General features: G+C 74.2%; 52 protein-coding genes (1 of these 52 cut by a window edge). 25 read left to right on the top strand and 27 right to left on the bottom strand.

Annotated features, from left to right (window positions below):
- From AB0E83_RS04700 to AB0E83_RS04685, 4 genes are all read right to left on the bottom strand, one after another.
- Window positions 1-1340 carry the 5' portion of an acyl-CoA synthetase gene (locus AB0E83_RS04700; RefSeq protein WP_362106005.1) on the bottom strand. Its footprint begins 94 nt before the window's first position, so 1340 of the gene's 1434 nt are visible here — the first part of the coding sequence; its start codon is at window positions 1338-1340; its stop codon lies beyond the left edge, outside the window.
- Window positions 1341-1423: 83 nt separating this feature from the next.
- Window positions 1424-2620, bottom strand: a complete 1197-nt coding sequence (locus AB0E83_RS04695; RefSeq protein WP_362106002.1) for an MFS transporter — start codon at window positions 2618-2620, stop codon at window positions 1424-1426.
- A gap of 126 nt (window positions 2621-2746) precedes the next feature.
- Complete coding sequence (locus tag AB0E83_RS04690; RefSeq protein WP_362105999.1) at window positions 2747-4288, bottom strand: GAF domain-containing protein; 1542 nt, start codon at window positions 4286-4288, stop codon at window positions 2747-2749.
- Window positions 4289-4374: 86 nt separating this feature from the next.
- Entirely contained in the window at window positions 4375-5490 is a 1116-nt protein-coding gene (locus tag AB0E83_RS04685) for a rod shape-determining protein (RefSeq protein ID WP_362105828.1), read from the bottom strand.
- A 296-nt stretch (window positions 5491-5786) separates the two neighbouring features.
- On the opposite strand from AB0E83_RS04685, the gene AB0E83_RS04680 reads away from it, so the two are divergent.
- Window positions 5787-6899: a hypothetical protein gene (locus AB0E83_RS04680; protein WP_362105825.1), complete on the top strand. Its 1113-nt coding sequence runs from the start codon at window positions 5787-5789 to the stop codon at window positions 6897-6899.
- Window positions 6900-6964: 65 nt separating this feature from the next.
- Here the strand turns inward: AB0E83_RS04680 and AB0E83_RS04675 are convergent, their stop codons facing one another.
- Window positions 6965-7405: a MarR family transcriptional regulator gene (locus AB0E83_RS04675; RefSeq protein WP_362105822.1), complete on the bottom strand. Its 441-nt coding sequence runs from the start codon at window positions 7403-7405 to the stop codon at window positions 6965-6967.
- Between the two features lie 89 nt (window positions 7406-7494).
- Between AB0E83_RS04675 and AB0E83_RS04670 the strand changes: the two genes are divergently transcribed.
- The 4 genes from AB0E83_RS04670 (at window position 7495) to AB0E83_RS04655 (ending at window position 10751) form a co-directional block, all read left to right on the top strand.
- Window positions 7495-8514 carry an NADP-dependent oxidoreductase gene (locus AB0E83_RS04670; RefSeq protein WP_362105819.1) on the top strand — a complete coding sequence of 340 codons (1020 nt, stop codon included), beginning with the start codon at window positions 7495-7497 and terminating at the stop codon, window positions 8512-8514.
- Between the two features lie 64 nt (window positions 8515-8578).
- On the top strand, window positions 8579-9001 hold the full coding sequence (locus AB0E83_RS04665; protein WP_362105816.1) for an organic hydroperoxide resistance protein: 423 nt from the start codon (window positions 8579-8581) through the stop codon (window positions 8999-9001).
- 101 nt (window positions 9002-9102) lie between these two features.
- On the top strand, window positions 9103-9933 hold the full coding sequence (locus tag AB0E83_RS04660) for an EI24 domain-containing protein (RefSeq protein WP_362105813.1): 831 nt from the start codon (window positions 9103-9105) through the stop codon (window positions 9931-9933).
- Window positions 9930-10751: a pectate lyase gene (locus AB0E83_RS04655; protein WP_362105810.1), complete on the top strand. Its 822-nt coding sequence runs from the start codon at window positions 9930-9932 to the stop codon at window positions 10749-10751. Before AB0E83_RS04660 ends, AB0E83_RS04655 begins: the two co-directional genes overlap by 4 nt.
- A 24-nt stretch (window positions 10752-10775) precedes the next feature.
- Here AB0E83_RS04655 and AB0E83_RS04650 read toward each other — a convergent pair whose 3' ends face one another.
- Together AB0E83_RS04650 and AB0E83_RS04645 are read right to left on the bottom strand one after the other, a co-directional pair.
- Window positions 10776-11186, bottom strand: a complete 411-nt coding sequence (locus tag AB0E83_RS04650; protein WP_362105807.1) for a hypothetical protein — start codon at window positions 11184-11186, stop codon at window positions 10776-10778.
- Window positions 11183-12148: a LysR family transcriptional regulator gene (locus tag AB0E83_RS04645; RefSeq protein WP_362105804.1), complete on the bottom strand. Its 966-nt coding sequence runs from the start codon at window positions 12146-12148 to the stop codon at window positions 11183-11185. Before AB0E83_RS04645 ends, AB0E83_RS04650 begins: the two co-directional genes overlap by 4 nt.
- A 135-nt stretch (window positions 12149-12283) precedes the next feature.
- Between AB0E83_RS04645 and AB0E83_RS04640 the strand changes: the two genes are divergently transcribed.
- Window positions 12284-14473 (top strand): M4 family metallopeptidase, encoded by a 2190-nt coding sequence (locus tag AB0E83_RS04640; RefSeq protein WP_362105801.1) that lies wholly within the window; start codon window positions 12284-12286, stop codon window positions 14471-14473.
- A gap of 138 nt (window positions 14474-14611) precedes the next feature.
- Here the strand turns inward: AB0E83_RS04640 and AB0E83_RS04635 are convergent, their stop codons facing one another.
- Both AB0E83_RS04635 and AB0E83_RS04630 read right to left on the bottom strand, forming a co-directional pair.
- Window positions 14612-15328, bottom strand: a complete 717-nt coding sequence (locus AB0E83_RS04635) for a carbon-nitrogen hydrolase family protein (protein WP_362105798.1) — start codon at window positions 15326-15328, stop codon at window positions 14612-14614.
- 346 nt (window positions 15329-15674) lie between these two features.
- Entirely contained in the window at window positions 15675-16247 is a 573-nt protein-coding gene (locus AB0E83_RS04630) for a TetR/AcrR family transcriptional regulator (RefSeq protein WP_362105795.1), read from the bottom strand.
- A 101-nt stretch (window positions 16248-16348) separates the two neighbouring features.
- On the opposite strand from AB0E83_RS04630, the gene AB0E83_RS04625 reads away from it, so the two are divergent.
- Window positions 16349-18826 (top strand): glycoside hydrolase family 3 C-terminal domain-containing protein, encoded by a 2478-nt coding sequence (locus tag AB0E83_RS04625; protein ID WP_362105792.1) that lies wholly within the window; start codon window positions 16349-16351, stop codon window positions 18824-18826.
- A 52-nt stretch (window positions 18827-18878) separates the two neighbouring features.
- Here the strand turns inward: AB0E83_RS04625 and AB0E83_RS04620 are convergent, their stop codons facing one another.
- Entirely contained in the window at window positions 18879-19775 is an 897-nt protein-coding gene (locus AB0E83_RS04620) for an SGNH/GDSL hydrolase family protein (protein WP_362105996.1), read from the bottom strand.
- A gap of 287 nt (window positions 19776-20062) precedes the next feature.
- Here AB0E83_RS04620 and AB0E83_RS04615 point away from each other — a divergent pair, with 287 nt between their 5' ends.
- Both AB0E83_RS04615 and AB0E83_RS04610 read left to right on the top strand, forming a co-directional pair.
- Window positions 20063-20557 carry a DUF3145 domain-containing protein gene (locus AB0E83_RS04615; protein WP_362105789.1) on the top strand — a complete coding sequence of 165 codons (495 nt, stop codon included), beginning with the start codon at window positions 20063-20065 and terminating at the stop codon, window positions 20555-20557.
- Between the two features lie 70 nt (window positions 20558-20627).
- On the top strand, window positions 20628-21056 hold the full coding sequence (locus AB0E83_RS04610) for a hypothetical protein (RefSeq protein ID WP_362105786.1): 429 nt from the start codon (window positions 20628-20630) through the stop codon (window positions 21054-21056).
- Window positions 21057-21117: 61 nt separating this feature from the next.
- On the opposite strand, the gene fabF is transcribed toward AB0E83_RS04610, so the two are convergent.
- The 5 genes from fabF to fasR all read right to left on the bottom strand — a co-directional run bounded on the left by fabF (window position 21118) and on the right by fasR (window position 26055).
- Window positions 21118-22380: a beta-ketoacyl-ACP synthase II gene (gene fabF, locus AB0E83_RS04605; protein ID WP_362105783.1), complete on the bottom strand. Its 1263-nt coding sequence runs from the start codon at window positions 22378-22380 to the stop codon at window positions 21118-21120.
- A 109-nt stretch (window positions 22381-22489) separates the two neighbouring features.
- A complete protein-coding gene (locus tag AB0E83_RS04600; RefSeq protein ID WP_362105780.1) occupies window positions 22490-22738 on the bottom strand; it encodes an acyl carrier protein in 249 nt (82 codons plus the stop codon).
- Window positions 22739-22798: 60 nt separating this feature from the next.
- Window positions 22799-23830, bottom strand: a complete 1032-nt coding sequence (locus AB0E83_RS04595) for a ketoacyl-ACP synthase III (RefSeq protein WP_362105777.1) — start codon at window positions 23828-23830, stop codon at window positions 22799-22801.
- A gap of 18 nt (window positions 23831-23848) precedes the next feature.
- On the bottom strand, window positions 23849-24766 hold the full coding sequence (locus tag AB0E83_RS04590) for an ACP S-malonyltransferase (protein WP_362105774.1): 918 nt from the start codon (window positions 24764-24766) through the stop codon (window positions 23849-23851).
- An 89-nt stretch (window positions 24767-24855) separates the two neighbouring features.
- The gene (fasR, locus tag AB0E83_RS04585; RefSeq protein WP_362105772.1) at window positions 24856-26055 is read right to left on the bottom strand and encodes a fatty acid biosynthesis transcriptional regulator FasR; all 1200 of its coding nucleotides are present in this window, start codon (window positions 26053-26055) and stop codon (window positions 24856-24858) included.
- A gap of 63 nt (window positions 26056-26118) precedes the next feature.
- Between fasR and AB0E83_RS04580 the strand changes: the two genes are divergently transcribed.
- Window positions 26119-26769 (top strand): pirin family protein, encoded by a 651-nt coding sequence (locus AB0E83_RS04580; RefSeq protein ID WP_362105769.1) that lies wholly within the window; start codon window positions 26119-26121, stop codon window positions 26767-26769.
- A 6-nt stretch (window positions 26770-26775) separates the two neighbouring features.
- On the opposite strand, the gene AB0E83_RS04575 is transcribed toward AB0E83_RS04580, so the two are convergent.
- Window positions 26776-27957, bottom strand: a complete 1182-nt coding sequence (locus AB0E83_RS04575) for an Ig-like domain-containing protein (protein WP_362105766.1) — start codon at window positions 27955-27957, stop codon at window positions 26776-26778.
- Between the two features lie 241 nt (window positions 27958-28198).
- On the opposite strand from AB0E83_RS04575, the gene AB0E83_RS04570 reads away from it, so the two are divergent.
- From AB0E83_RS04570 to AB0E83_RS04550, 5 genes are all read left to right on the top strand, one after another.
- Window positions 28199-29368 (top strand): peptidoglycan bridge formation glycyltransferase FemA/FemB family protein, encoded by a 1170-nt coding sequence (locus AB0E83_RS04570; RefSeq protein WP_362105993.1) that lies wholly within the window; start codon window positions 28199-28201, stop codon window positions 29366-29368.
- On the top strand, window positions 29365-30987 hold the full coding sequence (murJ, locus tag AB0E83_RS04565; protein ID WP_362105763.1) for a murein biosynthesis integral membrane protein MurJ: 1623 nt from the start codon (window positions 29365-29367) through the stop codon (window positions 30985-30987). The genes AB0E83_RS04570 and murJ overlap by 4 nt, the downstream gene beginning before the upstream one ends.
- A gap of 54 nt (window positions 30988-31041) precedes the next feature.
- Window positions 31042-31725, top strand: coding sequence for a response regulator transcription factor (locus tag AB0E83_RS04560; protein WP_362105761.1), 684 nt, complete (start codon window positions 31042-31044; stop codon window positions 31723-31725).
- A 119-nt stretch (window positions 31726-31844) separates the two neighbouring features.
- Window positions 31845-33269, top strand: coding sequence for a HAMP domain-containing sensor histidine kinase (locus tag AB0E83_RS04555; protein ID WP_362105990.1), 1425 nt, complete (start codon window positions 31845-31847; stop codon window positions 33267-33269).
- The gene (locus AB0E83_RS04550; RefSeq protein WP_362105758.1) at window positions 33266-33871 is read left to right on the top strand and encodes a hypothetical protein; all 606 of its coding nucleotides are present in this window, start codon (window positions 33266-33268) and stop codon (window positions 33869-33871) included. Before AB0E83_RS04555 ends, AB0E83_RS04550 begins: the two co-directional genes overlap by 4 nt.
- Window positions 33872-33881: 10 nt before the next feature.
- On the opposite strand, the gene AB0E83_RS04545 is transcribed toward AB0E83_RS04550, so the two are convergent.
- Window positions 33882-34712, bottom strand: a complete 831-nt coding sequence (locus tag AB0E83_RS04545) for a serine hydrolase domain-containing protein (RefSeq protein ID WP_362105755.1) — start codon at window positions 34710-34712, stop codon at window positions 33882-33884.
- Between the two features lie 51 nt (window positions 34713-34763).
- On the opposite strand from AB0E83_RS04545, the gene AB0E83_RS04540 reads away from it, so the two are divergent.
- Window positions 34764-35174: a MerR family transcriptional regulator gene (locus AB0E83_RS04540; protein WP_362105752.1), complete on the top strand. Its 411-nt coding sequence runs from the start codon at window positions 34764-34766 to the stop codon at window positions 35172-35174.
- Window positions 35171-36190 carry an aldo/keto reductase gene (locus AB0E83_RS04535; RefSeq protein WP_362105749.1) on the top strand — a complete coding sequence of 340 codons (1020 nt, stop codon included), beginning with the start codon at window positions 35171-35173 and terminating at the stop codon, window positions 36188-36190. Before AB0E83_RS04540 ends, AB0E83_RS04535 begins: the two co-directional genes overlap by 4 nt.
- A gap of 23 nt (window positions 36191-36213) precedes the next feature.
- Here the strand turns inward: AB0E83_RS04535 and AB0E83_RS04530 are convergent, their stop codons facing one another.
- The 7 genes from AB0E83_RS04530 to AB0E83_RS04500 all read right to left on the bottom strand — a co-directional run bounded on the left by AB0E83_RS04530 (window position 36214) and on the right by AB0E83_RS04500 (window position 43727).
- Window positions 36214-37410: an acyltransferase gene (locus tag AB0E83_RS04530; RefSeq protein WP_362105746.1), complete on the bottom strand. Its 1197-nt coding sequence runs from the start codon at window positions 37408-37410 to the stop codon at window positions 36214-36216.
- On the bottom strand, window positions 37407-38390 hold the full coding sequence (locus tag AB0E83_RS04525) for an alpha/beta hydrolase (RefSeq protein ID WP_362105743.1): 984 nt from the start codon (window positions 38388-38390) through the stop codon (window positions 37407-37409). The genes AB0E83_RS04530 and AB0E83_RS04525 overlap by 4 nt, the downstream gene beginning before the upstream one ends.
- A gap of 141 nt (window positions 38391-38531) precedes the next feature.
- Entirely contained in the window at window positions 38532-39209 is a 678-nt protein-coding gene (locus AB0E83_RS04520; RefSeq protein WP_362105740.1) for a response regulator transcription factor, read from the bottom strand.
- Between the two features lie 42 nt (window positions 39210-39251).
- On the bottom strand, window positions 39252-40688 hold the full coding sequence (locus AB0E83_RS04515) for a sensor histidine kinase (protein ID WP_362105737.1): 1437 nt from the start codon (window positions 40686-40688) through the stop codon (window positions 39252-39254).
- A gap of 122 nt (window positions 40689-40810) precedes the next feature.
- Window positions 40811-41686, bottom strand: coding sequence for a DUF4429 domain-containing protein (locus AB0E83_RS04510; protein WP_362105734.1), 876 nt, complete (start codon window positions 41684-41686; stop codon window positions 40811-40813).
- A gap of 74 nt (window positions 41687-41760) precedes the next feature.
- Entirely contained in the window at window positions 41761-42975 is a 1215-nt protein-coding gene (locus tag AB0E83_RS04505) for an alpha/beta hydrolase (RefSeq protein WP_362105731.1), read from the bottom strand.
- A 74-nt stretch (window positions 42976-43049) separates the two neighbouring features.
- The gene (locus tag AB0E83_RS04500; protein WP_362105728.1) at window positions 43050-43727 is read right to left on the bottom strand and encodes a TetR family transcriptional regulator; all 678 of its coding nucleotides are present in this window, start codon (window positions 43725-43727) and stop codon (window positions 43050-43052) included.
- Window positions 43728-43851: 124 nt separating this feature from the next.
- Here AB0E83_RS04500 and AB0E83_RS04495 point away from each other — a divergent pair, with 124 nt between their 5' ends.
- Window positions 43852-45474 (top strand): MFS transporter, encoded by a 1623-nt coding sequence (locus AB0E83_RS04495; RefSeq protein ID WP_362105725.1) that lies wholly within the window; start codon window positions 43852-43854, stop codon window positions 45472-45474.
- 152 nt (window positions 45475-45626) lie between these two features.
- Window positions 45627-46067, top strand: coding sequence for a peptidase inhibitor family I36 protein (locus AB0E83_RS04490; RefSeq protein WP_362105987.1), 441 nt, complete (start codon window positions 45627-45629; stop codon window positions 46065-46067).
- Here AB0E83_RS04490 and AB0E83_RS04485 read toward each other — a convergent pair.
- Window positions 46048-46857, bottom strand: a complete 810-nt coding sequence (locus AB0E83_RS04485) for a potassium channel family protein (protein ID WP_362105722.1) — start codon at window positions 46855-46857, stop codon at window positions 46048-46050. The genes AB0E83_RS04490 and AB0E83_RS04485 overlap by 20 nt on opposite strands.
- 200 nt (window positions 46858-47057) lie before the next feature.
- Window positions 47058-49790 carry a pyruvate dehydrogenase (acetyl-transferring), homodimeric type gene (gene aceE / locus AB0E83_RS04480; protein WP_362105719.1) on the bottom strand — a complete coding sequence of 911 codons (2733 nt, stop codon included), beginning with the start codon at window positions 49788-49790 and terminating at the stop codon, window positions 47058-47060.
- A gap of 442 nt (window positions 49791-50232) precedes the next feature.
- Between aceE and AB0E83_RS04475 the strand changes: the two genes are divergently transcribed.
- From AB0E83_RS04475 to AB0E83_RS04450, 6 genes are all read left to right on the top strand, one after another.
- Complete coding sequence (locus AB0E83_RS04475) at window positions 50233-50655, top strand: DUF3052 domain-containing protein (RefSeq protein WP_282698170.1); 423 nt, start codon at window positions 50233-50235, stop codon at window positions 50653-50655.
- 162 nt (window positions 50656-50817) lie between these two features.
- A complete protein-coding gene (locus AB0E83_RS04470) occupies window positions 50818-51276 on the top strand; it encodes a peroxiredoxin (protein ID WP_362105716.1) in 459 nt (152 codons plus the stop codon).
- Between the two features lie 162 nt (window positions 51277-51438).
- Window positions 51439-52014: a TerD family protein gene (locus AB0E83_RS04465; protein WP_282698172.1), complete on the top strand. Its 576-nt coding sequence runs from the start codon at window positions 51439-51441 to the stop codon at window positions 52012-52014.
- A gap of 143 nt (window positions 52015-52157) precedes the next feature.
- Entirely contained in the window at window positions 52158-52733 is a 576-nt protein-coding gene (locus tag AB0E83_RS04460; protein ID WP_362105984.1) for a TerD family protein, read from the top strand.
- Between the two features lie 29 nt (window positions 52734-52762).
- Window positions 52763-53908: a DUF475 domain-containing protein gene (locus tag AB0E83_RS04455; protein WP_362105712.1), complete on the top strand. Its 1146-nt coding sequence runs from the start codon at window positions 52763-52765 to the stop codon at window positions 53906-53908.
- A 161-nt stretch (window positions 53909-54069) separates the two neighbouring features.
- Window positions 54070-54807 (top strand): Tellurium resistance, encoded by a 738-nt coding sequence (locus AB0E83_RS04450; RefSeq protein ID WP_362105709.1) that lies wholly within the window; start codon window positions 54070-54072, stop codon window positions 54805-54807.
- A gap of 46 nt (window positions 54808-54853) precedes the next feature.
- On the opposite strand, the gene AB0E83_RS04445 is transcribed toward AB0E83_RS04450, so the two are convergent.
- Complete coding sequence (locus AB0E83_RS04445; protein WP_362105706.1) at window positions 54854-55771, bottom strand: TerD family protein; 918 nt, start codon at window positions 55769-55771, stop codon at window positions 54854-54856.
- Window positions 55772-56137 lie beyond the last annotated feature (366 nt).

Here is a 56137-nt window from a genome sequence, read left to right as displayed (position 1 = left end):
GCGAGCAGCCGCGCCACGTGGTCCGCCAGCTCCTCGGCCGCCGGCGGGGCCGCCGGGTCGGCCGGCACCACCCAGGCCACGACCCGCTCGCCCAGGTCCGGGTCGGGCTCCCCGGTGACGGCCGCCTCCCGCACCCCCGGGTGGTCGAGCAGCGCGTTCTCGATCTCGCCCGCCCCGATCTTGTAACCGCCGCTCTTGATCAGGTCGGTGGCCTTGCGGCCCACCAGCCGAATCGTTCCGTCGCCTTCCCGGACCGCCATGTCCCCGGTGCGGAACCAGTCCCCGTCGAACGCCTCCGCCGTCGCCTCCGGCCGGTTCAGATAGCCGGAGAAGAGGTTCGGGCCGCGCACCTGCACCTCGCCGACCGTCTCCCCGTCGGACCCGGCGAGCACCGACCCGTCCTCCTCCACCAGCCGCAGCTCCACGCCCGGCAGCGGCGGCCCCACCGTCCCGGGGCGCGGCGGGCCGCCGGGCCGGACGCTGGTGTTCATCAGCGTCTCGCTCATCCCGTACCGCTCCACCACCGTCCGGCCCGTCGCCGCCGCGATCCGCTCGTGGTCGCGCACCGGCAGCGCCGCCGACCCCGACACCAGCAGCCGGGCCCCCGCCAGCGCCCGCACCAGCGCCGGGTCGCCGGGGAGGGCGTCGGCGAGCCGGTGGTACATGGTGGGGACGCCGAACAGCATCGTGCCGCCGGCGGCCAGTTCGCGGGCGACGCCCCCGGGCGAGAAGGCGCCCAGGTGCCGGACCTCGCCGCCGCGCCGCAGCGGCCCGAGGACCCCCAGGACCAGGCCGTGCACGTGGAACAGCGGCAGCCCGTGCACCAGCACGTCGTCCGCCGTCCAGGACCACGCCTCCGCGAGCGCGTCGAGCGAGGCGGCGACCGCCCGGCGGGAGAGCAGCACGCCCTTCGGCGGGCCGGTGGTGCCGGAGGTGTAGACGACCAGGGCGGTGGCCTCCGGGTCGGTCTCCCGGGGCGCCGGGGGGCCTGCCGGCCCGTCGAGCGGCACGTCCACGCGGGGGAGCGCGCCGAGCGCGGTCGGCAGCGCGTCCTCCGGGCCGGCCAGCACCGCGTCCGGCGCGCTGTCGCCGAGGACGTGGGCCAGCTCCCGCTCGCCGGAGCGCGGGTTGAGCGGGACGGCGGGGACGCCCGCGAGCAGCGCCGCCACCGTGGCCACCACCGTCCGGGCGGTCGGCACCGCCCACACGGCGACCCGCCGGCACCCGTCGAGCCGGGCCGCGAGCGCACCGGCGGCCCGGGCCAGCTCCTCGTACGAGAGCGCGTCCGGGCCGCAGCGCAGGGCCGGCCGGCCGGTCGGGGCCGCGAGGGCCGGGAACAGCGGCGGGAAGAGGGGTGCGGTCACCGGTCGTACTCCTCGGGTCGGGGGCGAGGGGTGCTGCCGGAACGCATTCTGCCGGGGCGTCAGGGCCGGCCGGCCGTGACCTTCGCCGCCCCGGGCGCCGCCCCGGGGCCCGGCTCGTCGCCGCCCGGCCGGATCCCGCGCATCCGCCCGTACGCGTACACGCAGCCGGCGAGCGCCAGGTCGGAGAGGAGCATGAAGCCGATCGAGTACGAGTCCTTGGCGCTGTAGATCGCGCCCATGACCAGCGGCGGGACGAAGCCGCCGAGGCCGCCCATGGCGCCGACGATGCCGGTCACGGAGCCCACCTGGGCCTGCGGGGTGACCTGCGAGACCAGCGCGAAGACGGAACCGCTGGCGGTGCCGAGGCCGGCCGCCATGACGAGCAGGGCGATCGTGCCGCCCGGGTCCAGCTTCGGGTCGAAGGCCTGGACGATCGCGAAGAGGGCGACGACGCCGAGCGCCCACGCGGTGACGACCGCCGGGTGGGTCCGGTCCGACAGCCAGCCGCCGATCGGCCGGAAGACGACCGTGACCAGCGCGAACCCGGCGGCCTTGGTGCCCGCGTCGGTCGGGTCCAGCTCGTACCAGGTCTTCAGGTACGTCGGCAGGTAGACGCCGAAGGCCACGATGCCGCCGAAGCCGATCGCGTACAGCGCCGACAGCTCCCACGTCACCCGCAGCCGGCCCGCCGAGCCGAGCCGGGTCGCCAGCGGGGCGGTCGGCACCGGCCGGTCGGGGCGGTCGGTGATCAGGAGGGCGGCGAGCACGGCGTACGCGGCGAGCGCGATGGCCACCACGACGAACGGCAGGTTCTCGCCGTGCTTCGCGATCCGGGGCGTGAAGTAGCCGGAGAGCGCCACGCCGCCCATGCCCATGCCGAAGACGCCGAGCGCCAGGCCCCGCTTCTCCGGCGGGAACCAGGAGTTGACCAGCGGGATGCCGATCGCGAAGGTCGTGCCGCCGAGGCCGAGGAGGAAGCCGACCACGAGCATCAGCCCGTAGGAGTCCTTCACCACGATCAGCAGCAGCACGGGGACGATCGTCAGCGCGGAGACGAGCGGGAACATCAGCTTCGCGCCGTACCGGTCGGTCAGCGCGCCGGCCGGGATGCGGCCCAGCGAGCCGACGATCACCGGCACGGCGACGAGGAACGACTGCTGGAACGAGCTGAGGCCCAGGCGCTCGCCGTACCAGCTGCCGAGGGGTGCGATCAGGTCCCACGCCCAGAAGGTGAGCGTGAAGCCGAGCGTGGCCATCACCAGGTTGCGGTAGGCCGCCGCGGTCGGGGGCTTGGCGTCGGAGTTCACCCCTCCAGTCAAGATCCGCCGCGGGGGCCCGGCGCGCGGGGCTGCTCCGTACGGGGCAGCCCCGGGGGGTCCGTCCTACGGCCAGGTCACCGTCGTCGGCGGGGTGCCGTCGTCCTCGACGCGCAGCCAGGCGCCCGCGTCGCCGACGCCGACGTCCACCGTGATCCGCCCGATCCCGGACCGCCGGTGGGCCGCGGCGAGCGCCCCGCGCAGCGCGGCGAGCAGCTTGCGCGCCGACGGCTCGTCGACGAGGGCGTCCACCGCGCCGGTGAAGCGCACTGCCGGCTGGAAGCCCAGCAGCGCCCCCGCCCCGCCGGTCTCGCGCAGCACCCGCCCCCGGAAGGTCGCCGGGGCCTCCGCGGGCGGCTGCTGGAGGGCGAAGATCGTCGTCCGCACCTCCTGGATCGTCGAGTCCAGCTCGTCCACCGCCCGGCCCAGCAGCTCGTCCTCCTCGGAGGAGCCCCCGGCGCGGCGGCGGGTCGACTCCAGCATCATCTCGGTGGCGAACAGGCGCTGGACGACGAGGTCGTGCAGGTCGCGGGCGATCCGGTCGCGGTCCTCGAAGACCGCGAGCCGCTCCCGGTCGTGCCGCGCGTCCGCGAGGACCAGCGCGAGCGCCGCCTGCGAGGCGAACTGCGAGGCGAGCAGCCGGTCCACCGCCGAGTACGGGGCGGCGCCCCGCAGCCGGGGGAGCGCGAGGGTGCCGATCAGCTTCCCGCCGCTGCGCAGCGGCAGCATCATCGACGGCCCGAAGCGGGAGCGGACCGGGGTGGTCATCCGGGGGTCGGTGGCCGAGTCCTCGACGAAGACCGGCTCCCCGCCGAGGAGTTGGACGAGGACCGGGGAGCCGGGTCGGATGGTGGTGCCGACCAGCTCGCCGGGGTCGTCGGTGGTGGAGGCCGCGACGATCTCCATCCCGCCCTCCGGGGTGGGCTGGAGGATCACGCCGGCGGCCGCGCCGGCCAGGATCCGGGCCCGCTCGGCGACGGTCGTCAGGGCGTCCTGGGCGTCCTGGACGGACTCGCCGGTGAGCAGCGCCGTGGTGACGGCCGCCGCGCCCTCGATCCACCGCTCGCGCTGCCGGGCGGTCTCGTAGAGCCGGGCGTTGCCGATGGCGATGCCGGCCTGGGCGGCGAGCACCCGCAGCAGGGCGAGGTCCTCCTCGGTGAAGCCGCCCGGCTTCTCGGTGAGGTAGAGGTTGCCGAAGACCTGGGTGTGGACGCGGATCGGGGTGCCGAGGAAGGTGTGCATCTCCGGGTGGCCCTCGGGCACCCCGGAGGAGCGCGGGTCGGCGGTCAGGTCGTCCAGGCGGAGCGGCCGGGGGTCCCGGACGAGGGCGCCGAGCAGACCGGTGCGGCCGTCGGGGAGCCGGCCGACGCGGGCCCGCTCCTCGTCGGTCATGCCGGTGGTGAAGAGTCCGGTCAGCCGGGGGCGCTCGGGGTCCACGACCCCCAGCGCCCCGTAGCGGGCCCCGGTCAGTTCGGTCGCCGAGTCCACGATGTGCTGGAGCGTGGCGCGGAGTTCGAGCTCCGTGCCGACGCCGAGGACGGCTTCGAGCAGCAGGGGCAGGCGGGCCCGCTCCCGCTCCTCCTCCACGTCCTCGTCCATGATCACCATGGTCTCATCCACGTATGAATCGGGCGATGTCGGGATTGCTCACTCCGTCAGGTCGTCGCGGACGGGGCCGCCGTCCGGGCGGGTCGTCAGTCGGCCAGGTCGTCGGCGTACGCGCGGTCGCGGTCGCGGCCCCGGTCGTGGGCGTCGTCGTCCGCGAGGCCGCGGTGGTCGCCCAGCGGGTCGAGGACCATCGGCTGGACCTTGCCCTCCAGCATCGCGCCGAGGCCGAGGACGGCGCAGACGTCGGGCCGTTCGGCGATGTGCACCGGCATGCCGGTGGCGTCCCGCAGCATCTGGTCGAGGCCCGGGAGCAGCGCGCTGCCGCCGACCATCATGATCCCGCGGTCGGCGAGGTCGGCCACGAGGTCGGGCGGGCAGTCCCGCAGCACCTTCCCGAGGCCGTCGAGCACCGCCGTCAGCGGGGTGTGGATCGCCTCGCGGACCGCGGCCGTGTCGACGGTCACCGAGCGGGCCAGCCCGGTGGCCACGTCCCGGCCGTGGATCTCGGTGGAGGCCGGGCCGTGCGGCGTGAGGCCGTTGCCGCTCAGGGCGAGCTGGAGCGGCCGCACCGACTGGCTCGGCAGCATCAGCTCGTGGTGGTGGCGCAGGTGCTGGATGATCGCGTGGTCGATGGCGTCGCCGCCCACCGGGATCCGCTCGGCCGTCACGATCGCGCCGAGCGAGAGCACCGCGACCTGGGTCGTCGCCGCCCCGCACACCATGATCATGGTCGCGGTGGGCTGCTCGACCGGCAGGCCGGAGCCCACGGCCGCCGCGATCAGCGTGTCGACCAGCTCCACCCGGCGCGCCCCGAGCCCCACCAGGGTCTCCACGGCGGCGCGCTGGGCCAGCGGGTCGCTGTCGTGCGGGGTGCAGGCGGCGGCGCGCAGCCGGGGCTTGCGGCGGAGCTGGCGGCGCAGCTTCTCGCCGAGGAGGTGGCGCAGCATCCGCTGGGCCATCTCGATGTCGACGACCGTGCCGCCGGAGACGGGCCGGACGACCCGGATGTAGTCGGGGGTCCGGCCGGTCATCTTCTCGGCGAGGGCGCCGACCGCGATCAGCGCTCCGGTGTGGGTGTTGACGGCGGCGACGCTCGGCTCGTCGACGACGAGCCCGGCCCCCTTCACGTAGACCCGGGTGCGGGCGGCACCCAGGTCGACGGCGACATGGCAACGGCGCAGCTGATCGAGGCTGACGGTCACGGCGGATCCTCCGGGGTGCGGTGCTGACACGGGCGAGGTGTCGCGGTGCGGGTTTCCTGTTGGCATCGTGCGACCGCCGGGCCCGCCGCGCGCGCTGGGCTGCGCCGCCCGGGGCCGGTGCGGCGCCCGGCGCCGCACCGGGCGGATCCGTTCCGGTCCGTTCCGGCGTCCGCCGAGGCCGGGTGCGGCGAACCGGGAGAATCACGGCGCCACGGCGTCCACCTGTGGTTTCCTCACAAGATCCTCACGTTCTTGCCTCCCTGGGGCCGCGCCGGGCGGCCTAGCCTGCGAGCCCCATGGATTACTGCCACGCGTGCCGGCGGCATCTCAACGGGGCCCTCGCCTGCGCCGGGTGCGGGACCCCCGTCGAGCGGCTGCGGTACGACACCCCCCACGTCCCGCCTCACCCCGCGCCTCACGAGGGCGCCGAGGCCCCCGAGCCGTACGGGACCGGCCGGCCGTACGCCCCGGACGCGTATCCGCCGGCGCCGTACGGGGCGGAGCCTTACGCACCGGATCCGTACGCGCCGGATGCGTACGCGCCGGGCCCGTCCGCGCCCGAGGCGTACGCGGCGGCCGTGCCCGAGGCGTACGCGGCGGAGCGGGCCGTCCCGGAAGAGGCGGCCGAGGCCGCCGAGGCCGCCGCGCCGCTCGCTCCCGAGCACGTCTACGAGCTGGACCTGGTGGTGCCGCCGCCGGCGCCCGGCGGGCGGGCGGCGGGCCGGGCCGCCGCGCGGGGCCGGAAGCGGCCCCGTTCCCGGCGCGGCCGGACGGTCGCGGTGAGCACGCTGGGGCTGGTCCTCGCGGCCGGGTCGCTGGGCCTGGCGAAGGCGGCCTTCGAGGAGCCGGAGGAGAAGGGCCCCGCGACGGCGGTGGAGGAGCTGGAGGCCCCCGAGAGCCCGCTGCCGCCCGCCCTGCCGACCCGGAGCCCGGGCGGCGGGGACGGCGGGGAGGACGGGGAGCGCGAGGGAGGGGACCGCGCGGGCGAGGCTTCCGCGGGTCCGGCCGCGCCGACCGGCCGCCCGCGCCGGATCAGTACGGGCTCCGGCGGGGGCACGGGGGCGGGCGCCGCTCCCGCGTCCCGCCCCGGCACGGGTTCCGGCGGCGGCTCCGGCACGGGGACGGGAGCGGGATCCGGTACGGGGACGGGCTCGGGGGCGGGCGGCGCGCCCGCCGGCCGGCCCTCCGCCACGGCCGCCCCGGCCACGTCCGCCCCGTCGCCGTCCGCGCCGGAGGCCGGCGGGGCCCCGCAGGGCGAGGGCGGCACCCCGGCGCCGGGCGCCTCGGGCTCGCCCACCGCCTCCGCCCCGGCCCCGGCCACGCCGTCCGCCTCCGCGAGCACCACCCCGACGGCTCCGGCGCCCGAACCCTCGGAGACCTGCACCCCCTTCCTCTGGTGGTGCGTCTAGGCGGGGGCCGGCAGGGGCCCCGGGGGTCCCGGGGGTCCCGGGTGCCGCCGGCGGGCGGCGCGCGCTCAGGCCGTCGGGTCGTCCTGGCCGAGCATCCGGCGCAGCAGGTCCCGCAGCAGGGTGCGCTCCACGCCGGTCAGCTCGCCGAGGGGCTCGCGGGCGAAGCGGAGGGAGTCGCGCAGCCGGCGGGCGGTGTCCCGGCCCTCGTCGGTGGGGGCGGCCAGCTTGACCCGGCGGTCGGCCGGGTCGGGGCGCCGCTCGACCAGGCCCCGGGACTCCAGGCGGTCGATGATCCCCGTGACGTTGGACGGCTCGCACTTGAGCTTCTCGGCGATCTTCCGCATCGGGGTGGGCTCCAGGGCGAGCAGCCCGAGGACCCGGGCCTGCGCGCCGGTGAGGGAGTGGGCGGCGGCGGCCTCCTCGTACTCCTGGTGGTAGCGCGCCACGACCGTGCCGATCAGCTCGACGACTTCGAGGGTCACGGGGTCGCTGTGTGAGGTGGGCATGGGTCCCATCGTACTCCGATGCTTGACAACATGAAATATTCAGGAGCATGGTTGTTTCATCACCTGAAGCTTTTCCGGGAGGTTCCCCCATGACCGCTCTGCCCGCCACCAGCCGTGAATGGCACCTCGTCGCCCGCCCGCACGGCTGGCCCGCCCCCACCGACTTCGCCCTGCGCGAGGTCCCGGTCGAGGCGCCCGCCGAGGGCCGGATCCTGGTGAAGAACCTGCACTTCTCGGTCGACCCGTACATGCGCGGCCGGATGAACGACGTGAAGTCCTACGTGCCGCCGTTCAAGCTGGACCACCCGATGGACGGCGGCGCGGTCGGCGTCGTCGTCGCGTCGAACGCGGAGGGCTTCGCCGAGGGCGACCACGTCCTGCACGGCCTCGGCTGGCGCGAGTACGCCAGTGTCCCGGCCCAGCACGCCACCAAGGTGGACCCGGAGCTCGCCCCCCTCTCCACGTACCTGGGCGTGCTCGGCATGCCCGGCCTGACCGCCTACGCGGGCCTCTTCGAGACCGCCTCCTTCAAGGAGGGCGACGCCGTCTTCGTCTCCGGCGCCGCCGGCGCGGTCGGCAGCCAGGTCGGCCAGCTCGCCAAGCTCAAGGGCGCCTCCCGCGTCATCGGCTCGGCCGGCTCCGACGAGAAGGTCAAGTGGCTCGTCGAGGAGCTCGGCTTCGACGCCGCCTTCAACTACAAGAACGGCCCGGTGCGGGACCAGCTGAAGGAAGCCGCCCCGGACGGCATCGACGTCTACTTCGACAACGTGGGCGGCGACCACCTGGAGGCCGCGATCTCCTCGCTCAACGTGCACGGCCGCGCCGCCATCTGCGGCATGATCGCCCAGTACAACGAGACGGAGCCGGTCCCCGGCCCGCGGAACATGGCGCTGATCATCGGCAAGCGGCTCCGCCTCCAGGGCGTCCTGGTCGGCGACCACTACGGCCTCCAGCAGAAGTTCACCGAGGAGGTCGGCGGCCTGCTGCGCTCCGGCGAGCTGAAGTACCGCGAGACCCTCGTCGAGGGGATCGAGAACGGCGTGGACGCCTTCCTCGGTCTGCTCCGCGGCGACAACACCGGAAAGATGATCGTCTCGACGGACCGGTAGTCTTCCCTCAGCCGTCGCGATCGTGGGCGCGAGTCGAGGCGGGGAGAAGAAAGCGAAGACCAGCATGTCCATCCAGCAGTCCGACGTCCTCTACACCGCCGTCGCCACCGCGGAGAACGGCCGTGACGGCCGCGTCGCCACCGACGACGGCAAGCTCGACGTCGTCGTCAACCCGCCCAAGGCCATGGGCGGCTCCGGCGACGGCACCAACCCCGAGCAGCTCTTCGCGGCCGGCTACAGCGCCTGCTTCCAGGGCGCCCTCGGCGTCGTCGCGCGGAACGAGAACGCGGACATCTCCGGCTCGACGGTCACCGCCGAGGTCGGCATCGGCAAGAACGACGACGGCTTCGGCATCATCGTGAAGATCTCGGCCTCCATCCCGAACGTGGACGCCGAGACCGCCAAGAGCCTGATCGAGAAGGCCCATCAGGTCTGCCCGTACTCCAAGGCGACCCGCGGCAACATCACGGTCGAGCTCGCGGTCTGAGCCGGACCGGCGCACACTGAGTGCGGGCCGCACCCCGACCGACCGGGGTGCGGCCCGCACGCGTGTGCAAGGGCGGTGCCACGCCCCGCTAGGCTGCGCGCATGCGTGATTTCGGGGTGGGTTTCGGTCATCTGGTCCAGGGCCAGAAGTGGGTGGCACGGCACGGACGCCGGTTCGGCTTCGGGCTGCTGCCCGGTCTGGTGACGCTGGTCCTCTATCTGGCCGCGCTGGGCGCCCTCGCCCTCAACGCGACCGAGCTGACGGCCTGGGCGACGCCCTTCGCCGACGACTGGTCCACCCTGTGGCGCGACATCTTCCGCAACGCCACGACGGCCCTCCTCTTCGGCTTCGGCGTCTTCCTCGCCGTCGTCACCTTCACCGCCGTCACCCTGCTCATCGGCCAGCCCTTCTACGAGACCCTCTCCGAGGACGTCGACCGCAGCCAGGGCGGCGAGGTGCCCGAGTCCGGCCTGCCGCTCTGGCGCGAACTGTGGATCTCGGCCCGCGACAGCCTGCGGGTGGTGCTCCGGGTCGCCCTCTACGCCGTGCTCCTCTTCGCCTGCGGCTTCATCCCCGTCGTCGGCCAGACCGTCGTCCCCGCCCTCGGCTTCTGCGTCTCCGGCTTCTTCCTCGCCGAGGAACTGACCGCCGTCGCCCTCCAGCGCCGGGGCGTCGAGCTCAAGGAGCGGCTCGCCCTCCTGCGCGGCCGGCGCTGGGCCACCCTCGGCTTCGGCGTCCCGCTCGCCCTCGCCTTCGTCGTCCCCTTCGTGGCCGTCTTCCTGATGCCCGGCGCGGTGGCCGGCGCGACGCTCATGGTCCGCGACCTGCGCGGCGAGGACGCCGAGGAGAACGACCGGGAGGACGGCAACCTTTCCTCCCCGGGCGGCGACCAGGGGGTGCACACCATCCCCCTCGGGAAAGACCACTCATGACGTCACACAAGCGCAGGACCGGCCGCCGCAGGGCACTCCTCGGCGGCCTCGCCGCGTTCGGGGTCACCGGCGCGGCCGTCCTCACCACCGGCCTGCTCGCCCCGGCGGGCGCGGCCCCGGCCGCCGTCCCCGCCTGGCCGGCCGCCAAGGGCGACAAGCCCGTCGCCGCCACCATCGAGGTCTCCGGCACCTACGACGGCAAGCTCAAGCGCTTCCGCGGCACCGGCGCCCTCGGTTCCGACGGGCAGGACGAGAGCCAGCGGCCGCTCTTCGTCCTGAAGGACGGCGCCACCCTCAAGAACGTCGTGCTCGGCACGCCCGCCGCCGACGGCGTCCACTGCCTCGGCAGCTGCACCCTCCAGAACGTCTGGTGGGAGAACGTCGGAGAGGACGCCGCCACCTTCAAGGGCACCTCGGCCGACGCCGTCTACGCGGTGTACGGCGGCGGCGCCCGGGGCGCCTCCGACAAGGTCTTCCAGTTCAACGGCGCCGGCAAGCTCGTCGTGACCAAGTTCCGGGCCGCCGACTTCGGCAAGCTCGTCCGCTCCTGCGGCAACTGCAAGAAGCAGTACCGGCGCACGGTCGTCGTCAACGACGTCGACATCACCGCCCCCGGCAAGTCGATCGTCGGCGTCAACGCCAACTACGGCGACACCGCCTCGCTCCGGAACGTCCGGATCCACGGCGACACCAAGAAGAAGATCAAGCCCTGCATCCGCTACACCGGGAACGACACCGGCAAGGAGCCCACCGAACAGGGCACCGGCCCCGACGGCACCACCTGCCGCTACACGGCCTCCGACATCAGCCACGACTGACCGGCCGCCGGTCGGCCTCCCCGTTCACGGGCCCGTCCCGCCCGTGAACGGGAACAGCGGGTAGCCCTCCACGCAGGGGCCCCCGGGCGGGTGGTGCGGCCAGCCCATCCCGGCCCGGTACAGCAGGGTCAGCGCGACGGCCGCCGCGAGCGGTACGAGCCACCGGGCCGCCCGCCCGCCCCGGAGCGGCCGGCGCCGCCACACGAGCGGCAGCAAGAGCAGCAGCAGCGTCATGCACAGCCACACGCCAACCATCGTGACCAGCAGCCCCACGGTGCCGCCGGCGTCGTTCCCGAGCGGGCAGTCCGCCCAGGCCCGGGCGGTCCACGCCGTGCCGGCGTACGCCCCGGCGGCCGCGAGGACGGGCGCCGCCGCGTACGCGCCGCACCCCGGGGCCGGCGCGGGGCGCGGGGCGGAGCCGGGGGCGGGCCTCATTCCGCCCCCAGGACCGGGTGCAGTTCCGGTCGGGCGTCCCACCACTCCTGGTGGAAGGGGTTGTTGGCGACGTTCGCCAGGTACGCCCCGGCCGCCGCCCGGTACAGCAGTTCCGCGTGCCGGGCGGAGACGGCCGACCGGTTCCAGGCGAGCCGGATCCGGCCGGTGACCGGGTCGCCCTCCAGGGGCCGGAGGACCGTGCCCTCGGTGGGCGGGGCGGTGGGCTGGCTCAGGGAGATCGCGCGACCGGAGGCGATCAGGTCGTAGTGGATCTTGCGGTCGGCGACCCGGTGCCGGAGGGACGGGGTGAAGCCCGCCCGCTCGCAGGCCGCGACCAGCGCCTCGGGGCCGCCGTCGTCGTCCTCCACCAGCGTCATCCACGACTCGCCCGCCAGCTCGGCCAGCGCGATCCGCTCCTTCCCGGCCAGCGGGTGCTCCGCCGAGAGCCGGACGCAGAAGGGCTCCTTCGCGATGAGCGTCCGGGCCGTCGCGCCCCGCGGCAGCGGCACCTCGTGGTCGTTGACCTCGCCGTACAGCACCGCGTCGTACCGGCCCGCGCCGAGCTGCCGGGTCAGCGTCGTCGCCGACTGCTCGACGGTCACCGCGATCTCCCGGCCCGCCACGACCTGTTCGAGCCCCACCAGCAGCCGGTCCACCAGGACCAGCAGGATGCAGCCGAGCCGCAGCGGGGTGGACGGATCGGCGGCCCGCGCGCCCGCGGCCAGCGCGTCCATCTCGCCGAGCACCAGCCGGGCCTTGGAGAGGACGAACTCGCCCAGCGGCGTGGGCTCCACACCGCGCGGGCCGCGCAGGAACAGCTCCCCGCCCGCGACCCGCTCGATCCGCCGCAGCTGCGCCGAGAGCGCCGGCTGCGAGATGCCGAGCCGGAGGGCCGCGCGGCCCAGACTGCCCGCCTCCGCTATCCGGCAGACGGCTTCGAGATGCCTCAACTCCAGCTGCATTTCAGCAGCGTACGCAGCCCCGCGCGGGCGCACCATAACCCGGGTCTTATGCCGGATGAGATGTCCCGGACCGGCCGTGTCCACGCCCATACTCGGCGCCACGATCCGTCTCCCCCACCCGAACGGAGCACGACGTTGCGCCCCACCAGACTCACGGCGGCCGTGGCCGCCCTGGCCCTCTCGGCGAGCCTCGCCACCGCCCTCGCCGGCACCGCGACCGCCGCTCCCCAGGCGCGACCGGTCCCGCCGGGCCACGGCAAGTCCCTGGCACTGGCCGCCGCGGACACCGCCGCCGCCAGCGGCCTCGACGAACTGCGGCACGGCGCCGGCGAGGAGCTCGTCCGCACCTCCGTCACCCCGTGGTCGAACGGCCTCTACTACGCCGCCTACCAGCGGACGTACCAGGGCCTCCCGGTCCACGGCGGCGGCGACGCCGTCGTCCTGGCCGACTCGACCGGCAAGGTCCGCGACGTCACCGGCGCCCCCGCCCCCGCCCTGAAGCTCTCGACGAGCGCCAAGGTGACCGCGGAGGCCGCCCTCGCCACCGCCCGCGGGCAACTGGCCGCCGTGGAGAGCGCGAGCACCCCCGAACTGACCGTGCTCCTCAAGGCCGGCAAGCCCGTCCTCGCCTGGCACACCCTGGTCGTCGGCACCACCGCGAAGCACCTCCCCAGCTCGCTCGACACCTACGTCGACGCCCGCACCGGCAAGGTCGCCCAGGCCACCGACAAGGTCCGGCACGCCGAGGGCCGCGGCTACCACAACGGCAACGTCACGATCGACACCGCCGCCTCCTCGATGACCGACACCAGCCGCGGCGGCTTCAAGTGCGGCGGCCAGAACGGCAGCGCGTACACCGGCTCCTCCCCGTGGGGCAACGGCGGCGCCAACGACCTCGTCACCGCCTGCGTCGACATCATGTACGCCGCCCAGCGCGAGTCCGACATGCTCAAGGAGTGGTTCGGCTACAACGGCATCAACGGCCAGGGCGGCATGGTCCCGGCCCGCGCCGGCCTCACCCAGGTCAACGCCTACTACGACGGGACGAAGACCACCTACGGGCGCAACCAGAACGGCACCAACCAGCTCACCGGCATCGACGTCGTGGCCCACGAGTACGGCCACGAGATCTTCGACCGCACCCCGGGCTCGGCCGGCTCGTCCAACGAGAACGGCGGCATGAACGAGTCCACCGGCGACATCTTCGGCGCGCTCACCGAGCACTACGCGAACAACCCGAACGACACCCCGGACTACACGGTCGGCGAGGAGCTCAACTTCACCGGCAACAACCAGCCGATCCGCAACATGTACAACCCGTCGCTCATCAACAACGACCCCAACTGCTATCCCCAGCTGACCTCCGGCACCGAGGTGCACGCGGCGGCCGGCCCGCAGAACCACTGGTTCTACCTGCTCGCCGAGGGCTCCAACCCCGGCGGAGGCAAGCCGAACAGCCCCATATGTTCCGGCGGTCCGTCCTCCGTCACCGGCATCGGCATCCAGAAGGCCGGCAAGATCTTCATGGGCGCCCTGCTGCTCAAGACCTCCTCCTGGAACCACCCCGCGGCCCGCCGCGCCACCCTCACCACCGCCAAGAACACCTACGGCGCCGCCGAGTGCAACGCGGTGAAGGCGGCCTGGAACGCGGTCGGCGTCCCCGCCCAGTCCGGCGAGACCGACTGCGGCGGCACCTCGACCCCGGACTTCTCGCTCTCCCTGAACCCGTCCTCGGGCTCGGCCCAGCCGGACACCCAGGTCACCGCGACCGTGAACACCTCCACCACCGGCGGCTCCGCGCAGACCGTCCAGCTCTCCGCGAGCGGCGCCCCCAGCGGGGTCACGGTCTCCTTCAGCCCCTCCTCGGTGACCTCCGGGAACTCCTCGACGATGACCGTCAAGGTCGGCGCCGGGACCCCGAACGGCACCTACCCGATCACCGTCACCGGCACGGGCTCCGCCACCCACACCGTCACCTACCAGCTGACGGTCGGCACCACCACGCCGCCCACCGGCTGCGACAACACCGAGTACACCTACCGGGGCACGCTGGCCTCCGGTCAGGCCGCCGCCCAGCCGGACGGCTCGTACTACTACGCGGCGACGTCCGGCACCCACGTCGGCTGCCTGCGCGGCCCGGCCGGCACCGACTTCGACCTCTACCTCCAGAAGTGGAACGGCTCGGGCTGGGCGGACGTGGCCGTCGGCGGCACCGCCGGCGCCGACGAGGACACCAGCTACCACGGCACCGCCGGCTACTACCGCTACGTCGTGCACGCCTACAGCGGCTCCGGCGCCTACACGCTGGGACTGAGCGCCCCGTAACGGGCCACGAGCGCCCCGGGGCGGGGCCCTGACCCCCGCCCCGGGGACGGAGGACCGTACGGCGGACCGGGGGTTCCGTCGTACCGCCTCCCGGGCCGGGCCGCCGGAGTCCCACGGCGGCCTGGCCCTCCGCCCGTCTCAGCCCGCCTCGGCCAGTACGAACCCCGGCTTCTCCGGGCCCGCGTCGGCGAGCCGCCCGCCGTCCGGGCCCCAGATCCCGGCCATGCCGCCGCCCTCGCCGACCTCGCTCGGCCCCAGCGCGTTGCCGAGCACCACGTACAGGCCGAACTCCCGGGCCCGCGCCGGGTAGACGGTCGCGAAGGAGTCGTTCGCGGCCTCCAGCATCGAACTGGCCAGATAGACCGCGCAGCCGTCGGCGGCGGCCCGCTCGGCGAGCTCCGGGAACCGGTTGTCGTAGCAGGTGGCGAGCGCGAACCGGACGCCGTCGAGCTCGAACCGGCCGTCGGCCGTGCCCGCCGTGAACGTGGACCGCTCGGGCCCGTGGAAGAGGTGCCGCTTGTCGTAGCGGGCGAGCAGCGCGCCGTCCGGGCCGATCACCAGCGTGGTCAGCCCCGGGAGCGGACCCCCGCCCCGCACCGGCCCGTTGACGACCGCGGCCGCCCCGGCGGCCCGGCACGCCTCGCGCACCGGATCGAGGCGCGGGTCGTCCTCGGTCAGCACCAGGGCGGGGTCCTCCCGGATCAGCGCGGTGTCGTACCCGGTGAGCGACAGCTCCGCGAAGACGACCACCCGGGCGCCGGCGGCCCCGGCCTCCCGGACCAGACCGGCGATCGTACGGACGTTGGCCTCGATGTCCCCCGCGAGAGGGGCGAACTGGGCGGCGGCGAGAATCATGCCCCCATGCTCGCAGCTCCTCCGCCGTCTCCCGCGGCCGCTCCGGGAAGGCCGCCCACCGCCTCCTGACCGAGGACCCGTCGCCGTCCGCCGAGGACCCGGCGGCGGGGGTGCGCCGGCCGCCGGAAAACCCCGGGCGCCCCGTGGGCGGGGGGGCTTAGGCTTCGGGCATCGGCTCCGCGCGCGGGGCCGAAGGGTGCGGGGCTGTGGCAGAGCACGGGCGATTGCGGAGCTGGGCCGAGGAGGTCCCCGAGGCCCGGGGAGAGCGAGCGCGGGCCGGACCTGGCCGGCGTAATCCCGCGGGTTCAAATCCCGCCGGCCCCGCACCCGTTCCCGTACGCCGCCCCTACCGCTCGGCGGCGCCCGCGAGCAGGCGCAGGAAGTCGCGGAAGGCGCCGGGCATGTCGACCGCGGCCGGGTCCAGGAGCCACTGGTACTGGAGGCCGTCCATCACGGCCGTCAGCAGCGGTGCCGCCCGCTCCGGGGTCAGCCCGCCCGGCAGCCGCTCGCCGAACTCCAGCCGCAGCACGTCCGCCATGGTGGCCCGCACCTGCGCGTACCGCTCGGTGAAGAACTCCCGGGCCGGATGCCCCTCGGTGACGGACTCGCCGAGCAGCGCCGAGAAGGTCTGCACGATCCCGGGCCGCATCGCGTTGTACTCCACCAGCGACTCCAGCAGGTCGAGCCGCCAGCCCTCGCGGTCCCGGCCGCCGCTGGTGTCCCAGCGGTCGCGCTCCTCCAGGACGGCGACGAGCAGCGCCTCCTTGGTGGGGAAGTAGTGCAGCAGGCCCTGCTGGGTCAGGCCCACGCGCTCGGCGACGGAACCGAGGGTGGCGCCCCGGTAGCCGCGCTCGGCGATCACCTCCAGGGCGGCGCGCAGGATCTCCGCGCGGCGCTCCTCGCTCCTGGCCCGTGCCATCGCCGGCCCCCTTTCCGCAGGTCCCTGTCGGGAGGACCGTACGCCATGCCCTGCATAACGAAAAGATTACATCGCCTACCGATCTACCGGTAGGTGGGTTCATGATGGCCGCACCAGCACTTCGACGCGGAGGTACGGACGTGAACGAGGACGCCGTGCGGGAGGCGGCCGTCGAGGCCGCCCTCGCCCAGCTCGACCTGGACACCAAGGCTTGGCTGCTCGGCGGCCGGGACATGTGGTCGCTGCCCGCCGTCCCGGAGATCGGGCTGGCGCCGATCGTCATGTCCGACGGCCCCGTCGGCGTCCGCGGCGTCCGCTGGACCGCCGACGACCCCTCCGTCGCCCTGCCGTCCCCGACCGCGCTCGCCGCCGCCTGGGACCCCGCCCTCGCCCGCCGGGCCGGCCGGCTCCTCGCCCAGGAGGCCCGCCGCAAGGGCGTCCACGTCCTCCTCGCCCCCACCGTCAACCTGCACCGCACCCCGCTCGGCGGCCGCCACTTCGAGGCGTACAGCGAGGACCCGTACCTCACCGGCGCCGTCGGCACCGGCTACGTGCGGGGCGTGCAGGACGGCGGCGTCGGCACCACCGTCAAGCACTTCGTCGCCAACGACGCCGAGACCGACCGCTTCACCGTCGACAACAAGGTCGCCCCGCGCCCGCTGCGCGAGCTCTACCTCGCCCCCTTCGAGGCGATCGTCGCGGGCGCCCGCCCCTGGGGCGTCATGACCGCCTACAACCGGGTCAACGGCGTGACGATGACCGAGCACCGGTACCTCGTCGAGGAGGTCCTGCGCGGCGAGTGGGGCTTCGACGGCTTCAACGTCTCCGACTGGATGGCCGCCCGCTCCACCACCGGCGCCGTCGCCGGCGGCCTCGACGTCGCCATGCCCGGCCCGCACACCGTCTACGGCGAGGCGCTCGCCGCCGCCGTCCGGGCCGGCGAGGTCGAGGAGTCCGCCGTCGACGCGGCCGTACGGAACGTGCTGCGGCTCGCCGCCCGCGTCGGCGCCCTCGAAGGCGCCCCCGCCGCCGTCGCCGAGCCCCCCGCCCCGATCGACGGCGACGCCCTCGCCCGCGAGATCGCCCGCCGCGGCTTCGTCCTCCTCCGCAACGAGAACGGCGCGCTGCCCCTGAGGCCCGGCACCGTCGCCCTCTCCGGCGCCGCCGCCCGCGACGCCCGCGTCCTCGGCGGCGGCTCCGCCCAGGTCTTCCCCGAGCACGTCGTCTCCCCGCTCGACGGCCTCACCGCCGCCCTCGCGGAACTTCCCGGCGGGGCACGCCTCACCTACGCCGTCGGCGCCGACCCCAGCGACGAACTCGCCCCCGCCGGCCAGGGCTTCACCCTCCGCGCGATCTGCCGCGACGCCGACGGCGAGGTCCTCGGCGAGGGCACCCTCCCCAACGGCCAGGTCCAGTGGATCGGCGACGACCTCCCGGCCGGCGTCACCCGCGACGCCCTCGCCTCCGTCGAGGTCACCGGCGTCTTCACCCCGCGCGAGAGCGGCGCCCACGCCTTCGGCACCCGCGGCCTCGGCGCCTTCACCCTCACCGTCGCCGGCCGCGAACTCTTCGACGGCGTCCAGGAGATGGGCCCCGAGACCGACCCCTTCGAAGCCTTCTTCGGCTCCCCGGTCGAACGCGGCACCGTCGAGCTCACCGCCGGCGAGACCGTCGAGGTCTCCCTGAAGCACACCCTCGCCGAGGAGTTCGCCGCCCCGCTCCCCGCGGTCATGTTCTCCTTCGTCCACCTCGCGCCCCGCCGCGACCCCGACGAACTGATCGCCGAAGCCGTCGAGGCCGCCCGCACCGCCGACACCGCCGTCGTGGTCGTCGCCACCACCGAACGCGTCGAGTCCGAGGGCTTCGACCGGCGCGACCTCGCCCTCCCCGGCCGCCAGGACGACCTGGTCCGCGCCGTCGCCGCCGCCAACCCGAACACGGTCGTCGTCGTCAACGCCGGCTCCCCGGTCGAACTGCCCTGGCGCGACGACGTCGCCGCGATCCTGCTCACCTGGTTCCCCGGCCAGGAGGGCGGCGCCGCCCTCGCCGACGTCCTCACCGGCGCCGAGGAGCCCGGCGGCCGCCTCCCCACCACCTGGCCCGCCGCCCTCGCCGACGCCCCCGTCACCGAGGTCACCCCCACCGACGGCGAACTCGCCTACACCGAGGGCCTCTTCATCGGCTACCGCGCCTGGGACCGGGCCGGCGCCGTCCCCGCGTACCCCTTCGGCCACGGCCTCGGCTACACCACCTGGTCGTACGAGCGCCTGGAGGCCACCCCGGAGGCGGTCACCGTCCGCCTCACCAACACCGGCGACCGCCCCGGCCGCGAGACCGTCCAGCTCTACCTCGCGCCCGTCGCGGACACGGTGGAGCGCCCCGCCCGCTGGCTCGCCGCCTTCGCCGGCGTCGAGGCCGCCCCCGGCGAGACCGTCGAGACCACGATCCCGCTCCCGCGCCGCGCCTTCGAGATCTGGGACGAGGAGAAGCACGCCTGGACCCCGGTCCCCGGCCGGTACGAGGTCCACGCCGCCCACTCCCTGGCCGACAGCCGCCTCGCCGCCACCGTGGAGCTCTGACCCCGGCCCCCCCGCGACCGGCCCCGGGGCGGACCTGACGCCCGCCCCGGGGCTACTCCTCCGTGATCCTCCGGTACGCCAGCTCCGCCAGCCGCGCCTGCCCGTCGCGGCTCGGGTGGAACCAGTCCCAGGTGCTCAGCAGCGTCCCGTCGAAGCGGAAGCCGAAGACCGCGCCGCCGTCGTACCGGCACAGCTCGTCCCCGGCGCAGACCTCGGCGAGCACCCGGTTGTACGCCACCACCCGGTCGCGCACGGCGGCGCGCCGCGCCCCGGCCGCCGCCCCCAGGTCCTCCGGGTCCGCCAGCATCGAGCCGCAGACGCCCAGCTCCCAGACCTTGCGCACCAGCGGGCTCGCCCGGCCGGTGTCCCACAGCCGCATCAGGTCCGGCACGCTCGCCACGTACACCTGCGCGTCGGGGGCGTCCTTCCGCAGCCGGGCCAGCGCCGCCTCGAACGACCGGCGGAACTCCGCCACCGGCGTCATCCCCGCCGGGGTCGGCCGGCAGGCGTCGTTGGCGCCGATCATCACCGTCACCAGCTCGGGCCGCTCGGCCGCCGCCCGCGCCATCTGCTCCGGCAGCGCCGCCACCCGCGCCCCGCTCCGGGCGAGGTTCCAGCTCCGCGCGGCGACCCGCCCGGGGCCGAGGAGGCGCAGCGCCAGGCTGTTCACCGCCGGGTCCGTGCCGGTCGCCCAGGACGCCTCCGGGCAGTCCGCCAGCAGCGAGCAGGCGTCGAAGGCCCGGGTGATGGAGTCGCCGACGGCGGCGACGGAGGCGGGGGAGGCGTCCCAGCGGGAGGCCGGCGTCGGGCTGGGCGTCGGGCTCGCCGCCGGGCCGCCCGTCGTCCCGGCCGCCGCTCCCGGGGTCGCGGCGGGGCCGGGCGCGGGGGCACCGGCGCAGCCCGCGAGGACGGCCGCCGCGAGCGCGGCGGCCGCGACGGCGGTACGAATGCGGCGTCGGCCGTACGGCACCGGCCCCCTCCTTCGCGCTGCTGGCCTCCTGGCGAGTGAAAGCTTCGTGTTCACCCGCCCCCGGACCGACCGTACGTCACCCCGATGACGGCGCGGCACGGTAGCTTTTCCCCCGTCGAACCAGCGGCGCGCCCGCGCCGACCGGCTCCGGTAAATTACATCACGTCACATGCTGTCCCTTTTCAGAAGGTTTGCGGAGTTCTTCGCCTGATGCTGTTTGCCGAGGCCGCTGGGAAGGCGCACCTCGTCCCACACTGGAGGTCCCGGTGACGACACGTGGAGTCCTGTACGTACACTCCGCACCGCGCGCGCTCTGCCCGCACGTCGAATGGGCGGTGGCGGGTGTTCTCGGTGCGAGGGTCCAGCTCGACTGGATCCGCCAGCCCGCGGCGCCCGGCACCTGGAGAGCCGAGTTCTCCTGGCAGGGCGAGACCGGCACCGCCTCCCAACTCGCCTCCGCCCTGCGCGGCTGGCAGATGCTCCGCTTCGAGGTCACGGCCGAGCCCTGCCCCACCGCGGAGGGCGAGCGCTACAGCGCCACCCCCGACCTGGGCATCTTCCACGCCGTCACCGGCATGCACGGCGACATCCTCGTCCCCGAGGACCGGCTCCGCGCCGCGCTCGCCCGCTCCGCCCAGGGCGAGACGGTCCTGGAGGCCGAGATCGCCAAGCTCCTCGGCAAGCCGTGGGACGACGAACTGGAACCCTTCCGGTACGCCGGCGAGGGCGCTCCGGTCCGCTGGCTTCACCAGGTGGTCTGAGCGCGTTCACCCGGGCCCGGTAGCTTCCGCCCCGAGGCGCGCAGGGCGCGCGCCGGGGCGGGGGACGGTCGTGACGGGTCTGCGCAGAATCGGCGGTGCGGTCACCGCCCTGCTGGCGGCGGTGACCCTGGGCACCGCCCTGGTCCTGCTGGCCGGCTTCACCTACCGGCTGGCGACCGGCGACCCGACCAGCGCCCTGGCGGCCTGGGCCTTCGGCCTGCTGATCCTCGCGGCGATCCTCTTCGCCGTCTTCGGCGGCCTGCTGCCGGACCAGCCGGAGCCGCCGGCGCCCGACGGCCCCGGCCGGGAGAAGCCCGCCGGGCGCGACGAGAGCCCCGCCGCCCCGGCCGACAGCTGGACCGACGTCCTCGCCTTCTGCCTCGTCCTGCTCGGCCTCGTCGTCGGAGGCCCCCTCGGCATCGCCGGCTACGAGGCCCTGCGCCCCCCGACCGCGGCGGTGGCCCCCCAGCCCCCGCCACCCCCCACCGAACCCCGCTGACACCCCGAAGGCCCGCCCCCGATCCGGGGACGGGCCTCCTCGCGTGCGCGTGGGCCGGGGGTCAGACCGTGCGGAACGCCAGGACCACGTTGTGGCCGCCGAAGCCGAAGCTGTTGTTCACCGCGGCGATCGTGCCCTGGGGGAGGGCGCGGGGCTCGCCGCGGACGATGTCGGCCTCGACCTCGGGGTCGAGGTCGTCGACGTTGATGGTCGGCGGGGCCAGGCGGTGGTGGAGCGCCAGGACCGTCGCGACGGTCTCGATGCCGCCGGCGCCGCCGAGGAGGTGACCGGTCATCGACTTGGTCGCGGAGACCGCCACGTGGTCGAGGTCGTCGCCGAAGACCTTCCGCAGCGCCTTGATCTCGGCGACGTCGCCCTGCGGCGTCGACGTGGCGTGCGCGTTGAGGTGCACGACCTCGGACGGCTTCAGGTCGGTGGTGTCCAGGAGGTGCTGGAGCGCGGAGGCGATGCCCCGGCCGGTCGGCTCGGGCTGCGCGATGTGGTGGCTGTCGGCCGACAGGCCCTGGCCCAGCGCCTCGCAGTAGATCTTCGCACCGCGGGCCTTCGCGTGCTCCTCGGACTCCAGGATCACGACGCCGGCGCCCTCGCCGAGGACGAAGCCGTCGCGCGCGGTGTCGTAGGGGCGCGAGGCCTTCGTCGGCTCGTCGTTGTTCTTGGACATCGCCATCATGTTGGCGAAGGCGGCGATCGGCAGCGGGTGGATCGCGGCCTCGGTGCCGCCGGCGACGACCACGTCGGCACGGCCGCTGCGGATCATCTCGATGGCGTAGCCGATCGCCTCGGCGCCCGACGCGCAGGCGGAGACCGGGGTGTGGACGCCGGCGCGGGCGTTCACCTCCAGACCCACGTTGGCGGAGGGGCTGTTCGGCATCAGCATGGGCACGGTGTGCGGGGAGACGCGGCGGACGCCCTTCTCCTTGAGCACGTCGTACTGGTCGAGCAGGGTCGTGACGCCGCCGATGCCGGAGGCGATGACGGAGCCGAGCCGCTCGGGGGCGATCCGCGGGTCCTCGCCGGCGGGCGCCTCGTACCCCGCGTCGGCCCACGCCTCGCGGGCCGCGATCAGCGCGAACTGCGCCGAGCGGTCCAGCTTGCGGGCGAGCGGACGGGGCAGGACCTCGCCGGGGTCGACCGCGGCCAGCGCGGCGATCTGGACGGGCAGTTCGGCGAAGCGCTCGCCCTCCAGGGGCTTGACGCCGGAGCGTCCCGCAAGAAGACCTTCCCAGGTCGATGCGGAGTCGCCACCCAGCGGTGTGGTTGCGCCGATACCGGTGACGACCACGGTGCGATTGGTCGAGCTCACAGGAATTCGTTCTCCATGTGTGTGATGGTCGAAAGACGGCGCCACCGCCGGGTGGCGGTCCGAATCAGCGGGGACCGGGCCCCGGGGGGCCTGGTCCACCAGGGCCGAATCAGGCCTGGTGCTTGAGGATGTAGTCGACGGCGTCGCCCACGGTCTTGAGGCCCTTGACGTCCTCGTCGGGGATCTTGACGCCGAAGCGCTCCTCGGCGGCGACGACGACCTCGACCATGGACAGGGAGTCGACGTCCAGGTCGTCGGTGAAGGACTTGTCCGTCTGGACGTCCTCGACCGGGATGCCCGCGATCTCGTTCACGATCTCGGCGAGACCCTTGACGATCTCTTCCTGGGTGTGAGCCATAGTGGCGCTCCTTCGTGCGATTACTTCGGTAAAGGGGGGCTTCCGGGAGGTCCCGGTCGCCTAGGGGAGAGTAACGACCGTCGCGGCGAACACGAGACCCGCCCCGAAGCCGATGACGAGCGCGGTGTCGCCGCTCTTCGCCTGTCCGGTCGCCAGGAGCCGCTCCATCGCGAGCGGGATCGAGGCGGCCGAGGTGTTGCCGGTCGTCTCCACGTCACGGGCGACCGTGACGTGCTCCGGCAGCTTCAGGGTCTTCACCATCGAGTCGATGATCCGCATGTTGGCCTGGTGCGGGATGAAGACGTCCAGGTCGTCCGCCGTGATGCCGGCGGCGTCGAGCGCCTGCTGGGCCACCTTCGCCATCTCGAAGACGGCCCAGCGGAAGACCGCCTGGCCCTCCTGCGTGATGGCGGGGAACTTGATCTCCCCCGCCTCGTTGAGGGGGAGCTTCGAGACGTCGCCCACGTGGAACTCGTTCCACGGGACGGTCTGCTTGATCGTCTCCGACTTGTCGCCCTCGGAACCCCAGACGGTGGGGCCGATGTGCGGGACGTCGGAGGGGCCGACCACGACCGCGCCGGCGCCGTCGCCGAACAGGAAGGCCGTCGCGCGGTCCTCCAGGTCCGTCAGGTCGCTCAGCCGCTCCACGCCGATCACGAGGACGTGCTCCGCGGAGCCCTCGACGATCATGCCCTTGGCGAGGGTCAGGCCGTAGCCGAAGCCCGCGCAGCCGGCGGAGATGTCGAACGCGGCCGGCTTGCCGGCGCCGATCTTGTCGGCGATCTCGGTGGCGACGGCCGGGGTCTGCTTGAAGTGCGAGACGGTGGAGACGACGACGGCGTCGATCTGCTCCGGGGAGATCCCGGCCTCGGCGATCGCCTTGCCGGAGGCCTCCACCGACATGGCGGTGACGGTCTCCTCCGGGGAGGCCCAGTGGCGGGTGGCGATGCCCGAGCGCGAGCGGATCCACTCGTCGGACGAGTCGATCTTCTCGAGGATCACCTCGTTGGGCACGACCCGGGAGGGGCGGTAGCCGCCGACACCCATGATCCGCGCGTACGGGGCGCCCTTGCTGGGCTTGATCTTCGACATGCTTCTCGACACTCCTCGTCAGACGGCCGTGTGCTCGGCGACGAGCGTACGGGCCGCGTCCAGGTCGTCGGGGGTCTTGAGGGCCACGGTGGCCACGCCCGGGAGCGCCCGCTTGGCGATGCCGGTGAGGGTGCCGCCGGGGCAGACCTCGATCAGCGCGGTGGCGCCGAGGGCCTGGAAGGTCTCCATGCACAGGTCCCAGCGGACCGGGTTGGCGACCTGGCCGACCAGACGGGAGAGGACCTCCGCGCCGGTGTCGACGGTCCGGCCGTCCTTGTTGGAGACGTACGGCACGGTCGGGTCGGCCGGGGACAGCTCCTCGGCCGCCGCCTCCAGGGTGGCGACCGCGGGGGCCATGTGGTGGGTGTGGAAGGCGCCGGCGACCTTGAGCGCGACGACCCGGCGGACGCCCTCGGGGCGGTCCGCCTCCAGGGCGGCCAGCTGCTCCAGGGTGCCGGCGGCCACGATCTGGCCCGCGCCGTTCACGTTGGCCGGGGTCAGGCCGAGCTTCTCCAGGTGCGGGACGGTCACCTCGGGGTCGCCGCCGAGCAGCGCCGCCATGCCGGTCGGGGCGATCGCGGCCGCGTCGGCCATAGCCAGGCCGCGGGTGCGGACCAGCTTCAGGGCGGCGGTGTCGTCGAGGACGCCCGCGAAGGCGGCGGCGGTGAACTCGCCGACGCTGTGCCCGGCGACGGCGCCGGGCGCCACCTCGCCGAGGGCGGCGGCGGAGAGGAGGCCGGCCGCGACGAGCAGCGGCTGGGCCACGGCGGTGTCGCGGATCTCGTCCGCGTCCGCCTTCGTGCCGTAGTGGACGAGGTCGAGCCCGATGGCGTCGGACCAGGCCGCGAGGCGGTCGGCGGCGCCGGGGAGTTCGAGCCAGGGAGTCAGGAAGCCGGGCGTCTGGGCGCCTTGGCCGGGAGCGACGAGTACGAGCACCCTCACACTCTCTCTTGGGGACGGTGTCCGGCGCCCGTGGGGACTGGGACGAAGAACCGTCAGGCTAATTGTTGGTGTCCGACAAAAGTCTAGGACTGGCCGTCCGCGTCGGCCAAGCGTCCGAGGATCAGGGCGATCCGCAGGGTGAAGGCGGAACGGACGTCGGAAGGCGACCAGCCGGTGACGTCGGTCACACGTCGGAGCCGGTAGCGCACGGTGTTCGGGTGGACGAAGAGCATCCTCGCCGCGCCTTCGAGGCTGCTGGCCTGCTCCAGATAGACACTCAGAGTTTCCAGCAGGGCCGAGCCCGCTTCTTCCAGCGGTCTGTAGATCTCCTCCACCAGCTGCTCGCGTGCCGAGGGGTCCGAGGCGATGGCGCGCTCCGGCAGCAGGTCGTCCGCGAGCACCGGCCGGGGCGCGTCCTGCCACGCCGTGCACGCCTTCAGGCCGGCCGCGGCGGCCTGCGCGGACCGGGTCGCCGCCAGCAGGTCGGGCACCACGGGGCCGGCCACCACCGGCCCCGGCGCGTACGGCCCGATCAGCGCCTTCGCCACCCCGAGCGGATTGTCGGAGCCGCCCGCGATCACCACCAGCCGGTCGCCGAGCACCCCCGTGAGCACCTGGAGCTTGGCGTGCCGGGCGGCCCGCCGGATCGCCTCCACGGTCAGCTCGCTGTCCCCGTCCGGGGCGGTGCCGAGGACGACGCACACGTGGTCCGGCGAGTTCCAGCCGAGCGCGGCGGCCCGCGACACGGCGCCCTCGTCGGCCTCGCCGGACAGCACCGCGTTCACCACCAGCGACTCCAGGCGCGCGTCCCAGGCGCCGCGCGCCTCCGCCGCCTGCGCGTAGACCTGCGCGGTCGCGAAGGCGATCTCCCGCGCGTAGACGAGGAGCGCCTCGCGCAGCACCGACTCGTCGCCGGGGGCCGCGACCTCCTCGATCGCCGCCTCCATGACCTCGATCGTCGTCCGGACCATCTCCACGGTCTGCCGCAGCGTGATCGCCCGGGTCAGCTCGCGCGGCGCGGTGCCGAAGACGTCCGTCGAGATCGCCTGCGGCGTCTCCGGGTGCCGGAACCACTCGGTGAACGCCGCGATGCCCGCCTGCGCGACCAGTCCGATCCACGAGCGGTTCTCGGGCGGCATCGCCCGGTACCACGGCAGCGTCTCGTCCATGCGGGCGATGGCGTTCGCGGCCAGCCGCCCGGAAGACTGTTCGAGTCGCTTCAGGGTCGCTGCGTGCGGGTGGGCGGCGTTCACGGGTTCAGACACGGGACAAGACTGCCTCATCCGGGCGCCGGGGTGCGCCGTCGGGGCGGTTTCGTCCGCGCGGGCCGCGCTACCGTACGTGGGGTGATACGCATCCAGCGCGCCGGCGACCGGTACCCGGGCGGCGACCCCGAGGCCGGGATCGAGACCCGGCACGCCCTGTCCTTCGGGCCGTACTACGACCCCGACAACCTGCGCTTCGGCCCCCTCCTCGCCGTCAACGAGGAGCGCCTGGCCCCCGGCGCCGGCTTCGACGAGCACCCCCACTCCCACACGGAGATCGTGACGTGGGTGGTCGAGGGCGAGCTCACCCACCGCGACACGACGGGCCGCGAGACGGTCGTCCGCCCCGGCGACCTCCAGCACCTCTCCTCGGCGGCCGGCGTCCGGCACGTCGAGCGCAACGACGGCCCGGACCCGCTGACCTTCGTCCAGATGTGGCTGGCCCCCCGCGAACCCGGCGGGGAGCCGGCGTACGGCCTGGTCCGCGGCCTCCGGGGCCCGTACGCCCTACCGGCGGCGGGGGCCGCCCTCCACGTCCACCGCCTGGCGCGGGGCGAGGAGGCGGCGCTCCCGGACGCGGACGTCCTGTACGTCCACGTCGTCCGGGGCGCGGTCGCCCTGGCGGGCGAGGAGCTGGCGGAGGGCGACGCGGCACGCGCCACGGACGCGCGGGACCTGACGCTCCGGGCGACGGCCGACGCGGAGGCACTGGTCTGGGAGGCGCGTGCCTGAGGGCCTTCAGCCCAGCGCGCTCTTCTCCTTCCACCGCGCCCAGGACAGGTTCCACGCCCCGTACCCGTTGCCCTCCGCGACGACGCCCTTCGTGTCGGCGCCCCGGATCTCGAACGGGTCGCCGACCCGCACCTGGGCGTAGAAGGAGGCGGCGTCCGCGTCGCTCATGCCGATGCAGCCGGAGCTCCGGTTCGCCTTCCCGAAGTACGCCGCGTTCCACGGGGCCGCGTGCGCGTACATGCCCGACCAGGTCAGCCGCATCGAGTAGTCGACCATCTTGTCGTAGGCGTCGCCGAGGCCGACCGTCTCCGAGTTCATGTTGATGGTCCCCTCCTTCGCCATCAGCACGGCCGTCCCCCGCCACGACCGCTTGTCGCCGCCCGGAGTGCCGCCGGAGACGGGGATCGTGCGGACCGTCCGCCCGTCCTTCACCAGCGTCAGCCGCTTCGCGTCCAGGTCCACCTTCACGACCTGCGCCGCGCCGACGGTGAAGCCGGTCCGGTAGTCCCGCACGAACCAGCCGTCGCCCGAGTCCGTCCCGTTCAGGTCGGCCTCCAGGGTGACCTTCGTGCCCGGCTTCCAGTACTCCCGGGGCCGCCAGTCCACCCGGTCCCGGCCGGAGTGGTCGGTCACCCAGCCCCACGACCCCTCGGTCCCGTTCGACGTGGTGACCTTCAACTGCCGCTCCACGTCGGCCTTCTTCCGCACCGGTCGGTCGAAGACGATCGACAGCGGCTGCCCGACGCCGACGGTGGTGTTCTTCCCCGGCGCCAGCGTCAGCCTGTTGACCCGCTCCGCCTCCGCCGTGGTGAAGGAGGACCGGGTCGTGGTCTCCTTCCCGCCGGCGGTACGGGTGACGGCCTCGACCGTGTACGCGGCGCCCGGCACCGCCTTGCGGTCCGAGGTCCAGCGGGCCCCGCCCCCGGCGACCCGGCCGGCCAGCCGGCCGCCCTCCGCGTCCGTGACGGTCACCGACGCGAGGGTCCCGCCGGCCGCCGTCACCGTCACCGGCCGCCCGGCCGCCGGGTCCACGACGGACACCTTCGCGGACGGCCCGTCCTGCGCGGCCCCCCGCGAGGGGGCGGCCGAGGAGCCGGGGCCGCTCGCGGCCTGGGCCGTGCAGGCCGTCAGGGAGACGGCGAGGGCGACGGCGGCGAGAGCGGGCCGGGACGTGCGTATCGGCGGCACGGAGCACCTCCGGAAGAGAGGGAAAAGGGTGGGATGCCCGGACTCTAGGCCGCCCCCGCCGTCCCCCGCCCGGCCCGGGGCCCATGTGACGGCGGCTGGTGAGGAACGGTCACCGTCCCGTCACACACGCCGCGCGGAGCGGTCTCATCCGGCTGTGAGCCTGCTGTGCGCCGCGCCACCGGGGGGCGGCCGAACCAAGGAGGCTCCCGTTGTGTCAGCGCTGCTCGTGACGCCCGCACCCGTGAAGCGCCGCCCCGCCGCCGCGCCCGCCGGCCCGCTCCGGCTCGGCCCCGTGACCCCGGAGGCGTACCGCGCCTTCCTCGCGTCCCGCGGCACGGGGCCGGACGGACCCAGCTTCCTCCAACTCCCCGCCTGGGCGCAGGTGAAGGAGGGCTGGACCCACCAGCTCATAGGCTGGGGGCCGGAGTCCGGCGACCTCACCGGCGTCGCCCTCGTCCTGCTCCGGGCCTTCCCCGGCACCCGCAAGCACTTCGCCTACCTCCCCGAGGGACCCGTCGCCGACTGGGCCGACCCCGACCTCGACCGCTGGCTCGACCCGCTCCTCGCCCACCTGCGGGCCTCCGGCGCCTTCGCCGTGCGCATCGGCCCCGGCCCCGCCCACCGCCGCTGGACCGCCCCCACCGTCAAGGCCGCCACCGGCCCCGGCCGCCGGCTCGGCGACGTCCTCGCCGACGAGGTCGACCCGCTCGGCACCGCCGTCGCCGAACGGCTCCGCGCCCGCGGCTGGAAGCGCTGCGGCGGCGACTCCGAGGACGGCGCCGACGCCCAGCCCCGGCACGTCTTCCAGGTCCCGCTCACCGGCCGCACCCCCGACGACCTGTGGTCCGGCCTCAACCAGGAGTGGCGGCGCAACGTCCGCAAGGCCCGCAAGTCCGGCGTCGAGATCACCGTCGGCTCCGCCGCCGACCTGCCCGAGTTCCACCGCCTGCTGAGGATCACCGAGGAGCGCGACGGCTTCCGGCTCGGCCGCTCGCTCGCGTACTACGAGCGCCAGTACGCCGTCCTCAACGCCGAGCACGCCGGCCGGATGAAGCTCTACCTCGCCCGCCACGAGGGCGAGGTCCTCGCCGCCCACACCATGATCACCGTCGGCCGCCGGGTCTGGTACCAGACCGGCGCCTCCGCCGACCACCGCCGCGAGGTCCGCCCCTCCAACGCCCTCCAGTGGCGGATGCTGCTCGACGCCCACGCCCTCGGCGCCGACGTCTACGACCTGCGCGGGGTACCCTCCACCCTCGATCCGGACGACCGCGCCCACGGGCTGCTGCGCTGGAAGCTCGGCACGGGCGGACAGGTCGTCGAGACGCTGGGGGAGTGGGAGACACCGATGCACGGCACGACCAACCAGGCGCTGTACCGCGCCTTCCAGGCCTACCTGAACCGCCGATGAGCACCGGCACCACCCTCGCACCGCCCGCGCGGGACCGGCGGAAGCAGCCGTCCGCGCTGCGCAGCGGCGCCCTCATGGCGGCCGGCTCGCTGGTCTCCCGCGCCACCGGCTTCGTCCGCGCCGCCGTCGTCGCCGCCGCGCTCGGCGCGGGCCTCGTCGCCGACGGCTACGCGGTCGGCAACTCCGTCCCCACCATCGTCTACACCCTGCTCCTCGGCGGCGCCCTCAACGCCGTCTTCGTGCCCGAACTGGTCAAGGCCGCCAAGGAGCACGAGGACGGCGGCGCCGCCTACACCGACCGCCTCCTCACCCTCTGCGCGCTCGCCCTCGTGGCCCTCACCGCCGCCGCCGTCCTCGCCGCGCCCGCCCTCGTCGACGCGTACACCGACTACGACGGCGGCCAGCGGGACCTGACGATCGCCTTCACGCGCGCGTGCCTCCCGCAGATCCTCTTCCTCGGCCTCTTCACCCTCCTCGGGCAGGTCCTCAACGCCCGCGGCCGGTTCGGCGCCATGATGTGGGCCCCGGTCCTCAACAACGTCGTGGTCGTCGCCGTCTTCGGCCTCTTCCTCGCGGTGAGCGACGGCGGCGAGCTCACCCCCGGCGAGACCGCCCTCCTCGGCTGGGGCACCACCGCCGGCATCGCCGCCCAGGCCCTCGCCCTGCTGCCCTCGCTGCGCGCCGCCCGCTTCCGCTTCCGGCCCCGCTTCGACTGGCGCGGCAGCGGGCTCACCGCCCCGCTGCGCGCCGCCGGCTGGCTCGTCCTGCTCGTCGCCACCAACCAGGCCGCCTACTGGGTCACCACCTGGGTCGCCACCTCCGCCGGCAGGGAATTCCCCGCCGGCGGCACGGGTCTCGCCGCCTACAACAACGCCTACCTGCTGTGGGCCGTCCCGCACGGCATCGTCACCGTCTCCCTGGTCACCGCCCTCATGCCCCGGATGAGCGGCGCCGCCGCCGACGGCGACCTCGCCGCCGTCCGCCGGGACGTCGGCTACGCCCAGCGCACCACCGCCGCCGCCGTCGTCCCCGCCGCCTGCGCCCTCCTCGCCCTCGCCGTCCCGCTGATGGACGCCGTCTTCGGGTACGGCGCCACCGACGCCGCCGACGTCCGCGCCATGGCCTGGCCGCTGATGGCCCTCGCCCCCGGCCTGATCGCCCTCTCCGGGCAGTACGTGTGCACCCGCGCCTTCTACGCGCTCCGCGACACCCGCACCCCCTTCCTGCTCAACCTGGTGATCGCCGGCCTCAACGCGCTGCTCTCCCTCGCCTCGCACCACTGGCTCCCCGACCGCTGGGCCGTCACCGGCATGGCCGCCGGCTACTCGCTCGCCCTGTGGGCGGGCTGGGCGCTCACCGCGTACGTCCTCCGGCGGCGCCTCCCGGCCGCCGACGGCGGCGGCGACGGCCTCGGCCGGCTGCTGCTCGCCGCCGTCCCCGCCGCCGGCTACGGCCTCTTCGCCGCCGACGGAACCGCCCCCGCCGGGGCCGTCGTCTCCGGACTCGCCGGCGCGGTCGCCGTCCTCGGCACCTTCGCCGTCCTCGCCCGGCCGCTGCGCCTCACCGAGGTCTCCGCCCTGCTCGCGACCGCGGCCGGCAGGCTCACCCGCCGGACCTGACCTCCGGGGGAACCCCCGCGCGGGGACCCCCACCGACCTTGGGATACTCCACGAATGCCTCGCGTGCTCCTCATCGAAGACGACCCCTCGGTCCGCGAAGGCGTCGAGCTCGGGCTCCGGCGCCGCGGGCACGAGGTGCGCACCGCCGCCACCGGGGAGGCCGGCCTCGCCGCCCTCGGCGAGTTCCGCCCCGACCTGCTGCTGCTCGACCTCATGCTGCCCGGCATGAACGGCGTCCAGGTCTGCCGCCGGGTCCGCGAGAGCAGCCAGCTCCCGATCATCATGCTCACCGCCCGCGGCGACGACTTCGACGTCGTCGTCGGCCTGGAGGCCGGCGCCGACGACTACATCGTCAAACCGGCCCGCACCGAGGTCATCGAGGCCCGCATCCGCGCCGTCCTGCGCCGCATCGAGGAACCCGGCGGCGGCCGCCCCGCCGTCGAGCACCACGGCGCCCTCGCCGTCGACCGGGCCGGCCTCACCGTCGCCAAGAACGGCGAACGGCTCGCCCTCGCCCCCTCCGAGCTCAAGCTCCTGCTCCACCTGACCGCCGCCCCCGAGCAGGTCTTCAGCCGCCAGCAGCTCCTGGAGCACGTCTGGGAGCACAACTACCACGGCGACGCCCGTCTCGTGGACGCCTGCGTGCGGCGGCTGCGCGCCAAGGTCGAGGACACCCCCGGCGAACCCCGCTACATCCAGACCCTGCGCGGCTTCGGCTACCGCTTCGGACCGCTGTGAGGGCCTGCGTGCACCCCGGCGGGGAACCGGACACCACCCCGGCACCGGAGCCGGCCGCGCCCCGGCGCCGGGCCCGCGCCCGGTTCCGCCGCCCCCGCCCGTTCGGCCTGCGCACCCGGATGGTCTTCGCCTTCCTCCTGGTCGCCGCCGTCGGCTGCGGCACCACCGCCGCCCTCACCTACCGGGCCGCCCGCAGCGCCATCCTGGAGCAGACGCAGAACACCGCCGTCTCCGCCTTCCGCGAGCAGGTCGACGCCCTCAACATCAGCCTGCCCCTCGGCGAGGACCAGCTCCGCGACTCCCTCCGGACCATCGCCCGCCAGGGCAAGTCCCGCGCCTGGCGGGTCTACGCCGAGTACGGCAGCCTCCGCGTCTCCTCCGCCGACCGCCCCGAGTCCACCGTCCTCACCCCCGAGCTCAAGGCCCGCGCCCACAGCCGCGAGGGCACCCCGCACACCGCCTTCCAGCGGGTCGTGAAGAACGGCACCCCCTACCTGACGATCGGCGTCCCCGCCCTCTTCCGCGTCCACGCCGACAAGACCATCGACCCCCGGCCCACCGGCCTCGTCCTCTACGCCGTCATGGAGCTGCGCGAGGAGGAGGCGAACGTCGAGGCCATGGTCACCGCCGCCCGCGACGGGGCCCTGCCCGCCCTCGCCATCGCCCTGATCCCGGCGCTGCTCGCCGCCCGCGGGGTCCTCCGCCCGGTCCGCGAACTCCGCGCCGCCGCCCACAGCATGGGCCGGGGCCGCCTCGACACCCGCATCCACGCCAAGGGCAGCGACGAACTCGCCGACCTGGCCCGCACCTTCAACGAGTCCGCCGCCGAACTGGAGCGCTCCGTCGCCGAGCTGCGCCGCGCCGAGGCCCGCGCCCGCCGCTTCGCCTCCGACGTCTCGCACGAGCTGCGCACCCCGCTCGCCGGGATGCTCGCCGTCACCGAGGTGCTGGACGAGGACGCGGGCGCGCTGGACAGCGACACCGCCCGCGCGGTCCGGCTGATCAGCGCCGAGACGGTCAAGCTCGCCGTGCTCGTCGAGGACCTGATGGAGATCTCCCGCTTCGACGCCCGCGCCGCCGAGCTCCACACCGACGAGGTCGACGTCGCCGACTGCGTCCGCCGGACCCTCGCCGGCCGGCGCTGGACCGATCCGGAGCAGGTCCACGCGGCCCTCGGGGAGGGCATCCGGGCCCGCCTCGACCCCCGCCGCTTCGACGTCGTCGTCGCCAACCTGGTCGGCAACGCGCTGCGGCACGGCAGGCCGCTCGTCACGGTCCGGGTGTACGTCGACGACGAGGCCGGCACCGACGGCGGGGGCACCCTCGTCGTCCAGGTCTCCGACCGCGGCCCCGGCATCCACCCGGACGTCCTGCCGCACGTCTTCGAGCGCTTCTACAAGGCCGACCCGGCGCGCGCCCGCTCCGCCGGCAGCGGCCTCGGCCTGGCGATCACCCAGGAGAACGTCCACCTGCACGGCGGCACCGTGGAGGCCGCCAACCACCCGGCCGGCGGCGCCGTGTTCACGGTCAGGATCCCGCTGTGAGGCGCCGCTCCCGGCGGTGCGCGCCGCTCGCCGCCGCCGCGCTGGCGCTGCTCGCCGGCTGCGGCATCCAGGGCAGCGACGTCGTGGAGGCGGGGGAGGCGCCGAGCGTCGACGTGCAGCCGTTCCCCGAGGGCCGGATGCTGCTCTGGTTCCTCGGCCCCGACGGCGCGCTGATGCCGGTCGCCCGGGACGGCGGCGGCTCCTTCGTCCCCGACCCCGTGCCCACGCATCCCGTCGAGGCGGGGGAGCACGCGGACTCCGAGCACCTCGACGCCCGCGCGCCGGTCGACCTGACCCATCCGATCGTCCCCGGCCTGGCCACCGTGAAGGTCCTCGCCGCCCTGCTGGCCGGCCCGGGCGGCGCCGAGACGCAGGCGGGCCTCACCACGGAGCTGCCCAGGAGCCGGGAGCCCGTCCGCGTCGAGTCCGAGGACGGCGGCGGGATACGGCTCCAGACCCCGTTCCTGGTCCAGGAGCTGTCGGAGCGCGCGGTCGCCCAGCTGGTGTGCACGGCCGCGTACGCCGTCGACCGCGGCGGCGCCCGCGAGGTGACCGTCACGGGCCCGGACGGCCCGCTGCCCGCGACGACCTGCGAGCCCTAGCGGGCCCCCGTCAGCGGCGCAGGTCCGCGAGGACCGCGTCCGTGAACGGCGTCCACGCCTCGATCGCCCACGGCCCGAAGGCCCGGTCCGTGAGCGCCACGCACGCGGCCCGCGCGTCCGGGTCGATCCACAGGAAGGTGCCGGACTGGCCGAAGTGGCCGAAGGTGCGCGGCGAGGACGTGGTGCCGGTCCAGTGCGGGGCCTTGGCGCCCCGGATCTCGAAGCCGAGGCCCCAGTCGTTCGGCCGCTGGTGCCCGTAACCGGGCAGGATGCCGGTCAGCCCCGGGTACGTCACCGTCATCGCGTCCAGCACCGTGCGGGCGTCGAGCAGCCGGGGCGCCTGCACCTCGGCCGCGAACCGCACCAGGTCGTCCACGGTCGACACCGCGTCCTTGGCGGGCGAGCCGTCGAGCGTCGTGCTTGCCATGCCCAGCGGCTCCAGGACCGCCTGGTGCAGGTAGTCGGCGAAGGGGATGTCGGTGGCCTTGGCGACCAGGTCGCCCAGGACCTCGAAGCCGGTGTTGGAGTAGATCCGGCGGGTGCCGGGCGCGGCCTGCACCCGGTTCTCGTCGAAGGCGAGCCCCGAGGTGTGGGCGAGCAGGTGCCGCACGGTCGCGCCCTCCGGGCCGGCCGGCTCGTCGAGGTCGATCGCCCCCTCCTCGTACGCGACGAGCACCGCGTACGCCGCCAGCGGCTTGGTCACCGAGGCGAGCGGGAAGCGGTGCCCGGTCGGCCCGTGGCTCCCGGCCACCGTGCCGTCCGCACGGACCACGGCCGCCGCCGCGGTGGGGACGGGCCAGTTCTCGATCGCCGCCAGGCTGGGCACGCTGCTGCTCTCCATGGGCCCGAGCCTACTTGCTTGGAGTGCACTCCAACCTTCTAGCGTGGGGGCATGAGCGTGATCGAGAGCACGACCGGGCTTGCCGGGCGGGACCGCTACACCATCAGCGAAGTGGCCGCCCTGACCGGGCTCAGCGCCCACACGCTGCGCTGGTACGAACGGATCGGCCTGATGCCGCACGTCGACCGGTCGCACACCGGGCAGCGCCGCTTCACCGAGCGGGACCTCGCCTGGCTGGCCTTCGTCGGCAAGCTGCGGCTGACCGGGATGCCGGTCGCGGACATGGTCCGCTACGCCGAGCTGGTGCGCGAGGGCGACCACACCCACGCGGAGCGCCGGGCCCTCCTGGAGGCCACCCGCCGCGACGTCCTGGACCGGATCGCCGAGCTCCGGTCCGCGCTCGCCGTGCTCGACGTCAAGATCGATCACTACGGAACCACCTGCGGAGGCCCCTCCTCATGAGCGACAGGATCGACACCGTACGCCTCGGCGGCCCGGACGGACCGGAGATCGGCGTCCAGGGCTTCGGCGCCATGGGCATCAGCGAGTTCTACGGCGACACCGACGAGGCCGCCGCCCGCGACACCCTCGACGCGGCCCTGGAGGCCGGCGTCACCCTGATCGACACCGCCGACATGTACGGCAGCGGCGCCAACGAGGAGTTCCTCGCCCCCTTCCTCGCCGCCCACCGCGACGAGATCACCATCGCCACCAAGTTCGCCATCCACCGCGACCCCGAGCGGCCCGCCCACCGCGGCATCCGCAACGACCGCGCCTACGTCCGGCAGGCCGTCGAGGGCAGCCTGCGCCGGCTCGGCGTCGACACCATCGACCTCTACTACATGCACCGCCGCGACCCGCGGGTCCCCCTCGCCGAGTCCGTCGGCGCGATGGCCGAACTCGTCGCCGAGGGCAAGGTGCGGCACCTCGGCCTGAGCGAGGTCACCGGGGCGGAGCTGCGCGAGGCGCACGCCGTCCACCCGATCGCCGCCCTCCAGTCCGAGTGGTCGCTCTTCTCCCGGGACGTCGAGCGCTCCGCCGTGCCCGCCGCCGCGGAGCTGGGCGTCACCTTCGTGCCGTACTCGCCGCTCGGCCGCGGCTTCCTCACCGGCGCCTTCACCGACGCCGGCAAGGACCTCCCGGCCGGCGACTTCCGCGCGCACCAGCCCCGCTTCACCGGCGAGAACGCCGAACGGAACGCGGCCCTCCTCGCCCCGGTCCGGGAGATCGCCGCCGCCCACGGGGCGACGCCCGCGCAGATCGCCCTCGCCTGGGTGCAGCAGCGCGCCGCCGTCCACGGCCTCACCGTCGTCCCCATCCCCGGCACCCGCAGGCGGGCCCGCCTGGAGGAGAACGCCGCCGCCACCCGCATCACCCTCACCGGGGCCGAACGCGCCGCACTGGAGCCGCTGGCCGGTCTGGTGGCGGGCGACCGCTACCCGGACATGAGCTTCACCTCGGCCGCCCGCGAGGACTGACGCCCGGGGCCCGGGCCGGGGCCTCACGCCAGGCCCAGGGCGAAGACCGCGAACCCCGCCGCGAGCACGCCCGCGAGCGCGCGGCGGGCCGGACCGGTGCGCGCCCACGGCGACTCGAAGCCGCGCGCGTACCGGCCGATCAGCACGAGCAGTCCGGCGAAGACCGGCATCCACGCCAGCCGGGCCAGGATCCAGCCGACCGAGTCCGGCGCCCCGACGAGACCGGGCACCTCGCCCAGGTACGAGGCGGGGACCGCCGCCGCGAGCATCGCCGTCTGGTGCCAGCACAGGATCGTCATCGCCGACAGGTTGATCACCACGACCGGCGCCCACAGCGCGGGCCGCCGCAGCCACCGGCCGAGCCGGTCACGCAGCAGGACCGCGGCCCCGCTCTGCGCGGCGGCGAGCGCCAGGACCAGCAGCGACGGCGGGTGCGAGTTGGTCCGGGCCTCGCCGGGGACGCCGACCATCGACGCCGGGTAGCCGAAGACCAGCAGCAGCGCGGCGAAGAGCGCCGCCCCGCCGAGCAGCAGCGTCCAGGCGTGCCGGCGGCCCACCCGGCCCTCGCCCCAGGCGACGCCGAGCTGGTACGCGAAGAGCCACCCCGGCAGGATGTTCAGCACGCTCAGCCAGGACGGCACGGCGTCCGCGTACGGGCCGTACCGCAGGAAGTCCACGACGGCGACCGAGCCGAGCAGCGGCGCCGCCGACCACGCCCCGAACCGGCCCGCGGCCCGCACGCACAGCGGCGTCAGCGCCGTCACCACCGTGTACACCCCGACGAACCACAGCGGCTGGACCACCAGCGTGGACGCCGTCCGCAGGGTGTCCACCGGCACCCCGAGGCCGTGGTGGAGCAGCGGCAGCAGCGCCGCCCACACGGCGGTCACCCCGAGCACCGGCCGGCCGAGCCGGGCGAGCCGCCCGCCGAGCCACGCCCGGGTGGAGCCGGTCCGCCGCCGGTAGGACAGGACGGAGGCGTACCCGCCGACCAGGAAGAAGATCCCCAGCATCTGGAGGATCCAGCTCGCCGGGGCGAGCGCGCCGAACGCGGAGAGCGGCGAGGCGTTGTGGAGCGCGCCGTCGGCGGAGAGCGTGAACCCGCCGAGCAGCCAGTGCCCGGTGGGCACGGCGAGCAGCGCGAGGGCCCGCAGCCCGTCCACGGCCCGGTCCCGGTGGGCGGGGGTGCCGGCCTCGATCCTCCGGATCAGGGTCTTCATCGGACGCCTCCCTCGGCGATCGCGGCGAAGGCGCGCAGCGAGGAGGTGCCGGGCGCGAAGTAGCCGTCGTGGCCGTCCGCGTCCCCGGCGGGCACCGGCCGGGCGCCGAAGGCCGGGTCGGTGGGGTCGGTGCCGTGGCCGAGCCCGGCCACGGCCACGTTCGGCACCCGGTCGATCCAGTCCGTGGGGTCCTTCGCGGCCCACACCCGGGCCGTCGTCCGCAGCGCGGCGACGTTCTCCGCCCGCATGCCGGGGGAGCCGAACACCACCAGGTCCTTGGCCTTCAGGCCGTGCGCGGCGAGACCGCAGACGACGGAGCCGTAGCTGTGGCAGAACAGGGACGGCTCGGTCCGCACCCCGGCGGCCCGCAGCCCCTCCGCGAACCGGGCCAGCCGCCCGGCGCCCGCCTCCGCCAGCTCGCCCGAGGCGGCGTCGAGCCCGACGCCGACCGGGGTGGTGTAGCCGGCCCAGGCGACGACGGCCGCGCGCCCGCCGGTCGCCTCCCGCAGGGCGGTGGCCTTCCGGGTGAGGGAGTCCATCCGCCCGGCGTCGACGTCGGAGCCGGGCACCAGCACCGCCACCCGCTCGGCCCGCGCCAGGTCCCCGTAGACCAGGACCGCCTGGCCCCGGCCGCGCGGGTCGTACGCGAGGACCCGTGCCCCGGGGTAACGCCCCTGCGAGGTGCGGGAGTTGGCCTCGTACCGCAGCTCCGGGGGCGCCCCGTCCAGGTTCCCGACCACCGTCGGGTGCGTCCGCGCCAGCTTCCGCCGCTCGGCCGGGGCGAGCCCGGCGAAGAAGCGGGCGATCCCCGCCGGGTCCGTCCGCTCCGGGTCCGGCAGGCCCGCGGCCCGCCACTCGGCGGTCCCGGGCGGCGGCCCGGTGACCGGCTCCTGCGCGGTGCCGGACGCCCAGCCCGCCGTTCCTCCCACCACCGCCGTCACCACGGCTGCGGTGATCAGGGTCCTCGTCGCGCGGCCCATGCCCGCCCTCCCTCGCTCTCGTCGTCGGCGAGAGGAAGGTAGGAAGGGGGTGGGTGACGGCACGTCACACCGGGGAGCCAACTCCCGCCCCCTACCGGGGTAGGGGGCGGACGAGGAGGTGTCCCCCGGCGGGGGGTGGGGTCATCCCCCGGGGGTCACCAGGCCCGACTCGTAGGCGAAGACCACCGCCTGGGCGCGGTCCCGCAGGTCGAGCTTGGCGAGGACCCGCCCGATGTGGGTCTTCACCGTCTGCTCGGCGAGCACGAGGCGCTCCGCGATCTCCTGGTTGGACAGGCCCCGGGCGATCAGCTCCAGGACCTCGGTCTCCCGCGGCGTCAGACCGTTGAGCCGGAGCGCCGTCACGTCCTTGCGGGCGGCCGGCCGGGTGGCGGCGAAGTCGGCGATGAGCCGGCGGGTCACGGACGGCGCGAGCAGCGCGTCGCCCGCCGCCACGATCCGTACGGCGGCGATCAGGTCGGCCGGCGGCGCGTCCTTGAGCAGGAAGCCGGAGGCCCCGGCCCGCAGCGCCTCGTACACGTAGTCGTCGACGTCGAAGGTGGTCAGCATCAGCACCTTGGGCCGGTGGGTCACCCCGGCCGGCGGGTGCAGGATCTCCCGGGCGGCCGCCAGCCCGTCCAGCTCCGGCATCCGCACGTCCATCAGCACCACGTCGGGGTGGACGGCCCGGGCCACCTCGACCCCCTGCCGTCCGTCCGGCGCCTCGCCCACCACGTCGATGTCGGCCTGCGCGGCCAGGAGCGCGGCGAACCCCGCCCGCACCATGGCCTGGTCGTCCACGATGATCACCCGAATGGTCACACGGCATCCTCGGTCGCTCGACGTCTCCCCGTACCGGCGACTCTAGTTCGCGCCCGGCCCGGGAGGCGGTCCTCCCGCCGAGGGGGCTTCCTCGGCCGTGGGGGCCTCCTCCGCCGCGGGGGCTTCCTCCACCGTGAGGGCCTCCTCCACCGAGGGGGTTCCCTCCGTCCCCAGGGGGAGGCGGGCCGCGACGCGGAAGCCGCCGTCCGGGAGGGGGCCGGTGTCGAGGGTGCCGCCGGTGAGCCGCACCCGCTCGCGCATCCCGACCAGGCCGTGCCCCGTGCCCGTCGTCTCCAGCGGCGCGACCGGCTCCGCGGCGGGGCCGTTGACCACCAGGACCGTCAGCCGGCCGGCCCCGTCCTCGCGCACCGACACCCGGGTCGGGGCGCCCGGCGCGTGCCGCACCACGTTGGCCAGGGCCTCCTGCACGATCCGGTACGCGGAGAGCCCGACCGCCTGCGGCACCTCGGTCCGCCCGTCGGCGAGCTCCGCGGAGAGCGACAGCTCGGCCGGCAGCCCGGCCCGCACGGTCGCCTCCACCAGCTGCTGGAGCCGGTCGAGCCCGGGCTGCGGGGCCCGCTCGCCCTCCCCGCCGTCGCTGCGGAGCACCGCGAGCAGCCGCCGCATCTCGGCCAGCGACTCCCGCGCGCTGCCCGCGATCGCCGCGAACTCCTCGCGGGCCGCCTCCGGCAGCTCCGGGATGCGGTACGGCGCGGAGTCCGCCTGCACGGTGATCACCGACATGTGGTGGGCGACCACGTCGTGCAGCTCCCGGGCGATCCTGGCCCGCTCCTCCAGGAGCGTGCGGCGGGCCCGCTCGGCCTCGCTGATCGTCTCCTGCTCGGCGAGTCTCCGCTGGGCCTCGCTCCGCTCCCGCACCGCCGAGGCGAGCAGCAGCAGCACGCCGCCGAGGACGAAGAGGAGCGTGGTGAGGCCCGTGCCGCCGTACGGCCGGACGGTCTCCAGGAGGTACCCGGCGGCGCCGGTCGCCAGCCACACCCCGACGAGGGTGCGGCGCGGCTCGCGCAGCCCGAGCGCGAGCATCAGCGCGCAGTATCCGACGACGGCCGGCGGGGTCCAGGGCCACAGCCGGGCCTGGGGCCCGTCGGAGGCCATGAGGACGAGCGCCCCGGCGACGTCGGCGGGCAGCACGACCCACCAGGCCCGCAGCGGCCGGGTCGCGGCGAGCAGCAGCGGCGCGGTCTGCGCGGTGGCGAGCGCCCCGGCCAGGGCGCCCGGCACGTCGTAGTCGTGGACGAGGAGGTTGACGGTGACCGGCAGCAGGGAGGCGACGAGCGCGACCCCGAACACGTACGGCAGCAGCCGCACCCACCGGGAGGACGCCCCCGCGAAGGGGGCGGACCCGGGCGGGGCGGGCGCGGCGAAGGCGGCTTCGAGCGCCCGGACGGCCGCCCGCGCCCCGTCCCGGAGCCGCGCCGCGGACCGCCGCGCCGCCGGCCGCTTCTCGATCGCTCTCATGACGGGTCAGCCTAGGTTCACGGGGCCGGCCCGGTCGTCGTACCAGGGGTGACGATCGCGGGTACGACCCTGGTATGACGGCGCGCGACCTTCGTCGCGCGCCCCGGCCGCCCCGCCGGTCGTCACAGCTCGGCCAGCAGTTCCGTCTTCTTCGCCGCGAATTCCTCGTCCGTCACCAGACCCGCCCGGTGCAGTTCGCCCAAGTGCCGAATCCTTTCAGCGATGACGCCGGGATCGCCGTGCGCCGCGCTGCGCGCCCCCGCGGGGACGGGGGTCCGGTCCTTGGCGCGGATCGCCGCGAGGACCGCCGCCGCGAAGGGGAGGGAGTCGTGCACCGGGCCGTAGCCGAGGCCGAGGACGACCGAGGCCGGGTCGTGGTCGGGCCGGTCCGGACGGGGCGCGCCGCTCCGGGGGAGCAGCCGCAGGAACCCGCCGGGGGAGTCCGGCGCGCGCCACTCGACCCCGCTCAGCTCCCGCACCGGGAAGGACTGGTCGCCCGTCTTCCACTTCTCCGACGTGGCCATCGTCGAGGACCAGCGGAAGGAGACCTCGGACGAGCCGTCGAAGGCCGCCTTGCCGTCGTACGCCTTGAAGGAGAGCGGCCCCTGCGGCGCCGCCACCAGGAACCCCGCGTCGAGCCGGTCCGCCGGGTCGGCGGGGGCCGGCGGGACCACCGCGGCCAGCTCCTCGCGGAAGCGGGCGGCGAGGTCCTCCCGGTCGGCGGGCAGCGCCAGCCGATACGGGTCGCAGGTCTCCTTCAGCTGCCCCGCCGCCGCCTCCATCAGCGGATCGGCGCCCGGCCGCGGCACGGCGTGCAGCACGACGGTGCCGCGCCTGCCCGGCGCGAGCGTCGCCGACGCCAGCGCCTCGTACGGCACGCGCCGCTCGCGCAGCGTCTGGAACAGCCTCGGCGTGCGGATCCCCCGTTCGAAGCGGATGACAAGTGCGTCGCTCTCCAGCTCCCAGGTGGCATGAATTCCGGCCAGCACATCACCCATACGCCTCATCGTAAGCGGCGCGTGGCCGTGCGTCGCCCCTCGGAACTGTCCGGAAATTCCGGGATCTACGCGCGTCAGGCGCCGGTGTCCCCGGAGATTCCCCCGCGGCAAGCGCTGTCGGCACGTGCGCAGACCACCCGCCCGAAGGCCCCGACGCCTATCGCCGCGAAGTTGCCGAGGCTCTCCGTCCCCGGCTCGAAGTAGCCGCTGTGCCCGACCGCGCCGGCCGCCGAGACCAGCCGCGCGCCGAACTCCGGCGCCACCGGGTCCGCCCCGTGCCCGACCCCGCCGAGCTCCAGGTGGGGCACGTCCGCGATCCAGTCGCCGGCGTCCCGCATCGCCCAGATCCGGGCCCGGGTCCCCAGCTCCGCCGCCGACCCCACGCGCATCCCCGGGCTGCCGGCCACCGTCAGGTCGGTCACCCGCTCCGGCAGCCGGGGCGCGGCGAGCCCGCACAGCACGGAGCCGTAGCTGTGGCAGAAGAGCGCCACCCGGGCCGTCCCCGGCAGGCCCTCGGCGAGGCGGACGAGCCGGTCGGCGCCGGACGCGGCGAGCCGCCCGGTCGCCGCGTCGACCCCGACCCGCGCCGGGGCGGTGTAGCCGGCCCAGGCGATGACCGCGACCCGGGCGCCGGGCGCGGCGCGCCGCTCGGCCTCGTACAGGGCGCGGGCCATGCCGACCGGGGCCGTGTACCGCCCGCGCGTCTTCTGGAAGGTGAGGAGGTGGGTGTCGACGCCGGGCACGATCACCGACACCCGCCGGGCCCGCTCCAGATCGCCCAGGACCTCGGCCGCCCGTCCCGTGCCGGTGGGGTCGAAGGCGAGGATCCGGCGGTCGGGTCCCAGCAGGGAGACGAGGCGGTCCACCCGGCGGCGGGCCTCGTGCCGGCCCTCGGCGGAGAGCCGGGGGTCGTCGAGGCGGGGCCGCTCGGCCGCCAGCGCGCGCCGGAGGCCGATCCGGTTGGCGCGGTAGCGCAGGGCCGGCGGGGCCCCGTCGAGATTGCCGACGACGAGCGGATGCCGCTCCGCGAGGCCCTCGGCGCGGGCCGGGCCGAGCGCGGCGAACCAGGCCGCGACCGCGCGCGGCGGGGCGGTGGCCGGGTCGGGCGGCGGGACGTCCCCGATCCGCTCCCGCGCCCAGGCGGCCAGCGCGGCCTCCATGGAGGGGCCCGGCACCGGCCGGTGCCGGACGCCGGTCCACCCGGTGGTGGCCAGCATCACGAGGACGACGCCCAGCACGAGGAGGGTGCGCAGGACGGCGAGGGACGGCGGGACGTCGGTGGAGGTCACGGGCGGACACCTTAGACGGCGGAGATGACGCGCCCGGCCGCCGAAGGGGAGGCGGGCCCGCTCCCCCAGGACGCTCAGCGGCGCGCGCCGGGTTCCCGCCAGTGGAGGGAGAGCGCCGGGCCCAGGTGGTCCAGGTACCGCTCGGTGAGGGCGCGGATCCCCGCCAGGGAGCGGTCCGTCCCCTTGCCCCACATCTGGGCGGTGACGCGCATCACCCCGCTGAAGGCGGCCACCGCGATCCGGGGGCGCGGATCGGTGTCCACGTCGAGCCCCTCGCGGCGGGCGACGACCCGGGCGATGGTCTCCTCCATCTCGCTGGACCGGCGCAGGTGCGCGGCGAGCAGCGCCGGCGTCGACTCGATCATGAAGAAGGTCCGCAGGTACAGCTCGACCGGGACGACCCGGTCGATCGTCTCGCCCACGCCGTCCCACGCGGCGAGCACGGCGCCCCGCATCGCGTCGAAGGGGCCCTCCTCGGGCGGGCGCCGGACCAGCGCCCGGACGAACTCCTCCTCCACCGTCCGCTGGACGGCGAAGGCGACCTCCTCCTTGGAGGAGAAGTAGCGGAAGAAGGTCCGCTGGGAGACCTCGACCGCGTCGACGATCTCGTCGACGGTGGTCCGCTCGTACCCCTGGGTGGTGAAGAGCTCCAGGGCGACCCGGACGAGCGCGTCGCGCGTGCGCCGCTTCTTCCGCTCGCGCAGGCCGGGCGCGGACGGTCCGGGGGCCGGTCCGGGCACGGACACGGTCAAAGGAGCCTCTTTTCGGTCGATTGCGGGAGCTTCTCCCTGCTCAGCGTACCTGTGAGCTACGTGACAGTTACCGACGCGTGAATCGCTTTGTCAATTGTCAGTGACTGTCACTAGCCTCGTTCGCATGACTAGTCAGACCACAGTGGAAAAGGCCCCGCAGGGCCAGGGGGGCACCCGGGAGCCTGGTCCGGTCCCGGGGAGGGGACTGCGCGGCCATCCCTGGCTGACCCTGTTCGCGGTCGCGGCCGGCGTGATGATGGTCGCGCTCGACGGCACGATCGTCGCCATCGCCAACCCCGCCATCCAGGCCGACCTCGGCGCCTCCCTGGACCAGCTCCAGTGGATCACCAACGGCTATCTGCTCGCGCTCGCCGTCGCCCTGATCACCGCGGGCAAGCTCGGCGACCGCTTCGGCCACCGCCAGACCTTCCTCATCGGCATCGCGGGCTTCGCCGCCGCCTCCGGCGCCATCGGCCTCTCCGACTCGATCGCCTTCGTGATCGCCTTCCGGGTGCTCCAGGGCCTCTTCGGCGCCCTGCTGATGCCGGCCGCGCTCGGCCTGCTGCGCGCCACCTTCCCCGCCGAGAAGCTGAACATGGCCATCGGCATCTGGGGCATGGTCATCGGCGCCTCCACCGCCGGCGGCCCGATCCTCGGCGGCTTCCTCGTCGAGCACGTCAGCTGGCAGTCCGTCTTCTTCATCAACGTGCCGGTCGGCGTGCTCGCGCTCGCCCTCGGCCTGATCATCCTGAGGGACCACCGCGCCGAGAACGCGCCGCGCTCCTTCGACGTCCTCGGCATCGCGCTGCTCTCCGGCGCGATGGGCCTGCTGGTCTGGAGCCTCATCAAGGCCGGTGCGGACTGGGGCTGGACCAGCGCCGACACGTGGGGCTGCCTGATCGGCTCGGTCGTCCTCTTCGCCGTCTTCGCGGTCTGGGAGACGAAGGTCGCGGAGCCGCTCATCCCGCTCGGCATGTTCCGCTCGGTGCCGCTCTCGGCCGGCGTGGTGCTGATGGTCCTGATGGCCTTCGCCTTCATGGGCGGCCTCTTCTTCGTGACCTTCTACCTCCAGGGCGTGAAGGGGCTCGGTCCGATCGACGCCGGTCTGCGGCTGCTGCCGCTGACCGCGATGATGATCGTCTCCTCGCCGCTGGCCGGCGCGCTCATCACCAAGTTCGGCCCGCGGGTGCCGCTGGTCGGCGGCATGGTCTGCACGGCCGTCGCGATGTTCGGCATGATCTCGCTCTCGGCCGGTACGAGCACGCTGGCGATGTCCCTCTGGTTTGCCCTCCTCGGCCTGGGCCTCGCCCCGGTCATGGTCGGCGCCACCGAGGTCATCGTGGGCAACGCGCCGCTGGAGCTCTCCGGTGTCGCCGGCGGTCTCCAGCAGGCGGCCATGCAGGTCGGCGGCGCGCTCGGCACCGCGGTGCTCGGCGCGGTCATGGCCTCCAAGGTCTCCGGCGCCTTCGAGGAGAACTGGAAGGCGGCCGGCATCCCCGTCCCGGCCGATCCGCGTCTGGAGGAGGCCGCCGAGTTCGGCATGGCCCCGCAGGAGCTGGCGCAGGCGCCCGGCATGACGCCGGACCTCTTCGCCAAGATCGCGGACGTCATCCACGACACCTTCCTCGACGGCATGGGCCTGGCCTTCACCGTCGCCGGCGTCGTGGCCGTGGTGGCGGCCCTGGTCGCGATGCTCACCAAGCGCGGCGAGAACGCGCAGGCGGGGATGGGCGGCGGCCACATCTGACGCCCCTCCCGCGCCCCGGCGCACCCTGAGATCCCTGAGGGGGCCGTCACCCGTTCGAAGGAACGGGGGCGGCCCCCCTTCCGTTGGCGGGGCCGTCTCCTCCATGATCGTGGTTACAGAGAGTGACGACATGGGGGTTGATCTGCATGAACATGAAGGCGTCGGCCGTGCTCGCGGGGGTGGCCGCCCTGCTCCTGGCCGCCCTCCCGGCCGCGGCCGCTCCCGCCGCGGGGGACGCGCGGGCAGTGGGGGCAGCAGGGGCCGCGGGGGCCGCCTCCGCCGCGGGGGCCGCTCCGGCCGCGGGGGTCGCGCTCGGGGCCTGCGGGCCCGGGCGGCTCTGCCTCTGGCCGAGGCCCGACTTCAAGGGCCGGCCGTGGACGTACGAACTGGCGACGACGGACCTCGACAGCTGCGTCGCCCTCCCGGCCGGGGCCTCGGCCCAGTCCCTGGCCGTCCGCACGGGCCGGCCGGTCACCGCGTACCAGTCGGCGGAGTGCGCGGAGACGGGCGAGTTCGAGACCTATCCGGGCAGGGGGACGTGGGTCCCGCAGACGCCCTACGAGGTCAGAGCCTTCAAGCTCTGGGAGCGGTAGCGGCCTCCGCCTCCGCCTCGGGTACGTCCTCCGGGCCCGCCCCGGCCTGCGGCGGTACGGGTCCCGAGAGGCGGGCCACCTCGGCGCGCAGCTCGCGGACCTCCCGGGTCAGCGCCTCCAGGAGCTCCGTCTGCCGGCGCTCCACCGCGTCGTCCCGCTCGAAGCGGGCGATGAACCAGGCCGCGATGTTGGCGGTGACCACACCGAGCAGGGCGATGCCCGAGAGCATCAGCCCGACCGCGAGCACCCGTCCGAGACCGGTCGTCGGCGCGTGGTCGCCGTAGCCGACCGTCGTCATCGTGGTGAAGGACCACCAGACGGCGTCGCCCAGGGTCTTGATGTTCCCCTCCGGCGCGTCCCGCTCCACGTGCAGCACCGCCAGCGAGCCGAACATCATCAGCCCGACCACCGCGCCCGCCACATAGGTGGTGAGCGTGATCTGCGGGGCCATCCGGGCCCGCCGGCCCACGAGGAGGAGGGTGGAGACCACGCGCAGCAGCCGCAGCGGCTGCACCAGCGGCAGCAGCACCGCGAGGAGATCGAGGGAGTGGGAGCGGACGAAGGCCCAGCGGGCCGGGGCGAGACAGAGCCGGACCAGGTAGTCCAGGGCGAAGGCGCCCCACACCGCCCACTCCGCGTAGTGGCACAGCCGGAGCACCCACGGCTCGGCGCCGGGGGCGACGATCGGCACGGCGTACGCGATGCCGAAGACCACCGCCAGGGCCAGCAGCGGCGCCTGGGTGCGCTCTTCCCAGCGGCCCTTCGAGGGGCGCTCCTTCTTCACGGACATGCGGGGCATCGTAAGGAATGCCGAAGGGCGGCGGGACCGCCGGTCCCACCGCCCTCACCAGGAGCACCACACCCGTCACCGGGCACCACACCCGTCACCGGGCACCACACCCGTCACCGGGCACCACACCCGTCACCGGGCGCCGCGCCCCGTCACCGGGCGCCGCACCCGTCACCGGGCGCCGCGCCCTCTCCGGGCCGTCAGGCGTCGCCGCCCGCGGGGCCCGGGTCGGCGGCCGCCACGTCGAGGAGCTGGTAGCGGTCCACCGCCTGCTTCAGGACCGCGCGGTCCACCTTGCCGTCGCGGGCCAGCTCGGTCAGCACCGCCAGGACGACCGACTGGGCGTCGATGTGGAAGTACCGGCGGGCGGCGCCGCGGGTGTCCGCGAAACCGAAGCCGTCCGCGCCGAGGGAGGTGTACGGGCCGGGGACCCAGCGGGAGATCTGGTCCGGCACCGAGCGCATCCAGTCCGAGACCGCCACGAAGGGGCCCTCGGCGGCCTGGAGCTTGCGGGTGACGTACGGGACGCGCTGCTCCTCGTCCGGGTGGAGCAGGTTGTGCTCCTCGACCGCCACCGCCTCGCGGCGCAGCTCGTTCCAGGAGGTCGCGGACCAGACGTCGGCCCTGACGTTCCACTCCTCGGCGAGGATCCGCTGCGCCTCGACCGCCCACGGGACGGCGACGCCGGAGGCCATGATCTGCGCCGGGATCGTGCCGGCCTCGCCGCGCTTGAAGAGGTGGATGCCCTGGAGGATGCCCTCCACGTCCACGTCCTCCGGCTCGGCCGGGTGCTGGATCGGCTCGTTGTAGACCGTCAGGTAGTAGAAGACGTCCTCGGCCTCGGGGCCGTACATCCGGCGCAGGCCGTCCTTGACGATGTGCGCGATCTCGAAGCCGAAGGCCGGGTCGTAGGCGATGCAGGCCGGGTTCGTCGAAGCGAGGAGGTGGGAGTGGCCGTCGGCGTGCTGGAGGCCCTCGCCGGTCAGCGTGGTGCGGCCGGCGGTGGCGCCCAGGACGAAGCCGCGCGCGAGCTGGTCGGCCATCTGCCAGAACTGGTCGCCGGTCCGCTGGAAGCCGAACATCGAGTAGAAGACGTAGACCGGGATCAGCGGCTCGCCGTGGGTGGCGTAGGCCGAGCCCGCGGCGATCAGCGAGGCCGTGCAGCCGGCCTCGGAGATGCCGTCGTGCAGCATCTGGCCGGTCGGGGACTCCTTGTAGGCGAGGAGGAGTTCGCGGTCCACCGCCTCGTACTGCTGGCCGAGCGGGTTGTAGATCTTGGCGCTCGGGAAGAAGGAGTCCATGCCGAAGGTGCGGTACTCGTCGGGGGCGATCAGCACGAAGCGCTTGCCGATCTCCTTGTCCCGCATCAGGTCCTTCAGCAGCCGGACGAAGGCCATCGTGGTGGCGATCGACTGCTGGCCCGAGCCCTTGCGGACCGCCGCGTAGGTCTTGTCGTCCGGCAGGGCCAGCGGCCTCGACCGCACGACCCGGGTCGGCACGTAACCGCCGAGCGCGCTGCGGCGGTCGTGCATGTACTGGATCTCCTCGGACTCCCGGCCCGGGTGGTAGTACGGCGGGAGACCGGACTCCAGCTCCTTGTCGGAGACCGGGATGTGCAGCCGGTCGCGGAAGCGCTTGAGGTCGTCGACCGTCAGCTTCTTCATCTGGTGGGTGGCGTTGCGGCCCTCGAAGTTGGGGCCGAGGGTCCAGCCCTTGACGGTCTGCGCCAGGATCACCGTCGGCTGGCCCTTGTGCGCCTTGGCCGCCGCGTAGGCCGCGTAGATCTTCTTGTGGTCGTGGCCGCCGCGCCCCAGGTGGAGGATCTGCTGGTCCGACATGGACTCGACCATGGCCCGCAGCCGGTGGTCGTCGCCGAAGAAGTGGTCGCGGATGTACCCGCCGGTCTCCGTGGCGTACGTCTGGAACTGCCCGTCCGGGGTGGTGTTCAGCTTGTTCACCAGGATGCCGTCGCGGTCCTGGGCGAGCAGCGGGTCCCAGGAGCGGTCCCAGATCAGCTTGATGACGTTCCAGCCGTTGCCCCGGAAGATCGACTCCAGCTCCTGGATGATCTTGCCGTTGCCGCGGACCGGGCCGTCGAGCCGCTGGAGGTTGCAGTTGACGACGAAGGTGAGGTTGTCGAGGCCCTCGCGGGCCGCGATGGAGAGCTGGCCGAGCGACTCGACCTCGTCCATCTCGCCGTCGCCGAGGAAGGCCCACACGTGCGACTTCGACGTGTCGGCGATCCCGCGCGCCTCCATGTACCGGTTCATCCGGGCCTGGTAGATCGCGCCGAGCGGGCCGAGGCCCATCGACACCGTCGGGAACTCCCAGAAGTCCGGCATCAGCCGCGGGTGCGGATAGGACGACAGCCCGTCCGGGTACCTCGACTTCTCCTGGCGGAAGCCGTCGAGCTGGGCCGCGGTCAGCCGGTCGAGGAGGAAGGCGCGGGCGTAGATGCCGGGGGAGGCGTGCCCCTGGAAGAAGATCTGGTCTCCGCCGTCGCCCTCGTCCTTGCCCCGGAAGAAGTGGTTGAAGCCCACGTCGTAGAGAGAGGCGGAGGAGGCGAAGGTGGCGATGTGGCCGCCGACGCCGATGCCCGGGCGCTGGGCGCGCGAGACCATCACGGCCGCGTTCCACCGGGTGGCGTTGAGGACCTTGCGCTCGATCTCCTCGTTGCCGGGGAAGAAGGGCTCGTCCTTGGTGGCGATGGTGTTGACGTAGTCCGTGCTGCGCATCTCGGGCACGGCCACCCGCTTCTCGCGGGCGCGCTCGATCAGCCGCAGCATCAGGTAGCGGGCCCGCTCCCGGCCCCGCTCGTCGACCGCCGCGTCGAGGGAGTCGAGCCACTCCTGGGTCTCTTCGGGGTCGAAATCCGGGACCTGGCTGGGAAGGCCGCCAATGATGATCGGGTTGCGATCGGATCCGGGAGCCACGCTGTTCCTTCGCTGGTCGGGGGGAGCCCCACGAGGGAGGGGAGCCCCGTGGAGGCCGGGATGTCCGAGGCCGGGACGTCCATCGTGTACCCGGCGCGCGGCACACGTCATCTTTACCGAGAGGTGGCCCTCCCCGCGCCCTCCCGCGTACGGGGCGTGGTCAAATCGCAACCTTACGCCCAATCCGCGCATGCGTTTCGGCAAGGCGTTCGGCAGACTGAAACCGCAGAAACCCGCACAGCGGGACGAATCGTGTACCCCTGATCACGGAGCGCTGTCGAAAGGCGCCGGAAGTTGCGGTGAGACGGCCCCAAACGTCACCGTTTCGGCGGTCTCCGCGGCCGGGTACTTGCGCGATCCGCCCCGGCACGTGTGGACTACGGCCAGCGCCGCGCGCACGCGCGGCCCGAGCATTTTCCGATACATGATCAGGAGGCAAGCCGTGAGCGCGACCGCGGACCACGCGGAGGAGCGGACCAACCCGGCGGCGAGGCTGGGGTTCGAGCCCGGACAGGTGGTCCAGGAGATCGGCTACGACGACGACGTCGACCAGGATCTCCGTGAAGGCATCGAGTCCATCATCGGCCAGGAGCTCGTGGACGAGGACTACGACGACGTCGCAGACGCCGTCGTCCTCTGGTTCCGTGACGAGGACGGTGATCTCACCGACGCACTGGTGGACAGCATCGGTCTGCTGGAGGACGGCGGCAACATCTGGCTGCTGACTCCGAAGACCGGCCGCGACGGCTACATCGAGCCGAGCGACATCAACGATGCCGCGCAGACCGCTGGTCTCTCCCAGACCAAGAGCATCAGCGTCGCCAAGGACTGGACGGGCACCCGCCTGGCCGCTCCCAAGCGCTGATCCCCCTGCTGCGCGCAAGCCCCCGCCGGTGCCCGGCGGGGGCTTCCGCGCGTCCGGGGCCCGCCCGCTCCGGGGCCGGGCGGGGCGCGGCCGGCCAGGCCGTAGGGTGGGGTTCACCGGTTCGGCCCAGAGGCCGGGCCCCGTCGAAGGGATGCGTACGCGATGGCGATCGAGGTCGGCACCAAGGCCCCCGATTTCGAGCTCAAGGACAACCACGGCCGCACCGTGAGGCTCTCGGACTTCCACGGCGAGAAGAACGTCGTGCTGCTCTTCTACCCCTTCGCCTTCACCGGTGTGTGCACCGGTGAGCTCTGCGAGCTCCGCGACAACCTGCCGAAGTTCGTCAATGACGACACCCAGCTCCTCGCCGTCTCCAACGACTCCATCCACACCCTGCGCGTCTTCGCCGAGCAGGAGGGCCTGGAGTACCCGCTGCTCTCCGACTTCTGGAAGCACGGCGAGGCCTCCCGTGCCTACGGCGTCTTCGACGAGGAGAAGGGCTGCGCCGTCCGCGGCACCTTCATCATCGACAAGGAGGGCGTCGTCCGCTGGACGGTCGTCAACGCCCTGCCCGACGCCCGCGACCTCGACGCGTACGTCCAGGCGCTCAAGGCCCTCTGAGTCCGCCGCGCCGGCCCCGGAACCGGCGGGTGTCGCCGACACCCGCCGACTCCCCGGGCGAATCGTCTGTTTCGACGGGGAACCCGTCACTAGGATCCAGTCGTTGATCCGATGCCAACGCACGACTGGGGGCGCTGCCCCTGGAAACCTATGGAGGGACTCGTGGGAGTCAGCCTCAGCAAGGGCGGCAACGTCTCGCTGACCAAGGAGGCCCCTGGCCTCACCGCCGTGACCGTCGGTCTGGGCTGGGACGTCCGCACCACCACCGGTACGGACTTCGACCTCGACGCCAGCGCCATCCTGGTGAACGAGGCCGGCAAGGTCCGCAACGACCAGGACTTCGTCTTCTTCAACAACCTCAAGAGCGCCGACGGTTCCGTCGAGCACACCGGTGACAACCTCACCGGCGAGGGCGAGGGCGACGACGAGCAGGTCAAGGTCAACCTGGCCGCCGTCCCGGCCGACGTCTCCAAGATCGTCTTCCCGGTGTCCATCTACGACGCCGAGAACCGCCAGCAGTCCTTCGGCCAGGTGCGCAACGCGTTCATCCGCGTCGTGAACCAGGCCGGCGGCGCCGAGATCGCCCGGTACGACCTCTCCGAGGACGCCTCCACCGAGACCGCCATGGTCTTCGGCGAGCTGTACCGCCACGGCGCGGAGTGGAAGTTCCGCGCGGTCGGCCAGGGTTACGCCTCGGGCCTGCGCGGCATCGCGCAGGACTTCGGCGTCAACGTCTGAGCCGTACGCCTCAGGACCGTTCGGGTCCGGGCCGCTCCAGGCCCGGCCCCGGGTCCCGCTCGACGACGTCCGGCGCCGCACCTCCCGTGCGGCGCCGGACGTGCCTCATGGCAGCAGCATCCACCGGGGAGGAACCGAACACCATGGGCGTCACGCTCGCCAAGGGAGGCAACGTCTCCCTCTCCAAGGCCGCACCCAACCTGACGAAGGTCCTCGTGGGACTCGGCTGGGACGCGCGCTCCACCACCGGGGCCGCCTTCGACCTCGACGCCAGCGCCCTGATGTGCCAGGCCGGCCGGGTGCTCGGTGACGACTACTTCATCTTCTACAACCAGCTGCGCAGCCCCGAGGGTTCGGTCGAGCACACCGGTGACAACCTGACCGGCGAGGGCGACGGCGACGACGAGTCGCTGATCGTCGACCTCACCCGCGTCCCGCCCCAGTGCGACAAGATCGTCTTCCCGGTCTCCATCCACGAGGCCGACAACCGCGGCCAGACCTTCGGTCAGGTCAGCAACGCCTTCATTCGCGTCGTCAACCAGGCGGACGGGCAGGAACTGGCCCGCTACGACCTCTCCGAGGACGCCTCCACCGAGACCGCGATGATCTTCGGCGAGCTCTACCGCTACAACGGCGAATGGAAGTTCCGCGCGGTCGGCCAGGGGTACGCGTCCGGTCTGCGGGGCATCGCTCTAGACTTCGGGGTCAACGTTTCGTAAAGCCGCGTTATCACACAATGGGGTAGGCAGTGATTCTGAAAACCTTCGGCTGGTCGTTCGCGGTCACCGCGCTCGGCCTGGTCGCCGCAGTGCTCTACGGGGGGTGGGAGGCGTTCGGGATCGTCGCGATCCTCTGCATCCTCGAGATCTCGCTCTCCTTCGACAACGCGGTGGTCAACGCCGGGATCCTGAAGAAGATGAATGCCTTCTGGCAGAAGATCTTCCTCACCATCGGCATTCTGATCGCCGTCTTCGGAATGCGCCTGGTCTTCCCCGTTCTGATCGTCGCGGTGAGCGCCAAGATCGGTCCGATCGAGGCCGTGGACCTGGCGCTCACGGACGCCAACCGCTACGAGGAACTGGTCACCGACGCGCACCCGTCGATCGCGGCCTTCGGCGGCATGTTCCTGCTGATGATCTTCCTCGACTTCATCTTCGAGGACCGTGACATCAAGTGGCTCGGCTGGCTGGAGCGCCCGCTGGCCAAGCTCGGCAAGGTCGACATGCTGTCGGTCTGCATCGCGCTGATCGTCCTGCTCGTGGCCTCGATGACCGTCGCCACCCAGGCCCACCAGCACGGCGGCCTGCACGCCGACAAGTCGCAGACCGTCCTCATCTCCGGCATCGCCGGCCTCATCACCTACCTCGTCGTCGGCGGTCTCTCCGGCTTCTTCGAGAACAAGCTGGAAGAGGAGGAGGAGCGCGAGCACGAGGCCGAGGAAGAGGCCCGGCGCAGCGGCAAGAAGGTCTCCGCGATCCAGCTCGCCGGCAAGGCCGCCTTCTTCATGTTCCTCTACCTGGAGGTCCTCGACGCCTCCTTCTCCTTCGACGGCGTCATCGGCGCCTTCGCCATCACCAACGACATCGTGCTGATGGCGCTCGGCCTCGGCGTCGGCGCCATGTACGTCCGGTCCCTCACGGTCTACCTGGTCAAGCAGGGCACCCTCGACGACTACGTCTACCTGGAGCACGGCGCCCACTACGCCATCGGCGCCCTCGCCGCGCTCCTCATCGTGACCATCCAGTACGAGATCAACGAGGTCATCACCGGCCTCATCGGCGTCTTCCTGATCGGCTGGTCCTTCTGGTCCTCCGTCCGCCGCAACCGCGCGCTGGCGGCCGAGGGCGGCTCCGGCTCCTCGGACGACAAGGCCGAGGTGAGCTCCGGGGTGTGACACCCTGCTCCCGGGTGTGCGCCCCGCCGCGGGGTGTGACACCGGGGACAATGAGGAACGCTTCCCTGCGGGGCGGCCGGCGCGTCCGGCCGCCCCGCAGGCGTGTGGCGGACGGACGAGGCGATCGGCGACCGAGGCGACCGATGTGGGGGGTGGGCCGGATGGCCTTCTGGGACAACCTGATTCCGGGACGGACGACGTCCTTCGACACGGGCGTGGGCGCGTCCCACACCATCGACCTGACCCGGCGGCGCCCCACGGTCTCGCTGGCCAAGCAGGGCGGCGCCACCGGCAACCTCCGCGTCAACCTCTCCTGGCGGATGCGGACCTCCGACATCGAGGGCCGCTCCCGGCAGAGCGGCCGGCTGCTGCGCAACCCCGCCCAGTTCTTCAAGCCCGAGGTCGTCCAGGCCCACACCCAGGGCATGGTCAACGTCGACCTCGACCTCGGCTGCCTGTACGAGCTCAAGGACGGCAGCAAGGGCGTCGTACAGCCGCTCGGCGGCTTCTTCGGCGACCTCAACGCGGCCCCGTACGTGAAGCTCAGCGGCGACGACCGGTTCGGCGCCCCCTCCGGGGAGACGATCTTCGTCAACCTCGACCACCAGGACGAGATCAAGCGGCTGCTCTTCTTCGCGTACATCTACGACCAGACCCCGGCCTTCGACCGGACCCACGCCAAGATCACCCTCTATCCGAGCAACGGCCCCCGCATCGAGATCGAGCTCGACGAGCGCGCCCCGCAGGCCCGCTCCTGCGCCGTCTTCTCCGTGGACAACAGCAAGGGCGAGCTGCTGGTCCGGCGCGAGGTGCGGTTCGTCTACGGCTTCCAGGCCGAGCTGGACCGCCTCTACGGCTGGGGACTGCAGTGGGGCCGCGGCTACAAGACGAAGGCGTGACGGCGGCCCCCGGCGCCCGCCGGGCGGCCTGCGGGCCGCCCGGCCCTCACCGGCCCTGGAACTGCGGCCCCATCGGCGGCATCCGGAACTCCGGGGCCGCCTCCGGGCCGTGCGCGGCGTGCACCGGCTGCGGGTAGCCGTACGCGGGCCCAGGGCCCGGCACCCGCGCCTGCGGGTAGCCGTAGGCGGGCGCCCGCTCGGGCATCGGCGGCACGGGCGGGGACGGCGGCACGGGGGTGTGGACGACGGTCGCGTCGAGGTCCGGGTGTGCGGCGGAGCCCGTACCGGCGCCGACGGCGGCGCTGTCGACGACCGCCGTCTCGGCCAGGGCGCCCTCGGCGGTCCCGGCCGGCTCGGGGGTCCCGGCGGCCGTCCCGGTCGCGTCGGACGCCTCCTCCGCGCCCTCCGGGGCCTCGTCGACCGAGATGCCGAAGTCCGTCGCCAGGCCCACCAGGCCGGTCGGATAGCCCTGCCCGACCGCGCGGAACTTCCAGCCCTCGCCGCGGCGGTACAGCTCGCCGCAGATGACCGCGGTCTCCTCGCCGGTCTCCGCCGTCACGTCGAAGAGCGCCAGCGGCTCCCGCTCGGGCCCCGCCGCGGCGTCGTACAGCGCGATCCGCAGGTCCGTCACCGCGCGGAAGGTGCCGCCGTCCGAGGAGGCGGCCAGCACCACCCGGTCGACGGAGGGGTCGAGTCCGCCGAGGTCGGCCTCGACGGTGTCCGTCAGTCCGTCGGCCACCCGCTTCTTCGGCAGCCGTCGCACCAGGCCCGAGGGGTGGCGCGGCTGGTTGTAGAAGACGAAGTCCTCGTCCGAGCGGACCCGCCCGTCGGGGCCGAGGACCAGGGCCGAGGCGTCCACGTCGGGGACCCCGGGGCCCGGGGTCCAGCGGAGCACGGCCCGTACGGCCGCGGTGTCGAGAGGGACGTTGGAGCCCTTCAGCATCGCGTGCGTCATGACGGCCATCCTGCCCTCCTGCCCGACCGGGGGACAACGCGGGGGCACCACGGGTAGCGGAGCCGCCCCCACCGCCCGCCCGCCCGGCACCACCCGACCGGCGGTACCGGAGCCGCGCGCCGCGCGGAACCGGGGGCCGCGCGCCCGGCGGCACCGGGGCCGTACGCCGTGGGGAACCGGGGCCGTACGCCATGGGGAACAGGGGCCGTACGCCCGCCACGCCGCCCCGCGCGTCCGGCGGTGCCGGCCCGTGCGCCTGCCGGTGCCGGGCGGTGCCGGCCCGTACGTCCGGCGTACCGGGCCCGTACGCCGGGGCGGTACCGGAGCCGTACCCCCGGCGGTACCGGGACCGTACGTCCGCCGGGTACCGGAGCC

The sequence above is a fragment of the Streptomyces sp. NPDC035033 genome, assembly GCF_040636735.1.
Classification (GTDB): domain Bacteria; phylum Actinomycetota; class Actinomycetes; order Streptomycetales; family Streptomycetaceae; genus Streptomyces.
Note: the sequence above shows the minus strand (reverse complement) of the source record. Positions and strands in the feature narration are given on the sequence as shown.

Coding starts and splice junctions, on each gene's coding strand:
- AB0E83_RS04645 (WP_362105804.1), bottom strand. CDS start 12,148: ATGCAGCTGGAGTTGAGGCATCTCGAAGCCGTCTGCCGGATAGCGGAG.
- AB0E83_RS04535 (WP_362105749.1), top strand. CDS start 35,171: ATGAGCGACAGGATCGACACCGTACGCCTCGGCGGCCCGGACGGACCG.
- AB0E83_RS04460 (WP_362105984.1), top strand. CDS start 52,158: ATGGGCGTCACGCTCGCCAAGGGAGGCAACGTCTCCCTCTCCAAGGCC.
- AB0E83_RS04540 (WP_362105752.1), top strand. CDS start 34,764: ATGAGCGTGATCGAGAGCACGACCGGGCTTGCCGGGCGGGACCGCTAC.
- AB0E83_RS04690 (WP_362105999.1), bottom strand. CDS start 4,288: ATGGTGATCATGGACGAGGACGTGGAGGAGGAGCGGGAGCGGGCCCGC.
- AB0E83_RS04545 (WP_362105755.1), bottom strand. CDS start 34,712: ATGGAGAGCAGCAGCGTGCCCAGCCTGGCGGCGATCGAGAACTGGCCC.
- AB0E83_RS04680 (WP_362105825.1), top strand. CDS start 5,787: ATGGATTACTGCCACGCGTGCCGGCGGCATCTCAACGGGGCCCTCGCC.
- AB0E83_RS04470 (WP_362105716.1), top strand. CDS start 50,818: ATGGCGATCGAGGTCGGCACCAAGGCCCCCGATTTCGAGCTCAAGGAC.
- AB0E83_RS04650 (WP_362105807.1), bottom strand. CDS start 11,186: ATGAGGCCCGCCCCCGGCTCCGCCCCGCGCCCCGCGCCGGCCCCGGGG.
- AB0E83_RS04445 (WP_362105706.1), bottom strand. CDS start 55,771: ATGGCCGTCATGACGCACGCGATGCTGAAGGGCTCCAACGTCCCTCTC.
- fasR (WP_362105772.1), bottom strand. CDS start 26,055: ATGAGGCAGTCTTGTCCCGTGTCTGAACCCGTGAACGCCGCCCACCCG.
- AB0E83_RS04665 (WP_362105816.1), top strand. CDS start 8,579: ATGTCCATCCAGCAGTCCGACGTCCTCTACACCGCCGTCGCCACCGCG.
- AB0E83_RS04485 (WP_362105722.1), bottom strand. CDS start 46,857: ATGTCCGTGAAGAAGGAGCGCCCCTCGAAGGGCCGCTGGGAAGAGCGC.
- AB0E83_RS04510 (WP_362105734.1), bottom strand. CDS start 41,686: ATGGGTGATGTGCTGGCCGGAATTCATGCCACCTGGGAGCTGGAGAGC.
- AB0E83_RS04555 (WP_362105990.1), top strand. CDS start 31,845: ATGGTCTTCGCCTTCCTCCTGGTCGCCGCCGTCGGCTGCGGCACCACC.
- AB0E83_RS04450 (WP_362105709.1), top strand. CDS start 54,070: ATGGCCTTCTGGGACAACCTGATTCCGGGACGGACGACGTCCTTCGAC.
- AB0E83_RS04670 (WP_362105819.1), top strand. CDS start 7,495: ATGACCGCTCTGCCCGCCACCAGCCGTGAATGGCACCTCGTCGCCCGC.
- AB0E83_RS04515 (WP_362105737.1), bottom strand. CDS start 40,688: ATGAGAGCGATCGAGAAGCGGCCGGCGGCGCGGCGGTCCGCGGCGCGG.
- AB0E83_RS04630 (WP_362105795.1), bottom strand. CDS start 16,247: ATGGCACGGGCCAGGAGCGAGGAGCGCCGCGCGGAGATCCTGCGCGCC.
- AB0E83_RS04490 (WP_362105987.1), top strand. CDS start 45,627: ATGAAGGCGTCGGCCGTGCTCGCGGGGGTGGCCGCCCTGCTCCTGGCC.
- AB0E83_RS04635 (WP_362105798.1), bottom strand. CDS start 15,328: ATGATTCTCGCCGCCGCCCAGTTCGCCCCTCTCGCGGGGGACATCGAG.
- AB0E83_RS04525 (WP_362105743.1), bottom strand. CDS start 38,390: ATGGGCCGCGCGACGAGGACCCTGATCACCGCAGCCGTGGTGACGGCG.
- AB0E83_RS04655 (WP_362105810.1), top strand. CDS start 9,930: ATGACGTCACACAAGCGCAGGACCGGCCGCCGCAGGGCACTCCTCGGC.
- AB0E83_RS04495 (WP_362105725.1), top strand. CDS start 43,852: ATGACTAGTCAGACCACAGTGGAAAAGGCCCCGCAGGGCCAGGGGGGC.
- AB0E83_RS04560 (WP_362105761.1), top strand. CDS start 31,042: ATGCCTCGCGTGCTCCTCATCGAAGACGACCCCTCGGTCCGCGAAGGC.
- murJ (WP_362105763.1), top strand. CDS start 29,365: ATGAGCACCGGCACCACCCTCGCACCGCCCGCGCGGGACCGGCGGAAG.
- AB0E83_RS04595 (WP_362105777.1), bottom strand. CDS start 23,830: ATGTCGAAGATCAAGCCCAGCAAGGGCGCCCCGTACGCGCGGATCATG.
- AB0E83_RS04530 (WP_362105746.1), bottom strand. CDS start 37,410: ATGAAGACCCTGATCCGGAGGATCGAGGCCGGCACCCCCGCCCACCGG.
- AB0E83_RS04695 (WP_362106002.1), bottom strand. CDS start 2,620: ATGGCCACGCTCGGCTTCACGCTCACCTTCTGGGCGTGGGACCTGATC.
- AB0E83_RS04675 (WP_362105822.1), bottom strand. CDS start 7,405: ATGCCCACCTCACACAGCGACCCCGTGACCCTCGAAGTCGTCGAGCTG.
- AB0E83_RS04625 (WP_362105792.1), top strand. CDS start 16,349: ATGATGGCCGCACCAGCACTTCGACGCGGAGGTACGGACGTGAACGAG.
- AB0E83_RS04600 (WP_362105780.1), bottom strand. CDS start 22,738: ATGGCTCACACCCAGGAAGAGATCGTCAAGGGTCTCGCCGAGATCGTG.
- AB0E83_RS04660 (WP_362105813.1), top strand. CDS start 9,103: ATGCGTGATTTCGGGGTGGGTTTCGGTCATCTGGTCCAGGGCCAGAAG.